The 57,489-nt window shown below is 70.6% G+C and carries 47 protein-coding genes and 1 pseudogene (1 of these 48 only partly in view); 19 read left to right on the forward strand and 29 right to left on the reverse strand.

Annotated elements, in window-relative coordinates; genetic code table 11:
• Positions 1 to 338: 338 nt before the first annotated feature.
• Positions 339 to 989 carry a DNA-3-methyladenine glycosylase gene (locus LE548_RS33195; protein ID WP_225100722.1) on the reverse strand — a complete coding sequence of 217 codons (651 nt, stop codon included), beginning with the start codon at positions 987 to 989 and terminating at the stop codon, positions 339 to 341.
• A 100-nt stretch (positions 990 to 1,089) separates the two neighbouring features.
• On the opposite strand from LE548_RS33195, the gene LE548_RS33200 reads away from it, so the two are divergent.
• The 3 genes from LE548_RS33200 (at position 1,090) to LE548_RS33210 (ending at position 3,132) form a co-directional block, all read left to right on the forward strand.
• A complete protein-coding gene (locus tag LE548_RS33200; protein ID WP_225100723.1) occupies positions 1,090 to 1,872 on the forward strand; it encodes a sporulation protein in 783 nt (260 codons plus the stop codon).
• A gap of 45 nt (positions 1,873 to 1,917) precedes the next feature.
• Positions 1,918 to 2,457, forward strand: coding sequence for a YbhB/YbcL family Raf kinase inhibitor-like protein (locus LE548_RS33205; RefSeq protein WP_225100724.1), 540 nt, complete (start codon positions 1,918 to 1,920; stop codon positions 2,455 to 2,457).
• Between the two features lie 168 nt (positions 2,458 to 2,625).
• Entirely contained in the window at positions 2,626 to 3,132 is a 507-nt protein-coding gene (locus tag LE548_RS33210) for an HNH endonuclease (RefSeq protein ID WP_225100725.1), read from the forward strand.
• 44 nt (positions 3,133 to 3,176) lie between these two features.
• Here the strand turns inward: LE548_RS33210 and LE548_RS33215 are convergent, their stop codons facing one another.
• The 3 genes from LE548_RS33215 to LE548_RS33225 all read right to left on the reverse strand — a co-directional run bounded on the left by LE548_RS33215 (position 3,177) and on the right by LE548_RS33225 (position 5,531).
• Positions 3,177 to 4,136, reverse strand: a complete 960-nt coding sequence (locus tag LE548_RS33215) for an SPFH domain-containing protein (RefSeq protein WP_225100726.1) — start codon at positions 4,134 to 4,136, stop codon at positions 3,177 to 3,179.
• Positions 4,137 to 4,246: 110 nt separating this feature from the next.
• The gene (locus tag LE548_RS33220) at positions 4,247 to 4,678 is read right to left on the reverse strand and encodes an NfeD family protein (RefSeq protein ID WP_225100727.1); all 432 of its coding nucleotides are present in this window, start codon (positions 4,676 to 4,678) and stop codon (positions 4,247 to 4,249) included.
• A 61-nt stretch (positions 4,679 to 4,739) separates the two neighbouring features.
• Positions 4,740 to 5,531 carry an ABC transporter ATP-binding protein gene (locus LE548_RS33225; protein ID WP_225100728.1) on the reverse strand — a complete coding sequence of 264 codons (792 nt, stop codon included), beginning with the start codon at positions 5,529 to 5,531 and terminating at the stop codon, positions 4,740 to 4,742.
• A gap of 150 nt (positions 5,532 to 5,681) precedes the next feature.
• Here LE548_RS33225 and LE548_RS33230 point away from each other — a divergent pair, with 150 nt between their 5' ends.
• A complete protein-coding gene (locus LE548_RS33230) occupies positions 5,682 to 6,470 on the forward strand; it encodes a hypothetical protein (protein WP_225100729.1) in 789 nt (262 codons plus the stop codon).
• Between the two features lie 159 nt (positions 6,471 to 6,629).
• Here LE548_RS33230 and LE548_RS33235 read toward each other — a convergent pair whose 3' ends face one another.
• The 3 genes from LE548_RS33235 to LE548_RS33245 form a co-directional block, all read right to left on the reverse strand.
• Positions 6,630 to 6,875, reverse strand: a complete 246-nt coding sequence (locus tag LE548_RS33235) for a chaplin (protein ID WP_225100730.1) — start codon at positions 6,873 to 6,875, stop codon at positions 6,630 to 6,632.
• Between the two features lie 184 nt (positions 6,876 to 7,059).
• Positions 7,060 to 7,701, reverse strand: coding sequence for a response regulator transcription factor (locus LE548_RS33240; RefSeq protein WP_225100731.1), 642 nt, complete (start codon positions 7,699 to 7,701; stop codon positions 7,060 to 7,062).
• The gene (locus tag LE548_RS33245) at positions 7,694 to 8,872 is read right to left on the reverse strand and encodes a GAF domain-containing sensor histidine kinase (protein ID WP_225100732.1); all 1,179 of its coding nucleotides are present in this window, start codon (positions 8,870 to 8,872) and stop codon (positions 7,694 to 7,696) included. Before LE548_RS33245 ends, LE548_RS33240 begins: the two co-directional genes overlap by 8 nt.
• A 455-nt stretch (positions 8,873 to 9,327) precedes the next feature.
• On the opposite strand from LE548_RS33245, the pseudogene LE548_RS33250 reads away from it, so the two are divergent.
• A pseudogene (locus tag LE548_RS33250) lies at positions 9,328 to 9,981 on the forward strand (S-adenosylmethionine:tRNA ribosyltransferase-isomerase).
• Positions 9,982 to 10,279: 298 nt separating this feature from the next.
• Positions 10,280 to 11,032, forward strand: coding sequence for a transglycosylase SLT domain-containing protein (locus LE548_RS33255; RefSeq protein ID WP_225100733.1), 753 nt, complete (start codon positions 10,280 to 10,282; stop codon positions 11,030 to 11,032).
• A 104-nt stretch (positions 11,033 to 11,136) separates the two neighbouring features.
• Here the strand turns inward: LE548_RS33255 and LE548_RS33260 are convergent, their stop codons facing one another.
• Positions 11,137 to 13,725, reverse strand: coding sequence for an FHA domain-containing protein (locus LE548_RS33260; RefSeq protein WP_225100734.1), 2,589 nt, complete (start codon positions 13,723 to 13,725; stop codon positions 11,137 to 11,139).
• A gap of 286 nt (positions 13,726 to 14,011) precedes the next feature.
• On the opposite strand from LE548_RS33260, the gene LE548_RS33265 reads away from it, so the two are divergent.
• The gene (locus LE548_RS33265; protein WP_225100735.1) at positions 14,012 to 16,210 is read left to right on the forward strand and encodes a streptophobe family protein; all 2,199 of its coding nucleotides are present in this window, start codon (positions 14,012 to 14,014) and stop codon (positions 16,208 to 16,210) included.
• Between the two features lie 253 nt (positions 16,211 to 16,463).
• Positions 16,464 to 17,687, forward strand: a complete 1,224-nt coding sequence (gene serB, locus LE548_RS33270) for a phosphoserine phosphatase SerB (RefSeq protein WP_225100736.1) — start codon at positions 16,464 to 16,466, stop codon at positions 17,685 to 17,687.
• Positions 17,688 to 17,759: 72 nt separating this feature from the next.
• Here serB and LE548_RS33275 read toward each other — a convergent pair whose 3' ends face one another.
• The 4 genes from LE548_RS33275 to LE548_RS33285 form a co-directional block, all read right to left on the reverse strand.
• Complete coding sequence (locus LE548_RS33275) at positions 17,760 to 18,278, reverse strand: histidine phosphatase family protein (RefSeq protein WP_225100737.1); 519 nt, start codon at positions 18,276 to 18,278, stop codon at positions 17,760 to 17,762.
• 78 nt (positions 18,279 to 18,356) lie between these two features.
• Entirely contained in the window at positions 18,357 to 18,563 is a 207-nt protein-coding gene (locus LE548_RS33280) for a hypothetical protein (RefSeq protein ID WP_225100738.1), read from the reverse strand.
• A 236-nt stretch (positions 18,564 to 18,799) separates the two neighbouring features.
• A complete protein-coding gene (locus tag LE548_RS45635) occupies positions 18,800 to 18,919 on the reverse strand; it encodes an SGM_5486 family transporter-associated protein (RefSeq protein WP_263636869.1) in 120 nt (39 codons plus the stop codon).
• A gap of 72 nt (positions 18,920 to 18,991) precedes the next feature.
• Positions 18,992 to 20,404 (reverse strand): CynX/NimT family MFS transporter, encoded by a 1,413-nt coding sequence (locus LE548_RS33285; RefSeq protein WP_225100739.1) that lies wholly within the window; start codon positions 20,402 to 20,404, stop codon positions 18,992 to 18,994.
• A gap of 70 nt (positions 20,405 to 20,474) precedes the next feature.
• Here LE548_RS33285 and LE548_RS33290 point away from each other — a divergent pair, with 70 nt between their 5' ends.
• On the forward strand, positions 20,475 to 21,167 hold the full coding sequence (locus LE548_RS33290) for a FadR/GntR family transcriptional regulator (RefSeq protein WP_225100740.1): 693 nt from the start codon (positions 20,475 to 20,477) through the stop codon (positions 21,165 to 21,167).
• Here the strand turns inward: LE548_RS33290 and LE548_RS33295 are convergent.
• The 10 genes from LE548_RS33295 to LE548_RS33340 form a co-directional block, all read right to left on the reverse strand.
• Positions 21,145 to 21,495 (reverse strand): hypothetical protein, encoded by a 351-nt coding sequence (locus tag LE548_RS33295; protein WP_225100741.1) that lies wholly within the window; start codon positions 21,493 to 21,495, stop codon positions 21,145 to 21,147. The two genes, LE548_RS33290 and LE548_RS33295, sit on opposite strands and share 23 nt — an antisense overlap.
• A gap of 208 nt (positions 21,496 to 21,703) precedes the next feature.
• Positions 21,704 to 22,471 (reverse strand): enoyl-ACP reductase FabI, encoded by a 768-nt coding sequence (fabI, locus tag LE548_RS33300; protein ID WP_225100742.1) that lies wholly within the window; start codon positions 22,469 to 22,471, stop codon positions 21,704 to 21,706.
• A 5-nt stretch (positions 22,472 to 22,476) separates the two neighbouring features.
• The gene (gene fabG, locus LE548_RS33305) at positions 22,477 to 23,196 is read right to left on the reverse strand and encodes a 3-oxoacyl-[acyl-carrier-protein] reductase (RefSeq protein ID WP_225100743.1); all 720 of its coding nucleotides are present in this window, start codon (positions 23,194 to 23,196) and stop codon (positions 22,477 to 22,479) included.
• Between the two features lie 167 nt (positions 23,197 to 23,363).
• Positions 23,364 to 23,750, reverse strand: coding sequence for a PIN domain-containing protein (locus LE548_RS33310; protein ID WP_225100851.1), 387 nt, complete (start codon positions 23,748 to 23,750; stop codon positions 23,364 to 23,366).
• 5 nt (positions 23,751 to 23,755) lie between these two features.
• Complete coding sequence (locus LE548_RS33315) at positions 23,756 to 24,040, reverse strand: type II toxin-antitoxin system Phd/YefM family antitoxin (RefSeq protein ID WP_225100744.1); 285 nt, start codon at positions 24,038 to 24,040, stop codon at positions 23,756 to 23,758.
• Between the two features lie 83 nt (positions 24,041 to 24,123).
• Entirely contained in the window at positions 24,124 to 25,266 is a 1,143-nt protein-coding gene (locus LE548_RS33320) for an SEC-C domain-containing protein (protein ID WP_225100745.1), read from the reverse strand.
• A gap of 117 nt (positions 25,267 to 25,383) precedes the next feature.
• On the reverse strand, positions 25,384 to 26,646 hold the full coding sequence (locus LE548_RS33325) for an McrC family protein (RefSeq protein ID WP_225100746.1): 1,263 nt from the start codon (positions 26,644 to 26,646) through the stop codon (positions 25,384 to 25,386).
• Complete coding sequence (locus LE548_RS46175; RefSeq protein ID WP_225100747.1) at positions 26,643 to 28,856, reverse strand: AAA family ATPase; 2,214 nt, start codon at positions 28,854 to 28,856, stop codon at positions 26,643 to 26,645. The genes LE548_RS33325 and LE548_RS46175 overlap by 4 nt, the downstream gene beginning before the upstream one ends.
• A gap of 80 nt (positions 28,857 to 28,936) precedes the next feature.
• Complete coding sequence (locus LE548_RS33335) at positions 28,937 to 29,851, reverse strand: AlpA family transcriptional regulator (protein ID WP_225100748.1); 915 nt, start codon at positions 29,849 to 29,851, stop codon at positions 28,937 to 28,939.
• 525 nt (positions 29,852 to 30,376) lie between these two features.
• A complete protein-coding gene (locus LE548_RS33340; RefSeq protein WP_225100852.1) occupies positions 30,377 to 30,823 on the reverse strand; it encodes an ATP-binding protein in 447 nt (148 codons plus the stop codon).
• Positions 30,824 to 31,030: 207 nt separating this feature from the next.
• Here LE548_RS33340 and LE548_RS33345 point away from each other — a divergent pair, with 207 nt between their 5' ends.
• Complete coding sequence (locus tag LE548_RS33345; protein WP_225100749.1) at positions 31,031 to 31,882, forward strand: helix-turn-helix transcriptional regulator; 852 nt, start codon at positions 31,031 to 31,033, stop codon at positions 31,880 to 31,882.
• A complete protein-coding gene (locus LE548_RS33350; RefSeq protein WP_225100750.1) occupies positions 31,879 to 32,079 on the forward strand; it encodes a DUF397 domain-containing protein in 201 nt (66 codons plus the stop codon). The genes LE548_RS33345 and LE548_RS33350 overlap by 4 nt, the downstream gene beginning before the upstream one ends.
• 78 nt (positions 32,080 to 32,157) lie before the next feature.
• Here LE548_RS33350 and LE548_RS33355 read toward each other — a convergent pair whose 3' ends face one another.
• The 3 genes from LE548_RS33355 to LE548_RS33365 are packed head-to-tail and all read right to left on the reverse strand — an operon-like array spanning position 32,158 to position 44,827.
• Positions 32,158 to 36,579, reverse strand: coding sequence for an Eco57I restriction-modification methylase domain-containing protein (locus LE548_RS33355; RefSeq protein ID WP_225100857.1), 4,422 nt, complete (start codon positions 36,577 to 36,579; stop codon positions 32,158 to 32,160).
• Complete coding sequence (locus tag LE548_RS45645; RefSeq protein WP_263636871.1) at positions 36,576 to 39,590, reverse strand: DEAD/DEAH box helicase; 3,015 nt, start codon at positions 39,588 to 39,590, stop codon at positions 36,576 to 36,578. The genes LE548_RS33355 and LE548_RS45645 overlap by 4 nt, the downstream gene beginning before the upstream one ends.
• The gene (locus LE548_RS33365; RefSeq protein WP_225100751.1) at positions 39,587 to 44,827 is read right to left on the reverse strand and encodes a DEAD/DEAH box helicase; all 5,241 of its coding nucleotides are present in this window, start codon (positions 44,825 to 44,827) and stop codon (positions 39,587 to 39,589) included. The genes LE548_RS45645 and LE548_RS33365 overlap by 4 nt, the downstream gene beginning before the upstream one ends.
• Positions 44,828 to 45,095: 268 nt before the next feature.
• On the opposite strand from LE548_RS33365, the gene LE548_RS33370 reads away from it, so the two are divergent.
• Genes LE548_RS33370 through tyrS form a run of 3 tightly spaced genes read left to right on the forward strand, consistent with a single transcriptional unit; the run spans position 45,096 to position 49,335 of the window.
• Positions 45,096 to 46,619: a TldD/PmbA family protein gene (locus LE548_RS33370; RefSeq protein ID WP_225100752.1), complete on the forward strand. Its 1,524-nt coding sequence runs from the start codon at positions 45,096 to 45,098 to the stop codon at positions 46,617 to 46,619.
• A complete protein-coding gene (locus LE548_RS33375) occupies positions 46,616 to 48,010 on the forward strand; it encodes a TldD/PmbA family protein (protein ID WP_225100753.1) in 1,395 nt (464 codons plus the stop codon). The genes LE548_RS33370 and LE548_RS33375 overlap by 4 nt, the downstream gene beginning before the upstream one ends.
• A gap of 56 nt (positions 48,011 to 48,066) precedes the next feature.
• A complete protein-coding gene (gene tyrS, locus LE548_RS33380; protein WP_225100754.1) occupies positions 48,067 to 49,335 on the forward strand; it encodes a tyrosine--tRNA ligase in 1,269 nt (422 codons plus the stop codon).
• Between the two features lie 66 nt (positions 49,336 to 49,401).
• Here tyrS and LE548_RS33385 read toward each other — a convergent pair whose 3' ends face one another.
• The gene (locus LE548_RS33385) at positions 49,402 to 49,689 is read right to left on the reverse strand and encodes a GlsB/YeaQ/YmgE family stress response membrane protein (protein ID WP_225100755.1); all 288 of its coding nucleotides are present in this window, start codon (positions 49,687 to 49,689) and stop codon (positions 49,402 to 49,404) included.
• A gap of 246 nt (positions 49,690 to 49,935) precedes the next feature.
• Here LE548_RS33385 and LE548_RS33390 point away from each other — a divergent pair, with 246 nt between their 5' ends.
• Positions 49,936 to 50,313, forward strand: coding sequence for a DUF3099 domain-containing protein (locus LE548_RS33390; RefSeq protein ID WP_225100756.1), 378 nt, complete (start codon positions 49,936 to 49,938; stop codon positions 50,311 to 50,313).
• A 175-nt stretch (positions 50,314 to 50,488) separates the two neighbouring features.
• Positions 50,489 to 50,707: a hypothetical protein gene (locus LE548_RS33395; RefSeq protein ID WP_225100757.1), complete on the forward strand. Its 219-nt coding sequence runs from the start codon at positions 50,489 to 50,491 to the stop codon at positions 50,705 to 50,707.
• 127 nt (positions 50,708 to 50,834) lie between these two features.
• Here the strand turns inward: LE548_RS33395 and moaA are convergent, their stop codons facing one another.
• The 3 genes from moaA to LE548_RS33410 all read right to left on the reverse strand — a co-directional run bounded on the left by moaA (position 50,835) and on the right by LE548_RS33410 (position 53,988).
• Entirely contained in the window at positions 50,835 to 51,824 is a 990-nt protein-coding gene (gene moaA / locus LE548_RS33400; RefSeq protein ID WP_225100758.1) for a GTP 3',8-cyclase MoaA, read from the reverse strand.
• Positions 51,825 to 52,015: 191 nt separating this feature from the next.
• Complete coding sequence (locus LE548_RS33405) at positions 52,016 to 53,635, reverse strand: cation acetate symporter (RefSeq protein WP_225100759.1); 1,620 nt, start codon at positions 53,633 to 53,635, stop codon at positions 52,016 to 52,018.
• Positions 53,632 to 53,988: a DUF485 domain-containing protein gene (locus tag LE548_RS33410; protein ID WP_225100760.1), complete on the reverse strand. Its 357-nt coding sequence runs from the start codon at positions 53,986 to 53,988 to the stop codon at positions 53,632 to 53,634. Before LE548_RS33410 ends, LE548_RS33405 begins: the two co-directional genes overlap by 4 nt.
• 265 nt (positions 53,989 to 54,253) lie before the next feature.
• Here LE548_RS33410 and LE548_RS33415 point away from each other — a divergent pair, with 265 nt between their 5' ends.
• The 3 genes from LE548_RS33415 to LE548_RS33425 all read left to right on the forward strand — a co-directional run.
• Positions 54,254 to 55,786, forward strand: a complete 1,533-nt coding sequence (locus LE548_RS33415) for a S8 family serine peptidase (RefSeq protein ID WP_225100761.1) — start codon at positions 54,254 to 54,256, stop codon at positions 55,784 to 55,786.
• A 65-nt stretch (positions 55,787 to 55,851) separates the two neighbouring features.
• The gene (locus tag LE548_RS33420) at positions 55,852 to 56,370 is read left to right on the forward strand and encodes a hypothetical protein (RefSeq protein ID WP_225100762.1); all 519 of its coding nucleotides are present in this window, start codon (positions 55,852 to 55,854) and stop codon (positions 56,368 to 56,370) included.
• Between the two features lie 40 nt (positions 56,371 to 56,410).
• Positions 56,411 to 57,489, forward strand: partial view of a CoA transferase gene (locus LE548_RS33425; protein ID WP_225100763.1) — the 5' portion only. Its footprint extends 316 nt past the window's final position; the window shows 1,079 of its 1,395 coding nt (coding positions 1-1,079); it begins with the start codon at positions 56,411 to 56,413; the stop codon falls past the right edge of the window.

Below are 57,489 nucleotides of genomic sequence, written 5' to 3' on the forward strand. Positions count from 1 at the left end.
GTCGCTTCCTTTGTACTCACCCTCTCGGGCTTTCCTCCGGGCTTCCCTTCGGTGTTTCCGACTCTATCAGATCCTTTCGGCGTCTGATTCCCGGTCGGCGGGTTGTCTTCGAGCTTTTGGGCTTTCGCCTGTCGGCCTTTCGACATTCACTACGTTAGCTCATTTCCTCGGCGACTCATAATCGAGTCTCGCGGGGGGGGTTTCGGGCACGCGGGCGCGCCGAAATCGACCCCGGCGAAGGGGTTGTAGCTAGGTAGTGGGGTGGCCGCTCCGGCTGCTGGCGATTGCCGTACCCGGTTCAGCGGCTTGGGATACGTTACGCACCTTCCAGGCACGCGTCAACTTCGGCGCCGCCTCGGTACATGGGCCCGATACGGGCTCACCGTCGGATCGTCGGCAACCCAGTAACGCCACGGATGGACATCGCCGTTGCCGCCTTCGCCGGCGACTCCGGTGCGGGCACCGCTCCGGACCTGGTGAGCGGGGATCTTCGTGCCTGTCAGCATCCGCAACGGTGTCTCGCCGGAGGCGCAGGCGTCCGTGCCGTTCAGGGCACGGTCGACCTCCAGGGCGGTGGCCAGGCGAGCCGGTCCTTTGGCGAGTTCCTTGTCGTTGCGGGCCGAAAGTCGACGTTTACGGGCCAGGTCCGCGCCCTCGACCACCTCGCCGGCGCGGAGCAGGACGGCACTCGCGCGGCCTTCGGGACCGCAGACGAGGTTCATGCAGTGCCACATGCCGTAGGTGAAGTAGACGTACACGTACCCGGGCGGCCCGAACATCACCTCGTTGCGGGCGGTGCGGCCGCGGTAGGCGTGGGAGCCGGGGTCGTTCGGGCCGTCGTACGCCTCGACCTCCGTGAGGCGGACGGCGATGGGGCCCTCGGGGGTCGTACGGACCAGGATGCGGCCGAGGAGGTCGGGGGCCACTTCGAGGACCGGGCGGTCGAAGAACTCTCTGGGCAGAGGCGTACGGTCCGGGGGCGCGATCATGCCGTCCGAGGGTAATGGAGAGCGGGCATGGCGCCGGCGGAACCGGTCGGGGGGCGGATGCGTTTGTAGGGGTCGAGGTTCCTTCGTAAAGGGAGAGTCAATGGGGTTCAAGAAGCTGCTCGCGAGCCTGGGGGCCGGCGGGGCCTCGGTCGAGACCGTGCTGACCGAGGTGAACGTGGTGCCGGGTGGCGTCGTCCAGGGTGAGGTGCGGATCCAGGGCGGGTCCGTGAACCAGGACATCGAGGGGCTGTCGGTCGGGCTCCAGGCCAAGGTCGAGGTGGAGAGCGGCGACCAGGAGTACAAGCAGGACATCGAGTTCACGAAGGTGCGGCTCGGTGGTGCCTTCGAGCTGCAGGCCGGCGCGGTGCACGCGGTGCCGTTCGGGCTGGAGATTCCCTGGGAGACGCCGGTCACGATGATCGACGGGCAGGCGCTGCGCGGGATGCACATCGGGGTGACGACCGAGCTGGCCATCGCGCGGGCTGTGGACTCCTCCGATCTCGACCCCGTCAATGTGCATCCGCTGCCGGCGCAGAAGGCGATCCTGGACGCCTTCATCCAGCTGGGCTTCCGTTTCAAGAACGCGGACATGGAGCGCGGTCACATCCGGGGGACACGGCAGTCGCTGCCCTTCTACCAGGAGATCGAGTTCCACCCGCCGTCGCAGTACCGGGGGCTGAACCAGGTCGAGCTGAGCTTCGTTGCCGACGCGTACGCGATGGACGTCGTCCTGGAAATGGACAAGAAGCCGGGCCTGTTCAGCGAGGGTTCGGACACCTACCGGTCCTTCCAAGTCGGGCTGAACGACTGGCAGGGGACCGACTGGGCGGCTTATCTGAACCAGTGGCTGTCCGAGGTCGGCAGCAAGCGCAACTGGTTCTAGGCTCGGGAACTGCTGATTCCAGATCATCGATCAGGAGGTACCGAGGTGACCGAGCTCAAGCGGCGGCCGCTCCCCCACGATTTCCATCCGCCCGTGCCGTCGTTCACGGTGACGAGCGCGGACATCGAGGAGGGTGCGACGCTCAAGGACGCTCAGGTCTACGCGAAGGGCAACACCTCGCCGCAGCTGCGGTGGGAGGGCTTCCCGGAGGGGACCAAGAGCTTCGCCGTGACCTGTTACGACCCGGATGCCCCGACGGGGAGCGGGTTCTGGCACTGGGTCCTGTTCGACATCCCGGCCTCGGTGACGGAGCTGCCGGCAGGTGCGGGCAGCGGCACGTTCGAGGGGCTGCCCGAGGGTGCGGTGCAGGTGCGCAACGACTACGGGTCGAAGGACTTCGGCGGTGCCGCGCCGCCGCCCGGGGACGGGCCGCACCGTTACGTCTTCACGGTGTACGCGGTGGACCAGGAGAAGCTCGGTCCGGACGCCGATGTCTCGCCGGCCGTCGTCGGTTTCAATCTGCGATTCCACGCGATCGCGCGTGCCCAGCTCATCGGCGAGTACGAGAACCCCGCGCAGGGCTGAGCGCACCATCGCGATTCAGCCAAGCGTTCATTGAACGTTTGCCCGCCTCCGGTCTTGGAAGTGATCGGAGGCGGGCATTTTTTATTGCGTTGTCCATCTCGGCGCGCCCGTCCAGAGTTGATCCAAGCCCGCCGGGGGGTGGGCAGGTGCACACGGGAGGTGGGCTGGATGCGTGACACGCTGGTTCTGAACGCGAGCTTCGAGCCGCTGTCGACGGTGACCTTGAACCGAGCCGTCGTTCTGGTGCTGCAGGACAAGGCCGTCGTCGAGCAGGCCCATCCCGAGCTGCGGATGCGCGGTGCCGATGTGGACATACCGGCGCCGCGGGTGATCAGGCTGTGCAGGTATGTACGGGTGCCGTTCCGAAGACAAGCTCCGTGGTCGAGGCGGGGGGTGCTGGTCCGGGACCGGCACCGGTGCGCGTACTGCGGGCGCAGGGCCACGACGGTGGACCATGTGCTGCCGCGGGCGCAGGGTGGGCAGGACACGTGGCTGAATACCGTTGCCGCGTGTGCGGAGGACAATCACCGGAAGGCCAACCGGACTCCGGAGGAGGCGGGGATGGCTCTGCTTCGGGAGCCGTTCGAGCCTACTCCTGCGGACGCGATGCTCTTGGCCTTGGGGCAGGAGGACTTCGCTGCGCTTCCCGAGTGGCTTGCTCGGGATGCCGCCTGATCGATACGGCCTCGCGCCCCTTACGGGGCGCGCTGCTGCCCCCCTCAGTCGATGCTGGGCTTCTCCCTGCGTTCCGTGCCGTTGTTCTGGGGCGGGATCGAGGAGCCGTTGTTGCCTGAACCTCCGCCCAGGGGGCCGAAGTTGCCCATCGCGCCGGAGAGACCCTTGAGAGCGTCGCCGATTTCGCTGGGGACGATCCAGAGCTTGTTGGCGTCGCCCTCGGCGATCTTCGGGAGCATCTGGAGGTACTGGTAGGACAGCAGCTTCTGGTCGGGGTCGCCGGCGTGGATCGCCTCGAAGACCGTGCGGACCGCCTGGGCCTCGCCTTCGGCGCGCAGGGCGGCGGCCTTGGCCTCACCTTCGGCGCGCAGGATCTGGGACTGCTTCTCGCCCTCGGCCGTGAGGATGGCGGCCTGGCGCGTACCTTCGGCGGTGAGGATCGCGGCGCGCTTGTCACGGTCGGCGCGCATCTGCTTCTCCATCGAGTCCTGGATGGAGGTGGGGGGCTCGATCGCCTTCAGTTCGACGCGGTTGACGCGGATGCCCCACTTGCCGGTCGCCTCGTCGAGGACGCCGCGCAGGGCCGCGTTGATCTCCTCACGGGAGGTGAGGGTGCGTTCGAGGTCCATGCCGCCGATGATGTTGCGGAGCGTGGTGACCGTCAGCTGCTCGATCGCCTGGATGTAGCTGGCGACTTCGTAGGTTGCGGCGCGGGCGTCCGTGACCTGGTAGTAGATCACCGTGTCGATGTTGACGACGAGGTTGTCCTGGGTGATCACCGGTTGGGGCGGGAACGGTACGACCTGTTCGCGCAGGTCGATGCGGTTGCGGATGGTGTCGATGAACGGGACCACGATGTTCAGGCCCGCGTTCAGGGTCCGTGTGTAGCGGCCGAAGCGCTCGACGATGGCGGCGCTGGCCTGTGGGATGACCTGGATGGTCTTGATCAGGGCGATGAAGACCAACACCACCAGAATGACCAGGACGATGATGACCGGTTCCATCGTGTTCCCCGTACCCCTCTCTGCCGCGCCTCTTCGGCAGATCCTATTGGTGTGGAAGATCTTGCTGGTCGAGTCTGACAGACTGCCGCCCAACTCGCCGGTCGGATGGCTCAGATGACGATCGCGGTGGCCCCCTCGATCTCCACGACGTCCACTTCCTGGCCGACTTCGTAGGCCCGGTCGGTGTCCAGGGCGCGTGCCGACCAGACTTCGCCGGCGAGTTTGATACGGCCGCCGGAGCCGTCGACCCGTTCCAGTACGACGGCCTGCTTGCCCTTCAACGCGTCGATGCCGGTGGCGAGTTGGGGGCGTTGCCTGGTGTGCCGGGCGGCGATGGGGCGGACGACGGCGATGAGGGCGACGGAGACGACGACGAACACGAGCACCTGGATCACGCCGTTGAAACCGAGTCCGGCGGCGACGGCGGCCGCGACGGCTCCGACCGCGAGCATGCCGAACTCCGGCATCGCGGTGACGACGAGCGGAATGCCGAGCGCCGCCGCGCCGACGAGCCACCACACCCATGCGTCGATGTCGTTCACATGGTCATGGTAGGGCCGTGAGCGGGCGGCGGACAGGGCGCACGAGGGAAGCGCGGAGGGCTCAGGACAGGGGCAGGCCCTGGGCGGTCCAGCGGTCGCCGACCTGCTCGACGACGAGCGGGAGGCCGAAGCAGAGGGAGAGGTTGCGGGAGGTGAGCTCCAGCTCGATGGGTCCGGCGGCGAGGACCTTGCCCTGGCGGATCATGAGGACGTGGGTGAAGCCGGGGGCGATCTCCTCGACGTGGTGCGTGACCATGATCATCGAGGGGGCGATCGGGTCGCGGGCGAGCCGGCCGAGGCGGCGGACCAGGTCCTCGCGGCCGCCGAGGTCGAGGCCGGCGGCGGGCTCGTCGAGCAGGAGCAGCTCGGGGTCGGTCATCAGGGCGCGGGCGATGAGGGTGCGCTTGCGCTCGCCCTCGGAGAGGGTGCCGAAGCGGCGGTCCACGTAGTCGGTCATGCCGAGGCGGTCGAGGAAGGCGCGGGCGCGCTGCTCGTCGACCTCGTCGTACTCCTCCTGCCAGTGGGCCGTCATGCCGTAGGCGGCGGTCAGGACGGTCTCCAGGACGGTCTGGCGCTTGGGGAGCTTCTCGGCCATGGCGATGCCGGCCATGCCGATGCGAGGGCGCAGCTCGAAGACGTCGACCTTGCCCAGGGTGTCGCCGAGGATCGTGGCGGTGCCCTTGCTGGGGTAGAGGTAGCTGGAGGCGACGTTCAGAAGGGTGGTCTTGCCGGCGCCGTTGGGGCCGAGGATGACCCAGCGTTCGCCCTCCTTCACCGACCAGGAGACCTGGTCCAGCAGAGCCCGGCCCTCACGGATCACGGATACGTCCTGAAGCTCCAGAACCTCGCTCATGAGCGCGTTGTCTCCCCTTGCAGTGTGGCCGGTCTCGGCTGTCGCGTACGCCTGTGGCTCGGGCCGCAGTGCCGGTGGGCGCGGCCCTCATGAAATCTACGCCACGAGTGCGCCGCTCCATTCCATCGGTCCGGTCCTTAGGGTGGGGGCATGCTCTCGGAACCGCGTTCAGGACGCCTTGCCGCTTGGGGAAATGCCCTTTTGGCCGGACTTGTCTCTCCTGATGACGCCGTGCTCGCCATCGTGGGCGAGGACGCGGTGCACCGGGTGGAGGGGCTGCCCGGGGAGTCCGCGCCGGTCGGGCTCACGCTCGCGCTGGGGCGGCTGCGCACGTTGGGGGTGACCGGGCTGCGGGTGGCGCTGCCGGCGCCCGGCCATCCGCTGGGGCTGAGCGGTCCGCCGGAATTCAACGCGCGGGCGCTGGAGGCCGAGGAGGCGGTGGTCTGCTTCGGGGCCGCGTTCGGGCTGGTGCCGGAGGTGTACGAGGCCGGGCCCGCGGGTGATGTGCATGCCGAGGTGGTCTGGCATGTGCTGCCGGTGCGGGAGGCGCCGCCCGCCGATGTGCCGTCGCTGGGCGAAGCCGAGCGGGAGCTGGCGGAGGCGTTGCGCGAGGCGACCGAGGTGCTGTCGAAGCTGGACGTCACCGGGTCGGGTCCGGTGGCGGAGGCGGCGATCGACGCGTACCGGGCGCGAGCCGAGCGCGGCCGGGAGGTGTTGGCGCCGGGATATCCGCCGCGTGCGGTACGGGTGTTGGAGCTGGCGCAGCGGGTCGCGCTGCTGGTGTCGCTGGCGTACGGCAACGGGCACGGGGGTGCGGTCAGCGCCGGCGAGATGGCCGCGCGGTCGGAGGCGTTGCGACCGGTGGAGCGGACGGCTCGGCGGGCGCAGGTGGCGGCGTACAACTCCATCGTGGAGGAGCGGGAGCGGGGAACGCGGTAAGGGGTGGGCCGGGCCGGGGGCGCCGCCGCTCGGGGGTGCGGCGGGCGCGCCCGCGCCCGCGTCGACGCCAGCGACGGCCACGGCGGCCGTGCGGTCGGCTGCGAACCCGACAGGCCTCCCGGTGTGCCCGGGAGGCCTGTGGTCACTGTCGGCGGGACGTCACTGGTTGACGCCGAGGTTGCCGAAGACCGGGTTCAGCACGCCGACGACGCTCGTGCTGTTGCCGACCACGTTCACCGGGACGTGCACCGGCACCTGAGCGACATTGCCCGAGACGACACCCGGGGAGCCCTGGGCCTCGCCGGCGGCGCAGGCGCCGTCGTTGGCGGAGGCCAGGCCCGCACCGGCGGCCACGAGGCCACCGGCCAGCATCGTCACGGCCGCTGCCTTCTTCAGGTTCTTCACTTTCCAACCCCTCCTAGGCGTTCACCACGGCGGTTCGCCGTGGCACGCACTGGAGAACGGCACGGTTCACCGGAGGATGCGCCGTCCGGGTGACATTCCCACGACGGTATGAATCTCAGTCCGGAGTGTGACCCTCAGGGTTGCCGTGCGTGACGGTCGCGGGGGGGGCGGCGGGACGGGTGTTTCAGCCGGCCACGCCGTGGCGTACGGCCCACAGCGCGGCCTGGGTGCGGTCGGCGAGGTCGAGTTTCATCAGGATGTTGGAGACATGCGTCTTGACGGTCTTCTCGGACAGGACGAGGGCGCGGGCTATCTCGCGGTTGGAGCGGCCGTCGGCGATCAGGCCGAGCACCTCGTTCTCCCGCTCGGTGAGCGAACCGCCTCTGCCCTGGCCGGAGTTGCTCTCGTCCTGGGAGAGCAGGGCGCCGGCGACCTCCGGCTGGAGCAGGACGTGGCCGGCGTGCACGGAGCGGATGGCGCCGGCGAGGGCGTCGGGGTCCACGTCCTTGTAGACGTACCCGGCGGCGCCCGCGCGCAGGGCGGGGACGACCGTGCGCTGTTCGGTGAAGCTGGTGACGATCAGCACGCGCGCGGGGTTGGCGAGTTCGCGGAGCTTGCGCAGGGCGTCGATGCCGTCCATGCCGGGCATCTTGACGTCCATCAGGACGACGTCCGGGCGCAGTTCCTCGGCGCGGGCGACGCCCTCGGCGCCGTCGGCCGCCTCTCCGACGACCTCGATGTCGTCCTGCACCTCCAGGAAGGTGCGCAGGCCCCGGCGGACGACCTGGTGGTCGTCGACGAGCAGCACCTTGATCGGGTCAGCCACCGGGGACCTCCATCTCGATCGTGGTGCCCTTGCCGGGCACCGATTCCACGGTCAGCGTGCCGCCGACCCCGCTGGCCCGGTCCCGCATCGAGACCAGGCCCAGATGCCGTCCGGCGTGGCGGACGGCCCTGGGGTCGAAGCCGCTGCCGTCGTCGCTGACGCGCAGTACGGCTCCGCCGCCGCGCCGGTCGACGCTCACCGCGACATGGCCGGCGCCGGAGTGGCGCAGTGCGTTGTGCAGGGCCTCCTGGGCGACCCGGAGCAGGGCTTCCTCCTGGGCGGCGGGCAGGGCGCGGAAGCCATTGCTGGTGAAGGTCACGCGCGCGGTGTGGGCGCGGTCGAGGACCTGGATCTGGGTGCGCAGGGTGGCGACGAGGCCGTCCTCGTCGAGGGCGGCGGGGCGCAACTCCACGACGGCGGCGCGCAGTTCGTCGGCGGCCTCGGCGGCGAGCGTGGCGACCTGCTGGAGTTCGCCCTTGGCGCGGGCGGGGTCGCGGTCGACGAGGGCCCCTGCGGCCTGGGCGGTCAGGCGCAGAGAGAAGAGCTTCTGGCTGACGGCGTCGTGCAGTTCGTGGGCGAGGCGGGAGCGTTCCTCGGCGATGGTGAGCTCGCGGCTGCGTTCGTAGAGCCGGGCGTTGGTGAGGGCGATGGCGGCGTGCTGGGCGAGGATGGCGAGCAGCTCCTGGTCCTCTTCCGTGAAGCCGCACCTGCCTTCCGGTTCGGGGCGCGGGGGGTGTGCGGGGTTTCCCCCCACAGAATGCAGCTTGTTGGCGAGGAAGAGGGCGCCGATGACCTCGTCGCCGTCGCGGATGGGCAGGCCCAGGAAGTCGACCAGGTCGGGGTGGGCGGACGGCCAGCCCTCGAAGCGGGGGTCCTTGCGCACGTCGGCGAGACGCTCCGGGCGGGCCTCGTGCAGCATCGAGGCGAGGATGCCGTGCTGGCGGGGCAGCGGGCCGATGGCCTTCCACTGGGCGTCGCTGACGCCGTCGACGACGAACTGGGCGAAGCCGCCGTGGTCGTCGGGGACGCCGAGGGCGGCGTACTGCGCGTCGAGCAGCTCGCGGGCGGAGGCGACGATCGTCTTGAGGACGTCGCGCACCTCCAGATGCCTGCTCATGGCCAGCAACGCGGAGCTCACCGCGGCGAGGCCGGACCGGGGGCCTTGGCTCATGTCCTCACGGTACCGGCGGGGTGTGACAGCGCGGATCGGACCGCCGGGGGCCGGGACCGGTCCGCTGGGCGTAGGGCGAGCGGCGTAGGTCGCCGACCCCGGGCTCGGCGGCGGGGCCCCTCGGCCGGGGTTCGGCAGCGTGGTGGGTCGCTCCGCCGGGGTTCGGCAGTGTCGTGGGTCGCTCCGCCGGGCTCGGCGGTGTGGACCGCTCGGCCGGGGGCGCGAGGTAGGCATCGGGCTCCAGGGCGCGTGGCACAGGTCCCCCGGCCAAGGGCGTGCGGCCGTAGACCACCGGCCAAGGGCGTGCGGCGAAGGCACCCTGGCTCCGGCGCACCACGTGGGCCGGGGCAGGGGCCTAGGTCGTGCGGCCGGGGGCGGGTGGGACACGTCGAAGGGACCCCCTCGGTTGCGGCTGCTCTGGACCAGGTCGCGGCGGTGCCGGCCGTGGAGGGGCGCTGAGGACACGCGTGCGCGTGCCGGAGGGGCCGGCCGCGCGGGTGGCGGCCGAGCAGCGGGGGCCGGGCCGGGGCTGGACCGGGACGCCGTACGGCTGCTGGTGTCGCGGGGTGCCGAGGTGACGCATCACGCGTTCCGGGAGCTGCCGGAGCTGCTGCGGGCCGGTGATCTGCTGGTGGGGAACACCTCGCCCGCGCGGGCGGCCGCGGTGAGCGGGCGGATCGGGTACGCGCGTGTGGTGGTGCATTTCTCCGCGCGCAGGGACGACGGCCGGTGGCGGTCGAGCTGCGGGAACCGGACGACGGGCGCAGCACGCGCGCGCGTACGGGCACGTACGCGGGGACCAGGGTGTCGTCGCCGGGCGGGGCGCGGCCGGGGCGGAGGGAGTGGTCGGGCGGCCGAGGGGTGGACGGACCTGGTGGTCACGCCGGAGCGCGGGGTGCGGGTGGTGGACGAGCTGCTGACCGGGCTGCACGAGCCGGAGGCCTCGCACCTTCTGATGCTGGAGGCGGTCGGGGGGCGGGCCGCGATCGACCGCGCCTCCGACGAGGCGCCGGCGCGGGCTCTGCCTGTGGCATGAGTCCGGCGACATCCACCTCGTCCTCCCGGAGGAGAGTCCTCACACAGAGCATTGCGATGGCAACTCCTGGTGAAACCGTTACGTCTCCGGTGTGAGCCCGCGCATAGGGTCCACATCACGTACTAACGGACATAGGAGAAAAAGCTTCCCGGAGCGAACGGGGCAGACGGGCAAGTCTGTCCCGTTTTGCCCTTCCCCGGTCCACTACCCGGGATCGTATGTCACAACTTTGCCTGGGCATTTTGCGCCAGCTAAGAATTGCTCCGTCGCTCAGCGCCGTGGGTCACCGGCCCGCGGCGTTCGTGCGGGAGGAGCCGATTCCCCCGGCGGACGCAGGAGCGACCTCCGCGCTTACGAGAGGTCCATCAGCCATGCCCAAGAACGTTCTCACCCGAGCTCATAGTCGCGCCCTGTCCAAGCAGGGCAAGGCCGTCATCGCCGGTGTCGCCGCCCTCGGCGCCGCCGCCCTGGCCATCTCGGCGGCCCCCGGCCACGCCGAGACCGTCACCACCGGTGCCCCGGCCGCCGCCGCGCAGGTCGCGAGCAGCACGGCGCTGAAGAACGTCCAGGGCACGGTCACCGACCAGCTCGCCACGGACACGGTCAAGCTCGACGGCTTCGCCGCGCAGAAGAAGGCCGCCGACGCCGCCGTGGCCAAGAAGGCCGCCGACGAGGCCGCCGCCAAGAAGGCCGCCGCCGACGCCGCCGCGCAGAAGGCCGCCCAGGACCGCGCCGCCGCCGACGCCGCGAGCCGTTCCGCGCAGCGCCCGCAGATGGAGATGGTCGCCGCCAAGAGGACGTACGCCAACAACCTCGACGGCTGGATCCGCGAGGCCCTGGACATCATGAAGGCCAAGGGCATCCCGGGCTCCTACAGCGGTCTGCACCGCAACATCATGCGGGAGTCCTCGGGCAACCCGATGGCCATCAACAACTGGGACGTCAACGCCGCCAACGGCATCCCGTCCAAGGGCCTGCTCCAGGTGATCCAGCCCACCTTCAACGCGTACCACGTGTCGGGCACGTCCTGGAACATCTACGACCCGGTCGCCAACATCACCGCCGCCGCCAACTACGCGGCGCACCGCTACGGCTCGATGGACAACGTCAACAGCGCGTACTGAGGCCTGGCGCGGACCTCTGCGACGTAACGGACGTAACGCACGTAACGCCGAAGGGCGGCACCCTGGAAACCGGGGTGCCGCCCTTCGGCGTCGTACGGGCGCGGTTACTTGCGCATGACCTCCGGCTCGTGGCGGCGCAGGAAGCGGGCCACGAAGAAGCCGCAGATCACACCGAGCGCGATCAGCGCGACCATGTCCAGGGTCCAGGCCCCGCCCGTGTGGTTCCACAGCGGGTCGGTGCTGCTCGGGTTGTCGGTGTTCGGCGCGATGTTGTTGAAGTCCAGCGTGGCACCGGCCGCGGCCACCGCCCAGCGCGACGGCATCAGGTACGAGAACTCGTTGACGCCGAGCGTGCCGTGCAGAGTGAACAGACATCCGGTGAAGACGACCTGGATGATCGCGAACATCACCAGCAGCGGCATGGTCTTCTCGGCGGTCTTCACCAGCGAGGAGATCACCAGGCCGACCATCATCGACGTGAAGCCGAGCGCCATGATCGGCACGCACAGCTCGAACAGCGTCGAGCCGCCGAGTACGACGCCCTGGTCCGGGATCTCGCGGCTGGAGAAGCCGATCACGCCGACCAGCAGGCCCTGCAGCACGGTGACGGCGCCGAGCACGACCACCTTGGACATCAAGTACGCCGACCGGGACAGACCGGTCGCGCGCTCCCGCTCGTAGATGACCCGTTCCTTGATCAGCTCACGGACCGAGTTCGCGGCGCCCGCGAAGCACGCGCCGACGGCGAGGATGAGCAGCACCGTGGTGGCCGTGCCGTTCGGGATGTGCGCACCGGTGCGCGGGTTGACCGCCGCGTTGACCAGCAGGCCCCGCTTGTGGTCGATCAGAAGGCTGACCGAGCCGAGCACCGCCGGCAGGATCACCGTCAGCGCCAGGAAGCCCTTGTCGGAGACGATCACCGACACATAGCGCCGGATCAGGGTCATCAGCTGCGAGCCCCACGCCTGCGGCTTGGGCGGCTTGATGGCCTGCGGCGGCGGCATGTGTGCGGATACGGACTGCGGGGCGGCCGCGTCGATGTCCGCCGCGTACATCTGGTAGTGCTGCGAGCCCTTCCAGCGGCCCGACCAGTCGTAGTCACGGTAGTTCTCGAAGGCGGAGAAGACATCGGCCCAGCTGTCGTAGCCGAAGAAGTTCAGCGCTTCCTCCGGCGGGCCGAAGTACGCCACCGCGCCGCCCGGCGCCATCACCAGCAGCTTGTCGCACAGCGCCAGCTCGGCCACCGAGTGGGTGACGACGAGGACCGTACGGCCGTCGTCGGCGAGGCCGCGCAGCAACTGCATGACATCGCGGTCCATGCCCGGGTCGAGACCGGAGGTCGGCTCGTCCAGGAAGATCAGCGACGGCTTGGTGAGCAGCTCCAGGGCGACCGAGACGCGCTTGCGCTGACCGCCGGACAGGGACGTGACCTTCTTGTCCTTGTGGACGTCCAGCTTCAGCTCGCGCAGCACCTCGTCGATGCGGGCGTCGCGCTCGGCCGCGGTGGTGTCGGCCGGGAAGCGCAGTTTGGCCGCGTACTTCAGGGCCTTCTTGACGGTCAGCTCCTTGTGCAGGATGTCGTCCTGCGGGACCAGACCGATGCGCTGGCGCAGCTCGGCGAACTGCTTGTACAGGTTCCGGTTGTCGTACAGCACCTCGCCCTGGTTGGCGGGCCGGTAGCCGGTGAGCGCCTTGAGCAGGGTCGACTTGCCGGAGCCGGACGGGCCGATGACCGCGATCAGCGACTTCTCCGGGACGCCGAAGGAGACGTCCTTCAGAATCTGCTTGCCGCCGTCGACGGTGACGGTCAGATGGCGCGCGGAGAAGGAGACCTCACCGGTGTCGACGAACTCCTCCAGCCGGTCGCCGACGATCCGGAAGGTGGAGTGGCCGACGCCGACGATGTCGTTCGGGCCGAGCTGGACCGAGCCGCCCTTGGGCACCGGGTGGCCGTTGACGTACGTGCCGTTGTGCGAGCCCAGGTCGCGGATCTCGAAGCGGCCGTCGGGCGTCGAGTGGAACTCGGCGTGGTGCCGGGAGACCTGGAGGTCCGAGACGACCAGCTCGTTCTCCAGGGCACGGCCGATGCGCATCACGCGGCCGATGGAGAACTGGTGGAACGTGGTCGGGCTCCGGTCGCCGTAGACCGCCGGTGCCCCCGCGCCGCCACCGGGCGTCTTCTGCGCGTACTGATCGGCGGGTGCCGCCTGCTGCTGCGGGAACGCCGCGGCCTGCGGCTGCTGCCAGCCGGGCTGCTGCGGCGCCGCCTGCTGGGCCGGTGCCTGCTGCGGTACGGCGGCCTGCTGGGCCGGCGGGGCCTGCTGGGCCCAGCACGGAGCACCGGCTGCCTGCGCGCCGGCGCCCTGCGCGGCGTACGGCGCCTGCTGCTGTTGGCCGGCCACGGCACCGGACAGATTCAGCCGCGGCCCGTCGGTCGCGTTGCCGAGGTGCAGCGCCGAGCCCGGGCCGATCTCCATGTGCTGGATCCGCTGACCCTGCACGAACGTGCCGTTGGTGCTGCCGTGGTCCTCGACGACCCAACTGCGGCCGTTGAAGCTGACCGTGGCGTGTCGCCAGGACACCCTGGCGTCGTCGAAGACGATGTCACCCTGCGGATCGCGGCCGAGGGTGTACGGCCGGGACGGATCCAGCGTCCAGGTCCGTCCGTTTGATTCCAGAACGAGTTCAGGCACTCCATGCCCCACTGAGTTGTCCCCCGAATTACCCCCATCGCAGGGAGTCTAGGGATGTCGAACATCGGGGGGAACTATTTCAGGCTCCGCCCTCTGACCGAAACCCGGGCCTTGTCACGGATGCACCCGTGCGCTCCAACTCGCGCCGTTGACGGGGTTGAAATCCATCCGGAGAGTGGTAATCCCGGCGAGGGGGACAAGCACGGCCGTGCCGCCGCGCGGCGGTTCGACGGCCACAGCGCCGCGGTTCGGCGGGATCTGCCACGAGGGGATCGGGGGATCTGCCATGAGTTCAGCCACGCGTACCGGGGCCGCGCGGCGCGCCGGAAAGGTGCCCTGGACGGATGCCCTGTTGTCCGCGATCGCCGCGGTGAGCTGGGCGTTGATCGGGATGGCGGGCACGGCCGCGCTCGGACTGCATCTGCTCCAGGCGGACACGGCGGGCTCACTGGGCCCCATGACGGCCGCTGTTGTGGCGCTCGGGGCGGGTGGTTCGGTCACGCCGTCGGGCGATGTGTCCGCTTTCGGACTGAAAGGCGCCGAGGCGCACACCGCCATCGAGATCACGCCACTCGGGGTGAGTCTGGTCGGTGCCCTGCTGTTGTCGTGGTTCTTCCTGCGGTCCTTGCGCACGGCCGGAGTTGTCATCGCGCCCGCCGAACTCCTCGCGCGCGCGGGCACGATGACGGCGCTCTTCGTGGCAATGCTGGGCGGTCTCGCCTGGGCCGGGCACGACGTCATCACCATCGACGGCGGCTCGCTCGGCGCCGGTGCGCTGCCGGGCGCGGGCGGGAAAGGGGGCGGCGGACTCAGCCTGCCCGGCCTCGGGGACGTGAGCGGGCTGCTGCCGGACCGGATCGGCGGCCTGATCCACGCCAAGGCCGGCGTCGGCTTCACCGTGGACACCCCGGCCACGCTCCTGGGCGGGCTCGGCTGGTGCGCCGGGGTTCTGCTGATCGCGCTGCTGGCCGGCCGCCGCGCTCCCCTGCCGCCGGGCTGGTCCGCGGTGCACCGGGTGGTATGGCCGGCGGTCTCGGCGCTCGTCACCGTCCTGCTGCTGGCCGTCGCGGCCGGGCTCGCCGCTGCGGCGTACGCGGCGATCGGCGACGACCACCCGCGGCGGATCGCCGGCGCGGCCCTGCTCGGCACCCCCGACGGCGTCTGGCTCGGCCTGCCCCTCGGCCTGTTCGTCCCCTGGGACGGCCACGCCACGGGACTGCTCCGCACGGTCCTCCCCCATCCCCTGGACCAGCTCATCGGCACGAGCTCCGACCGCCCGCTGACCGTGAGCCGACTGGCCGACCTGGACAACCGGGTGTGGCTGCTGACGGTGGCGGCCGCGCTGGCAATGCTGCTGACCGGCGTATGGACAGCGGCGCGTACGGCGGTGGTACGGGGGTCCTCTCGCAGCGCCGTGGGGCGGGGCGCCGTGGAACGGGGAGCAGGGGGGCCTCACGGCGCCGTGAGGCGGGGAATGCGGGGGCCTCACGGCGCCGCGGGGCGGCGGGGGCGGCGGCTGGGCAGCGCCCTGAGCCGTAGGGTGCGGCTGGGGGACACCGCCCGCGGTGATGAGGTACGGCCGCCAGACGGTACCCGCGGTGATGAGGTACGGCCGCAGGGCAACCGCCCCGGCCGCGGAGTACGGCCACCCGACACCGCGCTCGGCCGCGAGGTACGGCCGCCCGACACCGCGCTCGGTCTGGCCGTCCGCTGCGCTGTGCGCCTCGGCATCGTCACCGCCCTCGCCCTCCCTCTGCTCGTCCGGCTGGCGGACGTCTCCGTGACCGCGTCGCTGTCCGTCCTCGGCTTCGACGCCTTCGGCGCGGGTGTCGTCCTGCACGGCCACTTCGGGGCCGCGCTGTTGCTGGGGGCGGTGTGGGGTGCCGGCGCGGGGGCGGTGGGGGCGCTGCTGGCCTGGGCCACGGGGGCGGCGGGGTCCAGTGCGGTGTGGGCGGCTCGGGGAGCACCGGCCGGGGTGGCGGTCGACCGGGCCGGGGATGAGGAGGAGGGCGCCGGAGCGCTGTACGGCCCCGGGCGCGGGAGTGCGGCCGAGACTCACGGGAGTGCAGCCGGGGCTTCGGGGTACGGCGGTGGGACGGGGTACGGCGGTGGGGCGGGGCCTGCGCCGTACGGTGGCCCCGGTGCCGGCGGCTCCGGGCGCCCCGGAGCCGGCGACGGTGCCGGGCCGTACGCCCCAGGTGCGCCGTACCGGCCGCCGAACCCGGACACGAACCCCTACCTGAAGGTGCCAGAAGAGCCCCGCGGGGAGCCCGAGGACGCGCGACCGCCGGGGTCCCGCGACGATGTGTACGGCGCCCCGACCGTCGCCGGACCCCTCGACGGCGCTCCCCCGCCACCCCGGCGCCGTCCCCCGGCACGGCCAGGGGACCGCTCACGGCGGCCGGACGGTCCCGAGTGGCCACCGCCGCCCCCGCCCCCACCACCGCCCGCGGCACCGCCGGGGAAGCCGAAGCGGCGCGGCTGACTGCGCCGGGTCCCCGCCCGGCACCCGGCCGACACCGCTCCCCCTGTGCCGCCTCCCGTTTCCCCCGTGCTGCCCTGCCCGCCCGGGGTGACTCGTGGCACAGTCGAGGTGGAGCCAGGGGATGCCGTACGGGGGCGCCGCGGTTTCTCCTGGTGGCAAGATCCCCGACACCGATCGGACATCCATTGTTCCGTGTCCGTCAGGCGGACCTCGGCGGCGCGGGGCACTGGGTGCCGGATACGGTGGTGACACCATGAGCGCTTCGCAGATCCCTGCTTCGCAGACCCCCGAGGTCCCCACTCTCCTCGTCAAGATCTTCGGCAAGGACAGGCCGGGCATCACGGCGGGCCTGTTCGACACCCTGGCCGCCTACCTCGTCGACGTGGTCGACATCGAGCAGGTCGTCACCCGGGGCCGCCTGGTGCTGTGCGCGCTGGTGACCAAGCCGCCGGCCGGCCTGGAGGGCGACCTGCGGGCCACGGTGCACAGCTGGGCCGAGTCGATGAAGATGCAGGCGGAGATCATCTCGGGGCTCGGCGACAACCAGCCGCGCGGTCTCGGGCGCTCCCTGGTGACCGTTCTCGGCCATCCGCTCACCGCCGAGTCGACGGCCGCCGTGGCCGCCCGGATCGCCAAGGCCGGCGGCAACATCGACCGCATCTTCCGGCTCGCCAAGTACCCGGTGACCGCGGTGGAGTTCGCCATCTCCGGTGTGGAGACCGAGCCGCTGCGCACGGCCCTGGCCTCCGACGCGGCGGCACTGGGTGTCGACATCGCGGTCGTCTCAGCGGGGCTGCACCGGCGCGCTCAGCGGCTGGTGGTCATGGACGTGGACTCCACCCTGATCCAGGACGAGGTCATCGAGCTGTTCGCCGCGCACGCCGGCTGTGAGGACCAGGTCGCCGAGGTGACGGCGGCGGCGATGCGCGGGGAGCTGGACTTCGAGCAGTCCCTGCACGCGCGCGTGGCGCTGCTGAAGGGGCTGGACGCCTCCGTGGTGGAGAAGGTCCGCAACGAGGTCCGGCTGACGCCGGGCGCGCGCACCTTGATCCGTACGCTGAAACGACTCGGCTACCAGGTCGGGGTCGTCTCCGGTGGCTTCACCCAGGTCACGGACGATCTGAAGGAACGGTTGGGCCTGGACTTCGCGCAGGCCAACACGCTGGAGATCGTCGACGGCAAGCTCACCGGCCGGGTCACGGGCGAGATCGTGGACCGGGCGGGCAAGGCGCGGCTGCTGCGCCGGTTCGCCGCGGAGGCCGGGGTGCCGCTGTCGCAGACGGTGGCGATCGGCGACGGCGCCAACGACCTGGACATGCTGAACGCGGCCGGTCTGGGGGTCGCCTTCAACGCCAAGCCGGTGGTGCGCGAGGCGGCGCACACGGCGGTGAACTTCCCCTTCCTCGACACCGTGCTGTATCTGCTGGGCGTCAGCCGCGAAGAGGTCGAGGCGGCGGACACGCACGACGAGGGCTGAGCCGCTCCGGCCGCACGGACGGGGAAGGGCCCGGCACCGCGCGGTGCCGGGCCCTTCCGTGTGCCGGTGAGGTCAGTCGGCGGGGGCCCAGTAGTCCGTGAGCGTGGCCACGCCCGGCTCCAGGCTCTTCCAAGGACCGTCGAAGGTCAGCAGGGCGAATGCGGCGGGCGGGAGGCCGCGGCGCTCCATCCGGTCGCGGGCGTCGCCCTCGACGGCTCCGGAGAGGATGCCGGCCAGGCCGTGCGCACCGGGGTTGTGGCCGATCAGGATCACGTTGCGCACGTCGTCCGGGGTCTCGTTGAGCACGGCGATCAGCTCGCCGGGGGAAGCCTCGTAGATCCGCTCCTCGTAGACGGTCCTCGGGCGCTCCGCCAGTTCGTGGACGGCCAGCTTCCAGGTCTCGCGGGTCCGGACCGCGGTGGAGCACAGGGCCAGGTCGAAGGCGATACCGGTGTCGGCCAGCTTGCGTCCGGCGACGGCGGCGTCCATGCGTCCGCGCTCGGCGAGGGGACGCTCGTGGTCGGACACCTGGGGCCAGTCGGCTTTCGCATGCCGGAAGAGGACGATCCTGTGAGGTTCTGCGGCGCTCATACGCCCCAGCTTCGCATGAAACAGGCCATGTGGTGCAGGGAGTTGATGTGCGGATTCACCGCGCGTGGGGGCTCCGGGTCAGCGCGCGAGGAGATGCTGGGCGCGCTCGAAGAGCTGCGTGATCGCGGGGTCGCCGCCGGCCGCGTGCGCGTCCGACGGGTTCAGTATCAGCAACAGCAGCGCGATGAACGCGAGCGCAGGCAGGGCGAGGGCCCACCAGGGCAGCCGGATGTCCACACCGCCCGTGGTCGCCGGGTGGGGCCGGGAGTGGGTGCGGGCCGACATGATCGCCTCCGTGGGTCTTCGAGCGGGTCCGTGACCGCCATGTGCGGTCACATCTCGAAGCTACGGAATCCGGGGCCGCCAACCCATCCGGACTTCCACCCAGTTGACCCTGACCCTTTCCCCCTAAGGGATGGTGGAGCCAGCCCCACCATCCACCGGGCGGAACGGCCGGCACCGGGCCCGGAGGTGGCCGGAAGGCGCCCCTCAGGGCAGGGCGACCCCAGGGGAAGGCGACCTCAGGGGGAGGCGATGATCGCGATGACGGCGATGACGGCGAAGATGGCGAAGAACGAGCCGAAGACGAGCAGCATCTTCTTCTGGCCGTTCTGCGGGTTCGGGTCGAGCACAGGCTGCATGCGGTCAGTGTCGCACCCGTCCCGCGCGCGCGTGCCGCCGGGGCCCGCTCCGCGCGTGCCGCCGGGGCCCCCTCAGTGCGCCGTCGCCTCGTCCTCCACGGTGCGGTTGCGGCCCGCCAGGAAGCCGACCAGGATCTGCGGCACCATCAGGCCCGCCATGAGGGCGATCGGCAGTCCCCAGCCGCCGCTCTGCTGGTAGAGCACACCGACCAGCAGCGGGCCGGGGATGGAGATGAGGTAGCCGGTGCTCTGCGCGAACGCGGACAGCTGGGCGACGCCCGCACCGCTGCGCGCACGCATGCCGACCATGGTCAGGGCCAGCGGGAAGGCGCAGTTGGAGACGCCGAGCAGCACCGCCCAGGCCCAGGCGCCGGCGGCCGGCGCGACGTAGAGACCGGCGTAACCGGCGAGCCCGCACACGCCGAGGACCAGCACGATCGGCCCCTGCTGGGGCAGCCGGGTGGCGACGCGCGGAATGACGAAGGCCAGCGGCACGCCCATCACCATGGTGACGGCGAGCAGCACGCCCGCGGTGCCGGCCGGGACACCGGCGTCCCGGAAGATCTGCGCCATCCAGCCCATGGTGACGTAGGCGGCGGTGGCCTGAAGTCCGAAGAAGACGGCGAGCGCCCAGGCGGTGCGGCTGCGGGTGATGCGCAGGGGCGCGGACCGGTCCCCGGCCGCCTCGGCCGCCTCCGCCGCACGCCCCGGCTGGGGCCGGGGCTGGATGTGCGTGGGGGCGGTGCCACGGTCGCGGACGAGCGGCAGCCAGGACAGGACGGCGGCAGCCGCGAGGGCGGCCCACACGGCGAGGCCGGGCCGCCAGCCGCCGCCCAGGGCGTCGGTCAGCGGCACGGTGACCGCGGCGGCCAGGGAGGTACCCATGGCGAGGGCCATCGAGTACAGGCCGGTCATGGAGCCGACACGGTCGGGGAACCAGCGCTTCACGATGACCGGCATGAGCACGTTGCTGACCGCGATGCCCATGAGGGCGAGTGCGCTGGCGGCCAGGAAGCCGGCCGTACTCCCGGCGTACGGCCGTATCAGCAGGCCCGCGGTGATGGCGGCCATGCCGGCGCACACCACGGCGGCCGGGCCGAAGCGGCGGGCCAGGCGGGGGGCGGTGACGCCGAAGACGGCGAAGCAGAGCGGGGGCACGGAGGTGAGCAGACCGGCCACGCTGCCGCTCATGCCGAGCCCCTCGCGGACCTCCTCCAGGAGGGCGCCGAGGCTGGTGATGGCCGGGCGGAGGTTCAGTGCGGACAGCACGATGCCGACGACGACCAGGCGGGTCGCCCACGCGCGCGTGCGGTCTGCGCCGGGTATCGCATCGGAGGTCGCACCAGGGGTCGTCTCGGCGGTGCTCGCCGCGGCGGCGTCCCGGCGTCCGGGATCCCGGTGTCCCAGATCCCGGTGTCCGGGGGATGACATCGCCGTACGGGTGTCCGTGGTCCGGGTTTCCTCACTAGCCATGAAACACATCATAGAATCATGGGATGATTGGTTGTCCATCCCCGGGACATGCCGACCCGGGCCTGTCGTGCGAAGGTGTGCCATGCCCCTGAGCCACCCGCGTCGTTCGGCGCTGTCCGAGCAGGTCATCGCCGAACTGCGCAACCAGATCACCTCCGGCGAGTGGCCGGTCGGCTCGCGCATCCCGACGGAGCCGGAGCTGGTCGAGCAGCTCGGCGTCGCCCGCAACACGGTCCGCGAGGCCGTCCGCGCGCTCGCGCACAACGGTCTGCTGGACATCCGGCAGGGCTCCGGCACGTATGTGGTGGCGACGAGCGAGCTGGCCGGCGTGATGCACCGCCGGTTCGCCGGCGCCGACCCGCGGCACATCGCCGAGCTGCGCGCCGCGCTGGAGTCGGCCGCGGCGAAGCTGGCCGCCGAGCGGCGCACCGAGAAGGACCTCAAGCAGCTGGACGCGCTCCTGGAGCGGCGTGAGGAGGCCTGGGAGACGGGCGACGCGGAGGCGTTCGTGGCGGCGGACGCCACCTTCCACCTGGCCGTCGTGGCCGCCTCTCACAACGACGTCATGACGGCGATGTACGCCGACCTGGGCGAGGTGCTGCGGGACTGGCTGCGCGCGGACGTCGGGGCGGAGCTGACCCCGGAGACACACATGGATCACACCCGGCTGCTGGACGCGATCCGCACCGGGGACGCGAAGGCGGCGGCGGCCGAGGCGGCGAGCTATCCCTTCCTGTGCCGTCCGGGCCGGTTCAGCGCACCTTCTGGTGGCTGATCCAGGCCGAGTGGACCTCCTTCCAGCACCGGCCCGTGAGCCGTACGGTCAGGGCGGGCGCGGCGTCCACCGGCGCGCTGTCGGTGTCGATGTCCCACCAGTGGGCGCACTTGATGTGCAGACGTACGCGGTCGGTGTCGACATAGGGGTTGTGGCAGTAGGCCACCACATGGGAGCCGTGCACCGCCGTCCGGCAGGCGGCGCCGAAGGGGCTGGGCGCGGGCGGCTTTCCGTCGTCCACGCGCGCGCGGGCCGGCGCGGCGTACGGAGCGGAGAGCAGGAGGGCCACGGCCACGGTCACCGGGGCCAGGCTTCTGGACAGGCGCACAAGGGGACCTCCTCGGCCGGGCTGGGGAGGATCACGTGAGGTGAACGCGTAATCAAGAGTGCGCCGTTGAGCCGGGTGCCCGCCCGGCGGGTGGGCCGAACGGGTGACGTCGCCGATACGGCCCCCGATACGGCCCCCGATACGGCCGAGGCCCGCAGCCCCTGAAGGGGTGCGGGCCTCGGCCGGCGATCGTGCCTCGGCGGCAGCGTCACGCGCCGATCGCGTGCAGGCCGCCGTCGACGTGAATGATCTCGCCGGTGGTCTTCGGGAACCAGTCGCTCAGCAGGGCGACGATGCCGCGGCCGGCCGGCTCCGGGTCCTTCAGGTCCCACTCCAGCGGGGAGCGGGTGTCCCAGACGGCGGCCAGCTCCGTGAAGCCCGGGATGGACTTGGCGGCCATGGAGCCGATCGGGCCCGCGGAGATGAGGTTGCAGCGGATGTTCTGCTTACCCAGGTCACGGGCGATGTAGCGGCTGGTGGCCTCCAGCGCGGCCTTGGCCGGGCCCATCCAGTCGTACTGCGGCCACGCGTACTGCGCGTCGAAGGTGAGTCCGACGACCGAGCCGCCGTTCTGCATCAGCGGCAGGCAGGCCATGGTCAGCGACTTCAGGGAGTACGCCGAGACGTGCATGGCGGTGGCGACGGACTCGAACGGGGTGTTGAGGAAGTTGCCGCCGAGCGCGTCCTGCGGCGCGAAGCCGATGGAGTGCACGACGCCGTCCAGGCCGCCCAGCTCCTCGCCGACGATGTCGGCCAGCCGGCCGAGGTGCTCGTCGTTGGTGACGTCCAGCTCGATGACCTTGGTGGGCTTCGGCAGCTTCTTGGCGATGCGCTCGGTCAGCGTGGGCCGCGGGAACGCCGTCAGGATGATCTCCGCGCCCTGCTCCTGGGCCAGCTTGGCAGCGTGGAAGGCGATGGAGGACTCCATCAGCACACCGGTGATCAGGATGCGCTTGCCCTCAAGGATTCCGCTCATGGTGATCAGTGACCCATTCCCAGTCCGCCGTCAACGGGGATGACGGCTCCAGTGATGTACGAGGCGTCGTCCGAGGCGAGGAACCGCACCGTCGCGGCAATCTCGTCGGGCTGCGCGTAACGGCCGAGCGGCACCTGAGACACGATGTTCTTGCGCTGCTCGTCGCTGAGCACCTTGGTCATGTCGGTGTCGACGAAGCCGGGCGCGACGACGTTGAAGGTGATGTTGCGCGAGCCCAGCTCACGGGCGAGGGAGCGCGCGAAGCCGACCAGGGCGGCCTTGGAGGCGGCGTAGTTCGCCTGCCCCGCCGAGCCCAACAGACCGACCACGGACGAGATCAGGACGACGCGGCCCTTCTTGGCGCGCAGCATGCCACGGTTGGCGCGCTTGACGACCCGGAAGGTGCCGGTGAGGTTGGTGTCGATGACCGAGGTGAAGTCCTCCTCGGACATGCGCATCAGAAGCTGGTCCTTGGTCACGCCGGCGTTGGCGACGAGGACCTCGACCGGACCGTGCTGGTCCTCGATCTCCTTGTAGGCCTGCTCCACCTGCTCCGGGTCGGTGATGTCGCACCTCACGGCCAGGCAGCCCAATTCCGTCAGGGCGGCCGGCGGCTCACCCGAGCGGTACGTGATCGCGACCTTGTCACCGGCATCGGCGAACGCGCGGGCGATGGCGAGGCCGATGCCCCGGTTTCCTCCGGTGACGAGAACCGAGCGGCTCAACGGATCACCCTTTCGATAGCGGTCTGAAGCGTCGTGCTACCCGCCCGAACACGTCGACGGCAGGCGGCTTCATCGGAAACCTATCGGTAGCGCCGCGTGCCCGGGCAATCGGGCACCGACAGTGGCTGAGGTGCGGCACTGTCGGGTTTCTACAGTCGGCCGTCCCGTCAGTCCCCCGCACCCGGCGCATGAGCAGTCAGGCCGACCTCGCGTGCCGCATCGAGCATCCGCTTGTCGTAGGTGACCAGACAGTCGAGGGCGTCGCCGATGGCCAGCGCGCTCGCCACGTGGATGGCATCGAGCGATCGGAGGGCCGACGGCACTCTGGTCGCCAGATCCCGGACCTCCTCGGTGAGAAGAATTTCGGTGACCATACGGTCCAGGTCGGCCAAGGCGTGGGGAAAGGAGCCAACCTTGTCGAGCTGCCGCACCGTCTCCACCAAGCCGACTGTGCTGGTAGCCATGGGCAGACCGGGCTTCTCGGCAAGGAAGAGCCGAAGCCCGGTGGCGCCCGCTCGCCCCGTCAGCAACGTCAGCAGGGCGGAGGAGTCCATGTAGATCAACGCTCGTCCTCCCGCTCGGCCAGGAGGAGCTCGACCGGGTCGGGGGCGCCCTCAGGAAGTTCGTACCTCGGCAGGCCGTCGAGATCGGAGGTGGTGGCCGCCTTGAGGCGGATCTTGCCCTGGGCGACCAGGTCGGAGTAGCGGGCGACCGGCCCTGAACCCGGTAGCAGTATCGCGATGACCTTGCCGTGGCGCGTGACCTGAACCGCCTCGCCCTTTTCGACGCGGGCGAAGACGGCGCTGGGGTTGTACGAGAACTCGCGGACGGAGATGGCGCTCATTGCGGGCTCCCTCACTGCCACCGGCATTGTGCCTACAACTCCTGAAGTGTACCTACGTCGCCGTGAGTGCAGCGCCTCGGCGTTCACTGGTACGCAGGGTTTCCGCAGCACTTCTTGTACTTGCGCTCCGAACCGCACCAGCAGGGTCCGTTGCGGGGAGGAGGCCAGTCTGCCGCCTCGCCCCTGCGGGCGAGCTCGGCAGCGTAGGACGAGCGGGTGTCCGAACCGTCGGGGGATCCTCCGCCGTCCTCCACGTGGGCCTCCAGCCCGCTGAGCGTGGCGCGGGCGACCGCGAGGTGCACAGCGCCCTGCTCCGACAGCTCCCGCAGGGTGCGTTCGACCTGCCGCAGGTGGCCGGCATGGTCGTCGCCGTACCCGTCCATGGCCCTCGGCCAGCGCTGGATGAGCTTTGCGAACTCCTCCGGCGGCCAGAACAGGACGCAGGTCTTCAGGGTTCCGGTGCGCGCGGCCCGGTCCTCTTCCAGCGCGGCGGCGAGTTCCTCGATCTCGGCTTCCAGGGGGCTGGGGCCATGTTCCCGTATCCGCTTGAGGCGGATCGGGTCGTGTGCCTCGTCCAGTGGGCGAGGATCGTCGACCAGGCCCGACTGGCGTCGCATGTGGAGCTCGTCGGCAGCGTCGTCCCAGTCGTCGTGCGGGGCCCCGAGCAGGCGCCGTGCCCGGTGGCGGGCGATGACGAGCATCTCCAGGTCGAAGCGGTCCGGGGAGGCCTCGACCGCCTCCGTCATGACCTGGATTCCGGCACCCAGGACGTGCGTGACACCGGCCGTGTACCACTCGGCCGCCGCCGCGTTGTCGTCGTGCTCCTCGAACGCCTCGCCGACGAAATTCCACGCGCCCGCGTGCCGGGGATGCCGCCTGCGGAAGGCGGCGGCCGCCTCGCGGGCCTGCTCCTCGCGTCCGGCGTCCCACAGTGCGTTGATCCGGAAGGCGTCCACCAAGTCCGGTTCTTCGCAGCCTCCGTCCTCAGGGCGGAGCAGCCGGTCGTACAGGGCCAGCGCCCTGTCGTACTCACCGGCGGCGCGCCAGGCGTCGGCAGCCTCCAGAAGCAGTTCCTCACGGTCCTCCGGGTAGCGCGTCACCAGGCGTTCGTACTCCTCGGCCTGCTGAGCGGGAGTGGGATCGGGGTCCGCCTCGCGGGGGGCGGGGATCCGCCCGGCCTTGCGTGTCTTCTTGTTCCTGCCGGTCGTATGGCTCTTGCGGGACATGGAACTCACCGTAGTGCGGCCGCTATTGAAGCCGAAGGGAAACCACCCGCGATCATCAACATGGGTGGTCCCACGGACCGTTCCGGTCAGGACACCGCTACCCTGCACGCTCCCTCATCACACTGTCCGTGCGGAACGTGCGTCGTCGATGGTCTCCGCGAGTGACTCGATGTCCGCCGCCAGAGCCCGCCAGGGGCGCGCGAGGTCGATGACGTGCCGCCAGATCGTCAGCAGGCTGCCACCGATCGGCACCTGTACCGTTCCAGGCTTGCCCGACGCGTACACGAGATGCCCCTCGGCCAGTCCGAGGCGGACGCAGTACGCCGTCATCTGGTACAGGTCGTCGCGCTCGGGGCCAGTCTTGAACTTGGCGTCGAGGACGACGGCCTGGCGCAGCACCCGGTCGTGGGGTGACGGCAGGTAGTGCACGAGATCCGGCTTGAGTACGTGCCTGCCCGCGGTGTCGAGATGGAAGGTGCGGTCCTGGGGTTCCGGCCGGCCGCCGATGCGGTGGCGCAGGGCTTCGCCGACGGCACGGGCGAGGTAGGCCTCGAACAGCCGCCACATCACGACCAGCATGCCGTCCACCGCGATGTCGCGTTCGCCGTCGAGTTCGTACGAGCCTCCGCGCAGGACGAGTTCGGCGAGGACGAGCGCATGCGCGTAGCGGGTGTTGCGCCGGTTGGGTGTCCAGCGGGGCACCGGCGCGCCGACCGGCAGGGGATGTACGCCCTCCAAGCGGGCGGTGAGCCGTTGCAGCCCGGCGCGTGCTCCGGGGTCGAGGCCCGGGACGCGCAGGAGGCGGCGTGCGGCGGCAAGGAGGATGCGGTTCTCGGGTATGTCGGGGGTGTGGTCGTCGTAGACGACTTCGAGGGGCACGGGGACGCCGGGTCTGCGCCGGAGCTGGTCGGCGTGGCGGATGCGGCCGCGGACGAAGGGCAGGGTGTCGTACGTCTCCTGGTAGTCGTGGAGCACGCCGTGCAGCAGGGCGCGTTCGGTGGCGGAGACGTAGGCGTGGGCGAGGGCGGGGAGGAGATCGGGGCGCGCCTCGGCCGTGACGGGGCGGGGGTCGAAGTGGACGCGGTCCGGCGCGTACGCGACGAGATGGAGGAGGCGGTCGACGGGGACCTTCGGGGTGATGGTCAGCTGCACGGTTCCGTCGCCTGAGCCGAGCCGTACCGCACCGACCCGGTCTCTGGCCTTCAGCCGCCAGCGGGTGGCCGTCACGGGGTGCATCCGGACGAGGCGCTCGTGGGCCGCGAGGGTGTCGACCTGGGCCGGAGTGAGATCCCAGGTGGTCCAGCCGTCGCCTTCCTTCAGCGGAATGGCGAGGGCGGTGTCCCGGCACTGGGCGGACTGCTGGAGGAGACGCGCGTTCACGAGGCAGCGGAACCGGTGCCGTCGCCCGAGGGCGGCTGGATGCCGAGCCGGTCGCGCAGGACGCCGAGTCCGTAGACCGCCTCCACGTCTATGGTGTCGCCCCAGTGGTGCTCGGTGAGGAGCGGGATGATCTGGGTCCGCCACAGGCGGTCCAGGGCGCCGTCGCCGGCGTGAGCGAGGTCCTGCATGAAGTAGGAGGGGCCGACGCGGAAGGAGTGATCGCCGGGGCTGGTCTCGGCGAGCAGGCGGTTGACCTCCCTGAACAGGCGGACGTAAGAGTCGTCGTACGCGGCCGGGTCCTCGCCCCGCTCCTCCGCCCGCCCGCGCAGCCAGGTGTCCAGGACGCCGTCCACCGGGGGCACATCGGGGTGCAGTTCGACGAAGGAGAAGCGGCGGCGCATGGCCGCGTCCATGTACGCCACCGAGCGGTCGACAGTGTTCATGGTGCCGAGGATGTACAGGTTGGGCGGGAGACGGAAGCCGCGGCCGTCGTCAGAGCCGTAGAGGAGGTGGACGCGCTCGGTGCGGTACTCCAGGAGGAAGTACAGCTCGCCGAAGATCTTGGCGAGATGGCCGCGGTTGATCTCATCGACGACCAGGACGAAGACCTCGGCGGGGCGCCTTTCCGCCTCGTCGGCGAGCTTGCGCAGCGGTCCCTTGACGAGGTCGTAGCCGAGCCCGCCGCCCTCGTCGCCGTCCTGCTTGCCCGCCAGGCGGGGGCGGATGCCCTCGAAGAAGTCCTCGTAGGCGTAGGCGGGGTGGAACTGGACCAGGCGAACGTTGGTCGCGCTGGAGGCGCCGGCCAGATGCCTGGCGAGGGCGAGTGCGATGTACGTCTTACCGGTGCCGGGCGGCCCGTGGAAGATCAGCTGCGGGGTGGCGCGGAGGAGTTCGACGCAGTCCTGGAGCCAGGTCGCGTCGGGCATGTGCAGTGCCTCGGCCAGCTCGGCGGTGGCGTCGGGCAGCACGGCCGGGCCCGTCGGGAGGGAGGCCGTGCGCGGCATGTCACCGATCAGAGCGAGGACGGTCTCGGCGTACTCGGTGGCCTCCAGGACCTGGGAGTCCGCGTCCTGGACCACCCCGGAGAGTCCGGAGGGCAGGTCCTTGAAGAAGTCCAGGGGCTTGTTCAGGTTGCGCCAGTCGACGGGGCGCTCCAGCCGCTCCGCGCCGTGGGTGGCCGGGCCGCCCACGACTCCGACGTACGTGTCGAAGCCGTCGGTGGACAGCACAATGTCGCCCTTGCGCATGCGGTTGAGGAAAGCGTCCAGTTCGCGGGCGACGGCCTCCCTGCGGGACGGTGCAGTCGCGGGAAGCGCCGCCTCGACCACCCGGCGGACGCTCTCCAGGTCGCGGGCGGCCAGGGTCGGGGGCTGGAAGCCCGTGTCGAGGGTGACAACCGAGTCGTCGCGCCACGGTCCCCGAATGAGGGGAACGCCGGTGGTCGCGTCCACCCCCCGGATGATCCAGAGCTGGCGGGGCAGCTCCTCGTCATCCGTCTCCGCTTCCCCGGGCGGCTGCGTGGCCGCCGCCAGCGCCTCCCACACCGGCATCCGCTGGTCGGGCAGGGCTCGGACAGTGTCCACGCTGCTCCGGCCCTCGTCGAGCAGGCCTTCTTCGGCGAGCAGCGAGCGCCACTGATCGCGTTCGAAGGGCCACATGGGCAGGCCCGCCCCTGCCTGCCCGTCCTCCCCGAGCGCCAGATACCAGCCCGGCGGGCGTGTGCCGCGCAGTACCGGACCGAGGACACCGGGGTCGACGTCGAACGCGGAGGCCAACTCCTTCAGAGCGACCCAGTGTCCCTCGTCAGGGAGCTTCTCCAGCGCGGTGACCGCGACGGTGACGAGGTGCTGCTGCCGTTCCCACCGCCGATAGCGCCGACCCGCCTCCGCATAGAAGTCGACGGGGTCCGGCCAGCCGTCGAGGGCGTCGGCGCCGAGACCGGTCAGCTGCCAGCGGCGGTTGCCCCGGTAGAGCCATCCGGCCCTGACGAAGTTGATCGCGGACCGGTTCACATAGTCCTTGAAGGGCGTCTTGTTCTCCTGCGGGGACTCGTCGACCGCGCTCGCCCAGTCCGCCTCCAGTCGCGGGTTCCTCGCGAGAACCCTCTCCCACAGTTCCCTGAAGACCAAGCCGTCCTGGGGCGCTTCCTCTCGCAGGACGGTGGCGGCGGTGTGCAGGGCTTGGGCCACGACGGTGGTGATGCTGGGCACGACGTCCCTTCTTCGCAGGGTACGAGGGTGGAGACCGCAGTCCCGGACGAAGCGCGGCTGCGGGGTACGCAAGCCCGGGCTCAGTCCAGCCCAACGGGGGTCATCGGCGTGACCGGGGTGTCGTCAGGACCGTTCGTCTGCACGAGGAGGAGGTCACCGACGGTGGCGTCGCGACCGAGGCCGAGGCTGGAGACCGGCACAGCGCCGGGCGCCTTCGCCGTACCGACGGGCTGAAGATGTAGCTCACCTGCCGCGCCCTGATAGGCGAGGACCGCCCACACCTCGTCGTGGCCGATGCGCGACACGACGCTGCTCAGCTTGTCGGGGAGAACCGCGCACACGACCGTGAGCCGTTGCTGCTCCGTCCTCGGGACGGGGAGCGCCGCGATCCGGTCCAGGACGCCGGGCAGGGCCAGAGTGCCCTCCAGCAGCCGTTGGACGGTCTCGCGCTCCTCGTCCCGGCCGTCCCCGGTCTCGGCGGCGGCGAAGTGCACCAGAGGAAGGCCGTCATCCAGGGTGCGCTGCCACTTGGGTAGCAGGAAATCGATGGTCAGGGCCTCTTCACGGGTGGGCGGGTGCACGTCGTCGCCCTCGCCGAACTGCGCGAGCCAAGCGTTGACGTCTCCCCAGCGCCATACCGGGGAGCGTCCGGCGATCCCTTCGGGGTCCGGGAAGGGGAGCTTGTCCTGCCGCCGCTCACCGTTCACCCACTGCTGGACGTTCTGCCGGGTGCGGTCGACACGCTCGGCGATGTCGGAGATGCCGACGAGGTCGGGGTCGGTCCGCAGCAACCGCAGGTCGGGCAGGAACGTGCGCAGACGTACGACGATGCGGTGGGCGGCGTCGATGGCGCTGCCCCCGCTCTCGGAGACGTCCAGGAAGTGCCGGCCCCGGTGGCGGGTCAGCACGCCGTCGAAGGTGTCGTGGACGATCTTGACGGTCTCGTCATCCTCCACGCCGATCCCGTCCACCACGAAGTGGAATTCGTACTCCATGACGCCCCAGCCCCCCATGCGTGTGCCTGTTCGCTCTTCCTGGCTGTTGTATGCCTGCGCCTTTCGATCCAGGGAACGCCCCCCTTGTTGCCAGCTTCGCCGAGTCCGTGAATGTTGTCAATTGACAACGCCACCACGGGGGGCTGCGCGAGGGTCACCCGGAGGCAGCGGACACCACTTCGCCTTGCGGCTGATACGGCGGGCCTCCTGGCCGGGGTTCTTCGGCGTGCCACCCACACGGATCACCGTGCAGTGGTCCCCACACGGGCAGTAGAGCGTGCCCCAGTGGGCCTCCGACCGGAGCACCCACCCCTCGTCGACGAGCCGCTTGAGGACCGCCCTGACCTCCTTGCTCGAATGGTCCGCCGCAGCGATCTCGCGTCCGACCACGCACGCCTCCACAAGCCGTCACCCGTCGATGAGCTGACCGTCAACTCCGGCAGGCCGATAAGCCTACCCGGCACCACTGACAATGACCGAAACTGCAATTCGGCGCTCACAACGGGGCGTTGCGGAAGATGATCGTCAACTAGCCTGAACAGGGCATGACTTGTGTGACGGGTGGGGCGTCGGCACCGCGCACTCCGCCCACACGGTCTTCCCCGGTCCCGGCCGGGCGCCGACACCCCAGCGCGTGGCGACGGCCTCGACGAGGAGCAGTCCCCTGCCGCCGTCGGCGTCCGCGGGAGTCTCGGACGCCGGTCCGGGGGGCTCGGGGCGACGCGGGTGCGTGTCGGACACCTCCACGCGTACGACGCTTGCAGCGCGGTCGTAGCGCAGGCGCAGCTCGAAGTCGCGGCCGGGGACGCGGCCGTGGAGCACTGCGTTGGCGGCGAGTTCGGCGACTACGAGAGCGACGGTGTCAGAGGCGGGGCTGCCGTACGGCGCGCCCCAGAGGTCGAGCCGGTGTACGGCGAGTCTGCGGGCAAGGCGGGCGCCTCGGCGTGTGGCGGAGAGACGTTGGGCGAACACACTCACGGTTACGGCCTCTTGGGCCGGTGACGCTGGCATGAACGTCAGCGTTCCGTTCCTGCTGGTCCCGCCAACAGGTACGACGCCCATACAGACGCGCTTGTATCAGTGCACACTCTGGACTGGGTGGGTAACTCCACGTGACCATGGGTGGGTTGGGCGGGGTTTTGTAAGACGCGGAAACGTGAGCACGGGAGGCGCTCGGCGATGACGGCGGACCATGGCGGAGGCGGTACGAACAACACTGAAGCGGAACTCTCCGACAGTCTCAAGACCTTCGGCGTCGTCCTGAAGGCGCTACGGGAGGAAGCGGGCCTGACACAGGAGGAGTTCGCGCTGCGGGTGCGGTATTCGGCCGCGTACGTCGCCAAGATCGAGCAGGGGAAGCGGTTCCCGCCGGCGGATCTGCCCCCGCGGGCGAGGGAGGTGCTGGGGCCGGTCGCGTTCAAGGTCCTCACGGCGGCGGCGAAGAGCCTGACGAGGAGGGCGGGGCTGGCGTCGTGGTTCCGGCAGTGGGCGGGGATCGAGGAGGAGGCCATCTCCTTGTATGCGTATGAGTGCCGGGCGGTTCCGGGGTTGTTGCAGCCGGAGGGGTATGCGAGGGCAGTGTTCGAGCGCAATCTGCCGCCGCTTTCGGACGAGCAGATCGAGCGCCAGGTATGCGCGCGTCTGGAGCGGCAGGAGTTACTGGCATCGCGGCCGAACACCGCCTTCAGCTTCGTCATCGAGCAGAGCATCCTGGAGAGGTGCATTGGAGGATCCACCGTCGCCAAAGAAGTCATCGATCACCTCCTCCAGGTGGGGCAACAGCACAACATCGAGATCCAAGTCATGCCGCTTCGGCAGGAAGACCACTGCGGCGTCGAGGGGCAGATGTACCTCGCCGAGACACCAACCCACCAGTGGATCGGCTACACAGAGGGGCAACGATCGAGCAACCTGATCACAGCTCCGAACGACTTGAGTGTCCTCCTTCAGCGCTATGGCAAACTGCGTTCCCAGGCCCTGGACTGCCGGGCTACCGTGAGCCTGCTGAAACAGATGCGAGGAGCACTATGAGCACCACTGATCAGCTGCACTGGTTCAAGAGCAGCTACAGCGGGGGTGAGGGCGACAACTGCGTCGAGGTCGCCATGCGCCCCGAGGCGGTCCACGTCCGGGACTCCAAGGACAAGGGCATCCGTCCCCTCGTCGTCGCGCCGACCGCCTGGGCTGCGTTCACCGCGCTCGCGGCGGGCTCGTCGCTGGACGGCTGAGTTCGCTTCGTACGTGATGTTCGCGGGCGGGCACGGGAGTTGGTTCCGTGCCCGCCCGCTGGTCTGCGCCCTTGTGCCCTACTTCTCTTCGTCCTCGCCGATCAGGTTGAGGATGTCCAGCTGTATGTCGCCACCCTCGATCTCGTCTAGACCGAACAGGCCTCCACTCAGCTGGTTTGTGGCGGACTTGCCCCGCCGCTTCTTCTTGGTTGCTGGTGTCGCCGGTCGCTGCGGCGGACCTCCGGCCGGGGTGACGCGGGTCAGCGGGCTCGTGCCCGGCGGGTGGCGCGGGCCCTCGGCGGGGGGCGGGGTGAGGGAGGGGTGCGTGAAGGGGCGGCCGTCCGCCATGGCCTCGTAGACCCTGACGATTTCCTTCTTCGTCTCCTCGAACAGTTCCGGCTGCTTGTTCTTGAACGCCCGGAAGCTGTCCAGCACGAGGTCCACGTCCGCGCGCTCGATCCCGTACAGGTGGAAGTACGCGGCATCCAGCTCGGCACGCATCAGGAAGCGGCGCTCCTCGTCCCAGACGAAGGGTGGGCCGTCGTCGCCGAGGTACTTCGCCCAGGGGGCCATCTCATAGGAGGTGTAGGTGAGTTCGAGGACTCGGGGGCGAATCCAGTCGGCGAGGGGGGTGTCCTGAGTCCAGGGGGCCGAGAGCTTGTATGTGGCGAGGGGGAGGACGGGGAGCTGTTCCATTACGAAGTAGGTGAGATTGGCTCCGGGCATCTTTTGGCGGGCCGCAAAGTCCAGGACAAAGGCCGAAAGGTTTGCCAATAGGCCATGCACCGGAGCCATCGAGTCGAACGATACGAACAATGGGATAGCGTGACCTACCGCCACCCTGGGGAGCACAGAGGGAATGACGGTTCTGGCATCCGAGCCACGACAAACGTTCCGCCATCCCATAAGCCATCCATACGTCCAGGCCGGACGCAGTCTGGATCGGTCCTCGGCAAGCCTTTCCTCGACCTCGCTCTCAGCGACCCAGTGGCGTGGCAGCGGCACCGCAGAGGGGTCCCTGTGCTGTTGCACATCCAGTCTAGGCAGTGTGTTCATACGGAGTTGCGCTTCTGTGGCGCCTTCGAACGTGCTGAACCGAGCGTCGAAGTGGTGAATGAACTTGCCTTCGTACAGCGGTAGACACCGATCTGACTGCTTGGCGAAAACAGTCCCCCGGCGCTCCCATCCCGCTTCTTCCAGGGCTTCGCCCACCTTGAACAACCCTGAGTCGCCGGACATGTGGAACATGGTCATAAACGGCGCCGGACCCAACCACTCGCCCGTAGCGCCGCCGTGCGTACGTCGCAGCACCGGCACTCGCTGCTGCATTTCTTGCAGTACCCGCAGATGCTCTGGACTTTCACATACAGGTGCCGTTAGCGTATTCGGATTGATACGCGCAAAACCCTGGGCGTCCAGCACAAACGTGCGTCCGTCGAGCTGATCCGGACGACGGGCACGGAAGGCGAGATCCACCTCCCCATTCTCACTGGCAAGGGATGGCCCGGTGATCGTGAACAAGCAGAAACGATACGAATGATGAACCGCCGGAAATAGCTTCTCCTCATTCTCCAGATCCAGCACGGCCACCATCTGCCGCTTCTCCACCAGATCCGAGAAGAACCCCGCCGTCGTCTTGTCCGTGGCGATCCCCGTCGGCAGAACCAGCCCCGCCATCCCCTCCGGCCCGATCAACTGCCGCGCCTTCTCCGCGAAGACCGCGTACGTGTTCACGTCACCGAAGCCGGTCTTCGGGAACAGGCCCGACTTCCGGTACATGGTGACCCGGCCCTTGGACTCCCGCTGGTCGAACTGGTACTCCGCGTACAGTCGGCGGTCACCCTCGTTCGGCCGGCCCTCTTCGTCCACGCTGGTCGCGAGCGCCTCGATCATTCGGTCGCGGATGCTGGCCGTGTCCGCCGCGGCGATCTTCTCGTCCCGCGCGGCGAACCATTCCTTCTTCTGGATCTTGACCCGCTCCCACGGCGGATTGCCCAGGACAGCGTCGAAGCCGCCCTGCCAGCCGGTCTCCGGGTTGACGTCCTCCCCATGGGCGTCCTCGACCCGGAAGACGCGCGGGAACTCCAGGTGCCAGTGGAAGAACTGGTTGCGGCGGACGATGTCCCGCAGCATCAGCTCGGCCGCCTCTTCCTGCAGCGGCCGGTCCTCCTTGTCCTTCTCCACGGCCCGCAGCACGTTGGTCGTGATCGCCGTGGGCGCGCCCTTCTGCTTCGGCCAGAGGAATGACGCGCACCAGACGTCAGCGACGCGCTTCATGTGCCGCAGCTCGGGCTGCTTCTCGAACTGCCGGTGGGCGCGGGCGTGCTGGCGTACCTCGGCCAGGCTGTGGTCGCCGATCTTGGCGACCTTCTCCGCCTCCACGCGCACGGTCGCCGTACTCGTGTGCACCACCGGTTCGGTGAACGGCAGCTGCGACTCGCCGCGCTGTTCCTTCTCGTTCTGCTGGCGCAGCTTGGTGACGACCGGCTGATCGTCTCCCTCCAGCTTCTCGAAGGCACCGTCCGGGATGCCCCGTTCCAGAACGGCCGGGGTGGCCCCCAGCAGGGCGTTCCCCGTCTTGATCCGGTCGTCGAGGTACGCGAGCGGCTCGCCGGGTGTCAGGGACTCCAGCCACAGGGACACCTTGGCCAGCTCGGCGGCGAGCGGGTTGATGTCGACGCCGTGGACACAGTGCCGTACGACCTTGGCCATCGCCTCGCGGACCAGCTCCGGGGCCGGCTGGGTCTCGCCATGGACCATCTGCGCGTAGCGCAGTGCGATCCGTCGCGCCCCGGCGACCAGGAAGTGGCCCGAACCACAGGACGGGTCCACGAAGTTGATCCGCAGGAGGTGGTCCGGGATACCTGAGGCGGCGTGCCGCTCTATGACCGGGTCCAGGGCGTTGTCGAGCAGCTTCTCGATGAGAGAGGACGGGGTGTAGTAGGAGCCCGTCAGCTTGCGCTTGTTGCCCGCGACGAGGTCCTTGAGCTCGAACAGCTCGTTCTCCGGCTCCCGGGCAGGGACGAGCTCCAGCAGGGACTCGTAGACGCTGCCCAGTTCCTCGGCGCCCAGGTGGCGGTAGTCGACCCGAGTCGTCCGGCCCTTGTCCTTGATGCGGGAGAGCAGGCGTACGGCTTCCAGCAGGCGCTCGTTGGGGAGCTTTGCGGCCCTCAGGGGCTCGGGGCCGCCCGGCAGGAGGGTGGGCTGGGCCTCCTGGTCGATCTCGTCGGGCTCGGGGAGGTAGTAGAGGCCGCCGAGTTCGGGGAGCGCCAGCGCCGGTTCGCCGCCGATGGTGCCCAGGGCGTTGAGGACGCGGACGAGGCCCTGCCACAGGTCGGTGTGGTGGTCGCCCTTGCGGCGGGAGGCGATGCGGCGCAGACGGGCGGTGGAGAAGTACAGCTGGTAGCGCTCGCGGGCCGCCTGGTTCGCCTTCACCTCGGCCTTGGTTGCCTTGCGGTCGGGGTGTACGAGCAGCGCGTCGCGGTCCTCGGCGACGAAGAGGAAGATCAGCTGGTAGGCGAGGCGCAGCAGTTCGTGGTGGAAGTCGTCGAGGGCGCGGCGGCCTCCGGCCGTGATCGCCTCGGACAGGGCCGGGTTGTTCTGGAGGAAGCCCGTACCGAGGATGTTCAGCGCCTTGGCGACCTGGTCGCGCAGGAGGTTGCGGGAGCGGATGCCCGTCTCGACGGCGAAGTCGCGCCACCACTCCAGGCGGCAGTCCGCGGGAGTGAGCTTGATCTCCTCAAGGGCCGCGGACTCCTCGCCCTCCTCGTCCTCGGTCTCCTCCTCTTCCTCCTCCGCAACAACCGCGCCCCTGCGCTTCTTCTCCGGCTTGGGCACCAGCTCCAGGCGGGAGGCGTGCAGCAGCGCGTACATCAGCAGGAAGTCGGAGAAGTCGCCGCCGCCGAAGATCGCTTCGAGGTCGAACTCGACGTAGGCGGAGCCGACGAGGGCAGTGGAGTCGCGCAGCAGGCGCAGGACGCGGCCGTTGGAGAGGATGCCCCACAGGTGGTCCGGGGAGGCGTTGAGCAGCTCCTGCATCATCGACTGGGGAACCCGGGAGCTGCCCGCCGACCAGCGGTCGAGGGGCGTGGTCCAGCCGAGGAGGTGGACGGGGAGGTGGTCCTGCCACTGGTGGCTGACCTGGTAGGGGTCGCGGCCGGGGAGGCGGATGCCGCCGCGGCGGGCGGGGAGGCGGCCGTAGCCCAGTTCCTCCAGGAGGGTCAGCAGCCAGACGCGGGTCGCCTTCGTCGGGTCGGCCTTGCCGTCGAGCTCCTTCAGCTCCTCCTGGAGGGAGGTGTACGCGGCGCGCAGGGCGTTCCACTTGCGGCTGGCCGCGTCCTCGATGCGCACGCCCCGCCCGAGGCCGTACTCGGCGGGCGCGCTGCCGGGCAGTTCGGGGTCACCGGCGCGGATCTTGCCGAGGAGGTCGGCGGAGAGCAGGCCGCCTTCGACGCGTACGGCGGCGGAGGCGGGGAGGCGGTCGGGGGCGAGGGCGGTCACCGGTCTCCTCCGGAGGCGGGCTGCTGGGCGGCCGGGGCGCTGAGGTACACGTACACGCCGAGCAGGTCGGGGTCGCCGGACGGCTGGACGTCGATGCGGCGTACGGCGGCGGCGCCACGCTCGCGGCCGCGCTGGCCGGCGGCCTCGCGGACCCGCTGGTGGGCGTCGCGCAGCCGGTCCGCGAGGAGGCGTCCACGGGCCTTCAGGTGGCTGTCGACCTCGTCGTCGTCGAGTTCGGCGGCGGCGCGGGCGGCCTGCTGGTCGCGCAGGGCGGGCAGGGTGTTGAGGTCGGGTGTCGCGGTGAGCAGGGCGGCGGTCTCCTCGTCGGACAGCCAGGCACGGCGGCCGTCGTCGCCGGTGCGCCAGGCGAGGACCTGGGCGTCGTCGGCGACCAGGACGCGCGGGTCGTCACTCGCCGTGCGGCCGGGCAGGGTCAGGCGGAAGCGGTAGCGGGCCAGCAGCAGGACCGTGCGGCGTTCCACGACCGCGGTGCGGATCACGCCGAGGCGCCGGGCCGGGCGCTCCTCGGGGGGCAGGCCGGTGTCGACGGCCGCGTCGAGGAGGTAGCGGGCGAGGGCGCGTACGGCGGGGTCGGTGCGGGACAGGGCGTGTTCGCCCCGGGCGACGGGGAGGTCATCCCGGAAGACGAGGTCGCGGGCGGCGGTCTTGGCGCGTCCCTTGGCCTTCGCCCTGGGTGCGCCGCCCGGTGCCGCGGTCTGGTCGCCGTCCTCGTAGTAACCGAGGCCGTGCTTGAGGCCGGTGGGCAGTGGGTCGACGGGGACCTTGAAGCCTCCGTCCCGGGCGTCGCCGATCGGCTGGGCGCCCAGCTGGGCCAGGGCCTCGCGCGTGAAGGTCGCGATGTCGCCGGGGTCGCCCAACGCCTGCCGCAGGGCGGCCAGTTCCGCCTCCACCTCCTCGGGGCGCAGGCCGGAGTGGGCGAACTTGGTGAGGACCTTCGACTCGCGTTCGGCGGCCGACTCCCACTCCTTGTGCAGGGCCTCGCGAGCCTGTCCGAAGTCGGGGTCGTCCTCGAAGTCGAGGGTGAGCTGGCCCTCGGGCTGCTTGCCGCGCAGCAGCAGCGCGCTGGCGAGGGCTTCCAGGACGCCCCGGCCCTGGTCGGGGACGAGGACGGCGACGCCGGTCTGGTCGGCGATGTCCTTGTGCTTCTGGATGAGGACCTTCAGGACGAGGCCGTCGATGCCGGTGTCCGTGTCGTAGACGGTGATCTCCCGGACGCGGCGGCGCGGCTGGCCGAACCGGTCGACGCGGCCCGCGCGCTGGAGGTGGCGGGTCGGGTTCCAGGACAGGTCGTAGTGGATGACGGCGCCGAAGTGCTCCTGGAGGTTGACGCCCTCGGAGAGGCAGTCGGTGGCGACCAGGACGTGCCGGCCCCGACGGGCGGTCAGCTCGTCGACGCGGGCCTGCCGGGCGTCGGGGTGCAGGGTTCCGGTGACCGCCTCCACGCTGGCGCTGCGGCCCAGCTCCTCCTTGAGGTGCTGGGCGACGTACTCGGCGGTCGGGATGTAGTGGCAGAAGACGATCGGGTCGTAGCCGTCGACGAGCTGCCGCTTGACCCGGTCGACGAGGATGCGCAGCTTGGCGTCCGTCCCGGGGCCGGCCAGGGCGTCCGCCCAGTCGGCGAAGTCGGCCAGGGCCTTGGCCTCGCTCGTGCGTCGCGCGGAGGGCTTCTCGGGGGCGGTGGCGTCCTCGCCGGGAAGTGAGCCGGGCACCACGTCGATGCCCTCGGCGGTCTCATCGTCGGTGAGTTCGAAGGCGGCGGCCCGGCCCAGTTTGTCCGCCTCGGCCGGGGTGCGAGTGGCGGCGATCAGGGAGCGGGTGCGCAGGGTCGCGGCGGCCGCGGCGGGCGAGGACAGCACGCAGCGCAGCAAGGTGAGCGCCGTCCACCAGGACATGCGCTGGTGGTGGTCGCCGCCGGGGCCGCGTACCTGCTGGCGGGTGTAGGCGAGCATGTCGGCGACGAAGCGCGCGTAGTCCGGGTCGAGGCGGTAGAGGGCGTCCTGGGTGTCCCGGTCCTCGGGGAAGGGCGTCTCCTGGCCGACGTACCGCTTGATGTCGTGGCGGCGGCGCTGCACGAAGTGGCGGGCCAGCTTGTCGCGGTCGGCGGACCGGGTGGTGTCCAGGGTGCGCAGGGAGGGGTCGAGCAGGCCGGTCAGCTTGGAGAAGGCCTGGGGGTCGCCGCTGTGCGGGGTGGCGGTGACGAGGATGAGGTGGCGGTCGCGCTCGGTGCGGTCGGCGAGCGCCGACAGCAGCTCGTACCGCTTCTGCTGCTCGTTGCCGCCGGTTCCGACGCAGGTGTGCGCCTCGTCGACGATGAGGATGTCGGGGCAGTGGCGGCGGAAGGCGTCGCGGCGCTCGTCCTGCTTGATGAAGTCGGTCGAGACGACGGTGACCGGGTAGTGGTCGAAGATCGACCGGTCGGGGTCGTCGATCGCCTTCTGCAGCCGCGCGGCCGTGGACGGCAGGACCAGCTCGGGCTCCATGCCGAACTTGTCGCGCAGCTCGCGCTGCCACTGCTCGGCGAGCGAGGGCGAGCAGAGCACGGTCATGTTGCGGGCCGAGCCCTGCTCCATGAGCTCCTTCGCGATCAGCGCGGACTCGACGGTCTTGCCGATGCCGACGTCGTCGCCGATGAGGAGGCGCACGGGGTCCATGCGCAGTGCCATCATCAGCGGCACCAGCTGGTACTGGCGGGGCTCGACGGCGACCGCGTTCAGTGAGCGGAAGGGACCGGCGCCCGCGGTGGAGGCGATGCGCAGAGCGGTGCGCAGCAGGGAGGCCGAGGCGAAGTCGCCGGCCTCGCCCGGCACGGCCCGGGGGCGGCCGAAGCCCGGCTCGCGGACCTCCTCCGGGAAGAGGGCGGCGACGAACTCGCGGTCCCCGTCCAGGGGTTGGGCGAGCACCAGGTCCTCGGTGGTGCCCGGCAGGACGACCCAGTCGCGGTCCCGGGCGCGCACGAGGGTGCCAGGCGCGTGGCCGGTCGGGCTGCTCATCGGTCGCCTCCCCTGTGGTCGCGGCCGATACCGAAGACGTCCGGGTATGCGCGCACGGTGTCCTTCCAGTCGGGTTCGGCTCCGGCCCTGATCACCAGCCAGCCGTCGTCCATCATGCGGTATTCGTCCTGCTCGCTGAGGCGCCGGGCGCCGTCGTACTCCAGGAACACGGCGACCTCCGCGCCGGGGAGGTGGTAGACCGCGTCGGCCGCGTCGGTGGCCGTCTCGTCGGGAGGCCGGTGGCCACCGTCCGCGAGGAGCCGTACGAACGCCTCGACGGGAGTGTCCGATGCCGGTTCCCGACGCGGAGCGGGTGCCATCGAGGATTCCGGGCGGGACTCGTCCTTCGTGCTGGACCGGGCCAGCGCCACCAGCCACGGCGCCGCGCGGTGCCGGTCGATACGCCGGTGGAAGCCCTGGTTGGAGTAGGACAACAGGCAGTCGTAGCAGCCCAGTTCGCAGCGCTCGGGAGCGCCCTCCGCCCGGTCGAGGTCCTTGCCGTGCTCGTCGTAGTGGATGATCCGCAGGGCCTCCTGCGCCACCAGCTTGAGGGCGTTCTCGTCGTCGTACAAGCGGCGCAGTACGCCCGCGCCGCCCTCGGCGCTCTCGACGAACAGGGTCCGGCCGCGCCGCTCGGCGTCCGGCAGGTCCTCGCTCTCCAGCTCGGAGTCCTCCAGCTGGAAGTGCGCCTCGATGCCGCGCTCCAGCGCGTAACGCAGGGAGACCGCAGTGATGTCGTCGACCGGCTCCGCCAGGCGCAGGACGGCGATGTTCTTGGTGTCCTGGGCGTACGGGATGACCTGCAGGGTGCGCTGCGCCCGGTCGAAGGACGCCAGGGACTCCTCCTCCGCGGACTCCTCCTGGGCCATGCGGGCGGCCTTGCCCTCCGAAAGCCATCTGCCGCTGACCGGGTCCAGCCAGAAGCCCTGGCCCGAGCGGTCCTTGGCGTCCCGTTTGCGGTAGCCGAGGTTGAGGACACGGACGTTCGCCGAGTCCCCGTAGGCGACCTCCGCGAGGAGCGCTCCGTCCGCGCCGCGTACCTGGGCCTCGTACACGCCGCCCGGGGCGTACCGGTAGACGGTCCGCAGGTGGAAGCCCCGCTTGAGGCGTTCCTCCTCGTCGGAGGAGATGCGTCGGCGCGGCTCCGCGTGCACCTGCGTGAGCTGCATCAGCTTCGGCAGGGTGCGGTGGAGGGGGACGTCGCAGTTCTCGCAGCGGTCGGCGCCCTCGACCCGGTCGTGCCAGTAGCCGCAGGCCTCGCAGAGCCTGATGTCGCTGGTGGCCACCTGCCCGGGGCGGTCGCCCATCGGGACCGTCACGCGGTCGATGGTGTAGCGGTTGCCCTCGTGGTAGATCAGCGCACCGGGCCCGAACTCGCCGATCGCGATGAAGCGGGGGCGCTGGATGTAGGCACCGTTGCGCTGCCCGTACATGCCGGCCGCGCGCTCTCCCGGCACGTAGGCCGCCAGCGGCAGGCGGGGGAAGGAGTAGCCGGGCAGGAATCCCTCGGAGGCGAAGTAGCGGTAGGTGTAGAAGTCGCTGTACGACTCGGTGTCGGCCTCGTTGCGCAGCAGCTTCAGCTGGTTCTCGGCCTCGGCGCGCCGGCCGGCGGCGATGTCGCGGTCCCTGCGGCTGAGGGAGAGGTCGTTGGCCCGGCGGTGCTGCTGTTCGACCTCGGTGCGGGCGGTGCGGTAGAGGCGGCGCCAGCGCTCGCACGCGGCGTCGAGACTGCCCAGAGCCTGGCGGACGGTGCGCTCGACCCAACCCTCGTACCACCACGACGAACCCGAGAGTTCGTCGTGAAGGGGCGCGAGGACCTCGGTGGCCCGGCTGATGGCGCGCATCCGGGCCGTCTCGCTGTCCAGGTCGTCCTGCACTCGTGGCAGGAGGTTCAGCGGCCACCGCCCGTCCGGGTCCGCGGTCTCGGCGTCGAGCACGTCGGTGAGCCGACTGCCGAGGTGGACGCCCGTCTCGGCCAGCCAGACCGAGTGGACGTGGGAACGGATCAGCTCCTCGTTGGCGAGATCGAGGCGGGGCGGGGTGACGCTGCCGGACACCATGAGGCCGGGGCGGCGGAAGTAGTACTGGTCGTGCGGGGACCCGGTCGAGCAGTAGGTGGTGACGAGCGCGGGCTTGCCCCCGCGCCCCGCTCGCCCGGAACGCTGTGCGTAGTTGGCCGGGGTCGGCGGGACGTTGCGCATGCCGACCGCGTTCAGCTCGTCGATGTCGACGCCCAGCTCCATCGTGGGGGAGCAGTAGAGGATCTCCAGGTCGCCGTCCCGGAACGCGTCCTCACGCAGGCGGCGGACTGTGGAATCCACCTGCGCGGTGTGCTCGTGCGCCCTGATGCCGGTGAGCCCGGCGGACCCGGCACGGTACAGGTCGCGGAAGTACGGGTTGACGCGGACGTCGGCCTCGGCGTCGGTCACCTTGCGCACGGGATCGGGCTCGGGCTTCGTCCCGTCCCCCGGGAGCCAGCGCAGGGCGGAGGCGCGTAGCTGGTGACCGTAGGTGCCGTCGCGGTCCTCCTGCACGACAGCGAGCAGCCCGCACTCGCGCAGCACGCGCATCAGGTCCCTGATGACGGCGTCGGCATCGGCGACGGAGATGCGCTTTCCGGCCTGGCCCGGCAGGTCGGAGAACTGGCCGATGCGCCGGAGGTAGCGGCCGTACGCGCCGAGGCCGCTGAGGTGCACCGCGTCGGCCGCGGTGCCGGTCCGGCCGGGGCCCGCGTAGGCGAGCCGCTCGCGGACCCGGGGCTCGCGCGCGGTGATGGCCCAGGGTGCGACGAGATGGGTCTCGCTGATCCTGCCGAGCCGGTCGAAGCCCTCCTGGGTGAGGCAGCCCACTTCCACCGCGAGGGAGCGCCGCAGTTCGTCGAGGAGGTCGCGGCACAGTTGTTGACGGTGAGCGGCTGTGTCGCCGGTGAGCAGGGGGTGGCAGCCCTCCCAGGACGCGGTGTCGGCAGCGATCTCGACAAGGGACGTGTAGTCGAAGCGCAGCAGGCCGGTCTGCGAGAGGTTGGGCATGGTGACGCGCCAGCCGCGTTCCAGGTCGGCGTAGACGCGGTAGGCGAGCACGTCGCGCAGTGCCGAGTGGGCGAGATCGCGCTGGTGGAACCGGGCGGTCGGCACCCTGGCGTAGGTGTCCAGCGGGAGATCGAGGGCGTCGAACACGGCCTGGGGCAGCCGGTCGTAGGTCAGGCCCTGCTCCCCCGCCGCCGCCAGCGCCCGGTACAGGGCGCCGCGCACCTGGCTGACCAGGGCAAAGTCGTTGAAGTGACCGGCCTGGAGGCTGGCGTCCTGCCGGTTGTCGACGAAGGTGAGGAGCTTGCGGGCTTTCTTCTTCAGCTCGGGCTGCTCACGCAGGGAGCGTACGACGCGGGAGCTGATGAGCGAGACGGCGGAGCTGCGGCCCTCCGCGGAGAAGGTGCCCAGCTTGGCGAGATCCTTGAGCCGCAGCTGCTCGTACGACGTGCGGCAGTGCAGGCAGAAGCGGAACGGGGCGGCGATCCACCAGGCGCGCAGCCCCGTGCCGGGTTCGGCGGCATGGCCGTCGGGGCCGATCCACACCTCCTGCGGGAGGTCTCCGGATCGCGCCTTGAGGACGGTGGACCGGCCGTCGTCGTCCGTCTCGACCCAGCTGGCCGGGAGGCGCCGGAACACGGCCTCCTGGTCGTCCGCATCCGGCCAGGGGCGGTCTTCGCTGACGTAGAGGAAGCCGTCGCCGTCGGCGGCCGGAGCGTCCGGGTCCTCCCGTGCCTCGAATACCGTGCCCTCGTGCTCGGCGGGGCGGGTGACCACCAGGTACTCCTTGCCGCAGTCACGGCAGAAGTGCAGGGGGACGAGCGGCTTGTCACGGTGGTCGGGGACGCGGATCTGGTACTGGCTGGTGAGGTGGCGGCGGCCGGGAGGTTCGAAGCTGGTGTAGACGGTGTCGCCCTTGGACAGGAACTGGTGGAGCCGAAAGGCGAACAGGGGCTTGTCCAGCTCCCGGTGCCTGACCTTGGCGCCGACGTGCAGCACGGTCTCGATGGCCCGGTGGCAGACCTCGGCGGGCGCCCCGCTGGCGTCGGCGAGCAGGGCGGCGGCCTGCGGGATGGTGAGTGGCGGACGGCGGACGAGCCGACCGCTGGGCTCCTCGACGGCCAGCCCCACGGTGTCCTCCACCCAGACGGCGAGGGCGTCACGGCTCAGGTCGTCGTACTCGGCCGGGAGCTCGTGAGGCGTGGCGGCAGCGCGCCGCACCGCATCGGCGAGCGGTTCACGGGGATGGACTCCAGGCACGGCGTCGGCACCGGGGTCGGTCGAGCGCTCCAGGGTTTCGCCGATGACACGGTCCGGACGGATCTCCGTACCGAACAGGCGTGAGGCCACGCCGGCGATCTCCTTCCGGGCCTCGGCGAACGTGACGCCTGTGGCCATCGTGGCCGAGGTGCCGACGCACTGAAGACCGGGTGCTTCGCAGGCGTCCCGCAGCCGTCGGACGAGGAGGGCTACGTCGGCACCCTGACGTCCTCGGTACGTGTGCAGCTCGTCGAGGGTGAGGAAGCGCAGGCCGCGGGCGGCGCCGATCAGTTCCCGCCGCTCGTCGGGGCGGGTGAGGAGATACTCCAGCATCACGTAGTTGGTGAGCAGGATGTCCGGCTTCTTCCGCAGCACCTGGAGTTTCTGCTCGGAGTCCTCCTGGCCCGTGTACCGGGCGAAGGTCACCTTGTTGCGGCGGTCCTCCGGGATGCCCCAGGTGAGGTACTTCTCCAGCTCGTGGAGCTGGCTGTTGGCCAGTGCGTTCATGGGGTAGACGACGATCGCCGAGATGCCGTCGGGATTCGGGTGCCGCAGCACCCGGTCGACGATCGGCACGATGTAGGTCAGGCTCTTGCCAGAGCCGGTGCCCGTGGTGAGCACGTACGAGTCCCCGCGGTCGGCGGCGACGATGGCCTCACGCTGATGCTCGTGCAGGGAGAGGGTGCGGCTGCCCGGGTCGTCCGGATGCTTCTTGTGCCGGAAGTACTCCCGGCACATCGGATGCAGCAGACCGTCGTCGCACATCGCAGCCACGGTCCCGCCACTGCGGAAGGTGGGGTTCAGGGCCAGCTTGGGGTCGGGCCAGCGAGTCTTGCGCTCGCGCTCGTCGGCAAGATGACGTTCGATGTCCGGATCTCGCACGGCGACGAGGGAGCTGGTGAACGCCTCGTATTCGGCGATGAGGTCATGATGGACACCGAAGACGTCCATGGGTCGGCCGTGCCCCCTTGAGTTCTGTACCAACGCTTGTCCGTGTGCCGCGTCCCCAAGATCGGCCGACGGCCGGACGACGACCACGCAACTGAGCCACCCTACTGCCCGGCCGGACCGCACTTACCGCGGCTTTCGCATTCCTGGCTGCAGAGCCCTCCCGCTCCGGCCGCAGACCCTCGCGCTTTTTCGGGAGAGCCCTGGGAGTGAGACATGATTCACTGCCTGCGACGGTCATCACAGGCGAGCACCGAAGGGATTCCCACCCGTGCCCCATGACATCGATCAGTCGTTCCTGGCACTGCCGCTCAGGGCCCTCGCCGACGCCGCGCTCGCACGCGCGCGTGCGCTGGGGGCCGAGCACGCGGACTTCCGGTTCGAGCGGGTGCGCAGCGCCTCCTGGCGGCTGCGGGACGCCAAGCCCGCCGGTTCGTCGGACACCACCGACCTCGGGTACGCGGTCCGGGTCGTGCACGGCGGTACGTGGGGCTTCGCCTCCGGGGTGGACCTGACCCTGGACGCGGCGGCCAAGGTCGCCTCGCAGGCGGTGGCGATGGCCAAGCTGTCCGCGCAGGTGATCAGGGCCGCAGGGTCCGATGAGCGGGTGGAGCTGGCCGACGAAGCCGTGCACGCCGACAAGACGTGGATCTCGTCGTACGAGATCGATCCGTTCTCGGTGCCCGACGAGGAGAAGGCCGCACTGCTGGCCGACTGGAGCACGCGGCTGCTGGCCGCGCGGGGTGTCGACCATGTGGACGCCTCGCTGCTCACCGTGCACGAGAACAAGTTCTACGCCGACACCGCAGGGACCGTGACGACGCAGCAGCGGGTACGGCTGCACCCCCAGCTCACCGCCGTGTCGGTGGACGAGTCGAGCGGCGAGTTCGACTCGATGCGGACCATCGCGCCGCCGGTCGGGCGCGGCTGGGAGTACCTCACCGGCACGGGCTGGGACTGGGACGGCGAACTGGAGCGGATCCCGGAGCTGCTCGCCGAGAAGATGCGGGCGCCGAGCGTGGAGCCGGGCCTGTACGACCTGGTGGTCGATCCCTCCAACCTGTGGCTGACGATCCATGAGTCCATCGGGCATGCGACGGAGCTGGACCGGGCGCTCGGCTACGAGGCCGCCTACGCCGGCACCTCCTTCGCCACCTTCGACCAGCTGGGCAAGCTGCGGTACGGCTCCGAGCTGATGAACGTCACCGGCGACCGCACCGCCGAGCACGGCCTCGCGACCATCGGATACGACGACGAGGGCGTCGAGGCGCAGTCCTGGGACCTGGTGAAGGGCGGCACGCTGGTCGGCTACCAGCTGGACCGCAGGATTGCGAAGCTGACCGGGTTCGACCGCTCCAACGGCTGCGCCTTCGCCGACTCCCCCGGGCATGTGCCCGTGCAGCGCATGGCCAATGTGTCCCTGAAGCCGGATCCCGCCGGGCTGTCCACCGAGGATCTGATCGGGGGCGTCGACCGGGGCATCTACGTCGTCGGCGACCGGTCCTGGTCGATCGACATGCAGCGGTACAACTTCCAGTTCACCGGGCAGCGCTTCTTCAGGATCGAGAACGGGCGGATCACCGGGCAGCTGAAGGACGTGGCCTACCAGGCCACGACCACGGACTTCTGGGGCTCGATGGCGGCGGTCGGGGGCCCCCAGACGTACGTCCTCGGCGGCGCCTTCAACTGCGGCAAGGCCCAGCCGGGCCAGGTGGCGTCCGTGTCGCACGGGTGCCCGTCGGCCCTGTTCAAGGGCGTCAACATCCTCAACACCACGCAGGAGGCCGGTCGATGAGCGCCCGTAGCAACAAGCCGCACGAGGTCGTCGAGCAGGCGCTCGCGCTGTCCCGGGCCGACGGCTGTGTCGTCATCGCCGACGAGCACTCGACCGCCAACCTGCGCTGGGCGGGCAACGCGCTCACCACCAACGGTGTCACGCGCGGCCGTACGCTCACCGTGATCGCGACCGTGGACGGCAAGGAGGGCACGGCCTCGGGGGTCGTGTCCCGGTCGGCCGTCACGGCGGACGAGCTGGAGCCGCTGGTGCGGGCCGCCGAGGCCGCCGCGCGCGGTGCCGGGCCCGCCGAGGACGCCCAGCCCCTGGTCACCGGGGTGCCGGAGTCCCCCGACTTCGCGGATGCGCCCGCCGAGACCTCCTCCGCGGTGTTCGCCGACTTCGCCCCGGCGCTCGGCGAGGCGTTCGCACGCGCGCGTGCGGGCGGCCGTGAGCTTTATGGCTTCGCCAACCACGAGCTGGTGTCCACGTATGTGGGTACGTCCACGGGCCTGCGCCTGCGCCACGACCAGCCCACCGGCACGCTGGAGCTGAACGCCAAGTCGCCCGACCGGCTGCGCTCGGCGTGGGCCGGCCGCTCCACGCGGGACTTCAAGGACGTCGACCCGGGCGCCCTGGACGCCGAGCTGGCCGTACGGCTCGGCTGGGCGGAGCGGCGGGTGGAGCTGCCCGCGGGCCGGTACGAGACGCTGCTGCCGCCGACCGCGGTCGCGGACCTGCTGATCTACCAGCTGTGGTCGGCGTCGGGCCGGGACGCGGCCGAGGGCCGGACGGTGTTCTCCAAGCCGGGCGGCGGCACGCGCGTGGGCGACCGGCTGAGCGACCTGCCGCTGACGCTGCGCAGCGACCCGAACGAGCCCGGCCTGGAGTGCGCGCCCTTCGTCGTCGCCCACTCCTCCGGCGGCGACCAGTCGGTGTTCGACAACGGGCTGCCGGCACACACCACGCGGTGGATCGACGACGGCGTGCTCAAGAACCTCACCACCACCCGGCACAGCGCCGCGCTGACCGGGCTGCCGGTCGCCCCGGCGCTCGGGAACCTGATCCTGGACGGCGGGGACGACCGCTCGCTTCAGGAGATGGTCGCGGGGACCGAGCGCGGGCTGCTGCTGACCTGCCTGTGGTACATCCGCGAGGTCGACCCGGCGACGCTGCTGCTCACCGGTCTGACCCGGGACGGCGTCTACCTCGTGGAGAACGGCGAGGTGACCGGGCAGGTGAACAACTTCCGGTTCAACGAGTCGCCGGTGGACCTCCTGGGGCGGGCCACCGAGGCCGGGCGCACCGAGAAGACGTTGCCGCGCGAGTGGAGCGACTGGTTCACCCGGGCCGCGATGCCCGCGCTGCGGATCCCTGATTTCAATATGAGCTCTGTCAGTCAGGGCGTATAACCTCGTAGGCGGTAGTCGCTCGACTGCCCGAAGATCATCAAGGAGATACGAGAACCGTGACGGACATCGTCGACGAGCTGAAGTGGCGTGGGCTCATCGCCCTCTCCACGGACGAGGACGCATTGCGCAAGGCGTTCGCGGACGGTCCCGTCACGTTCTATTGCGGCTTCGACCCGACCGCGCCCAGTCTGCACCTCGGCAACCTGGTGCAGATCCTCACGATGCGCCGCATCCAGCAGGCGGGCAACCGTCCGCTGGGCCTGGTCGGGGGTGCCACCGGTCTGATCGGTGACCCGAAGCCCACCGCGGAGCGCACGCTCAACGCGCCCGAGATCGTCGCCCAGTGGGTGGAGCGGCTGCGCGCGCAGATCGAGCCGCTGCTGGACTTCGAGGGCCCGCACGCCGCGGTGATGGTCAACAACCTGGACTGGACCCAGGGCCTGTCGGCCATCGAGTTCCTGCGGGACATCGGCAAGCACTTCCGGGTCAACAAGATGATCGCGAAGGAGGCCGTCTCCCGGCGGCTGAACTCCGACGCGGGCATCAGCTACACCGAGTTCAGCTACCAGATCCTGCAGGGCATGGACTTCCTTGAGCTGTACCGGCGGTACGGCTGCACCCTGCAGACCGGTGGCAGCGACCAGTGGGGCAACCTCACGTCGGGCACCGACCTGATCCACCGGGTCGAGCCGCACGCCGTGGTTCACGCGCTCGGCACCCCGCTGATCACCAAGGCGGACGGCACCAAGTTCGGCAAGACCGAGTCCGGCACGGTCTGGCTCGACCCCGAGATGACGACGCCGTACGCGTTCTACCAGTTCTGGCTGAACGCGGACGACCGGGACGTCTCCAAGTTCCTGCGTATCTTCAGCTTCAAGTCCCGCGAGGAGATCGAGGAGCTGGAGCAGCAGACGCAGGACCGTCCGCAGGCGCGGGCGGCGCAGCGGGCGCTCGCCGAGGAGCTGACGACGCTGGTGCACGGCGCCGACCAGACGGCCGCGGTGATCGCCGCGAGCCGCGCCCTCTTCGGGCAGGGCGAGCTGGCGGACCTGGACGGGGCGACGCTGGCGGCGGCGCTCTCCGAGGTGCCGCACATTCAGGTCACCGAGCTGGCTCCGGTGGTCGACCTGTTCGCGGAGGTCGGTCTCGTCGCCAGCAAGTCCGCCGCGCGGCGGACGGTGAAGGAGGGCGGGGCCTACGTGAACAACGTGAAGGTCGCCTCCGAGGATGCCGTCCCGGCGAAGGAGGAGCTGCTGGACGGGCGGTGGCTCGTGCTGCGGCGGGGAAAGAAGAACCTGGCCGCGGTGGAGGTTGTTTCGGCTTAGCGCCATCGGGGCGTGGGGTTCGCACATCGATGCGGCCCCGCGCCCCTTTGCACCTTCAGGACGTTTTCAGGCCGACGTCCGTTGTGCCTTCTTCTTCCCCAGCGTCGCCATGTACAAGGCGTCCACGGCCCCCACGATGATGATGGCCGCCACGAGCTGGAAGATGTGCCGGGTCCAGTCGATGCCCCGGGTCGCGGCGACGCCTGCGGCGCGGGCAACGGCATTGCCCACGATGGCGCCGAGCATGCCGCAGATGGTGGTCAGCCACAGGGGGCTGTGCTGCCTTCCCGGGATGACGGCCTTGGCGATGATGCCGAGCACGAATCCCACGATGATCGCCCACAACCAGCCCATGGCTGCCTCCTCGTACGGCTCTACGTGAGCATTACGGCCAGTGTGGTGGGGTGGTCCGTACGGCGCATGTCGGGTTGGCCCGTGCGGGGCGGTTCCGGGGGCGTTGTCGCAGGCAGTGGGTGCCCCGGTCTCGTCGGTGGCAGGGCCGCGGCGTAACGTGGGACGTGTCCCTGCCCGGTTCCCGGCCGGGCGTGGACGACGGTGCGGGCCGGGGGAGAGTCCGATGCGGGCGGATGGTGGACTGTGATGCGGAAACAGCACGGCGGAGTCCAGGTGTTCCGGATCACCGGAGCCCGGACGGGTCTCGCCGAGGACGTGCGGGGCCGGCAGCGGCGGTACGTCATCTCGATGACGATCCGCACGGTGTCGGTGATCCTCGCGGTCGCCCTGTGGAACGTCGAGCGGTACGTCGCCGTCGTGGCGCTGGTGTTCGGTGCGCTGCTCCCCTATGTCGCCGTGGTGATCGCGAACGCGGGCCGTGAGCGGCCGCCGTCCCTGCCGTCGACGTTCGTCAGCATGCCGACGCCGCCGATGATCACGCCGCCGCGGGCCGAGGACGCGGGGGCGCAGTCCGTGCCGGGGGACGCCGGGGCTGAGCAGAAGCGGAATGCGCGCCACCCATGAAGCTCAAGAAAAGCTCAGATCAATCGTGCAGTTACGGTGCCGGTCGACGGGGTTGCCGTGACATACTGCGTACGCGCTCCGCATCCCCCGTCGGAGCGACGGACCGACGCCGGGCAGCTCCCCCCGTGGCTGCTCGGCGTCGCCTTGTTCGGGCCCTTTTCTGCGAGACGAACCTGTGACTGACGAGACCCCTGTCTGCTCCGCCAAGGGCTGCCGTACCGCCGCCGTGTGGGTGCTGGCCTGGAACAACCCGAAGATCCACACGCCGGAGCGGCGCAAGACGTGGCTCGCGTGCGAGGAGCATCGCGAGCATCTCTCGCAGTTTCTCGGGGTGCGGGGGTTTCTGAAGGACGTGGTGAAGTTCGAGGACTGGGAAGCGCCCGAAGGGGCCTGAGCGCTCCGCTCGAAGTGCCGCGATGTGCAGTCGGTCGTCTGCGGCACCGTCGTGGCTGGTCGCGCCCGCGCCAGTAGCCGCATATCGGGTACAGCCCCGCGCCCCTTTGGGGCTCGACCGAACCGAGCTAGCCGCCGATCGCGGACATCGGCCGGTCCGGCTGCACGAACGACGGGTCGTCCAGGCCCGCCCCCGCCTTCTTCCCCCACATGGCCAGCCGCCAGATGCGGGCGATCTCCTCGTCCGGGGCGCCGGAGCGCAGGGCCGCGCGCAGGTCGGTCTCCTCGGTGGCGAACAGGCAGGTGCGTATCTGGCCGTCGGCCGTGAGGCGGGTGCGGTCGCAGGCCGCGCAGAAGGGGCGGGTCACCGAGGCGATGACGCCGACCCGGTCCGGGCCGCCGTCGACCAGCCAGCGCTCCGCGGGGGCCGAGCCGCGCTCGTCCTGGCCCTCGGGGGTGAGGTCGAAGCGGGTGCGCAGGGAGGTGAGGATGTCCCCGGCGGTGACCATGCCCTCGCGCTTCCAGCCGTGCTGGGCGTCGAGCGGCATCTGCTCGATGAAGCGCTGTTCGTAGCCGTGCTCGATCGCCCAGGCCAGCAGGTCGGGGGCCTCGTCGTCGTTCAGACCCGGCATCAGCACCGAGTTGATCTTGACGGGGGTGAGGCCCGCCTCGTGGGCGGCTTCCAGGCCCTCGATGACGTCCTTGTGCCGGTCGCGGCGGGTGAGGGTCTTGAAGACGTCCGGGCGCAGGGTGTCCAGGGAGACGTTGACCCGGTCCAGGCCTGCCGCCTTCAGGGCCGCCGCGGTGCGCTTGAGGCCGATGCCGTTGGTCGTCAACGAGGTCTGGGGGCGGGGGGTGAGGGCCGCGACGCGCTCGACGATGCCGACCAGACCCGGGCGCAGCAGGGGCTCGCCGCCGGTGAAGCGGACCTCCTCGATGCCGAGCATGCGCACCGCGATGTCGATGAGGCGGACGATCTCGTCGTCCGTGAGCAGGTCGGGCTTGGCCAGCCACTGCAGGCCCTCCTCGGGCATGCAGTAGGTGCAGCGCAGATTGCACCGGTCGGTCAGCGAGACCCTCAGGTCGGTGGCCACTCGGCCGTAGGTGTCGATGAGCACGTGGGCCCCCTCCCTCGTCCCGGAGTATTCGGGTTGCGTTACCTGCGAGCCTACGTGACGCCGCTGACAACGACAGCGACCCGATCCGACGAGGTACGACGCGGCCGCGTCGTAGGACCGTACAGTCCTGGCCGACGCGGCCGTCGTACGAAGGTGTCCGTGCTGGTGTCAGGCTGGTGCCGGCGCTGGTGTCAGTGCGCTCCGGTGCCGGTCAGGGACCGCACCTCCAGTTCGGCGTACTTGCCGGCGTCCGGGACCTCCTTCGACAGCAGGGTGCCCACAGCGCCGAGCAGGAAGCCGACGGGGATGGAGATGATGCCGGGGTTCTCCAGCGGGAACCAGTGGAAGTCGACGCCGGGGAACATCGAGGCCGGGCTGCCGGAGACCACCGGTGAGAACAGCACCAGGCCGACCGCGGTGACCAGGCCGCCGTAGATCGACCACAGGGCGCCGGAGGTGGTGAACCGCTTCCAGAACAGGCTGTAGAGGATGGTGGGCAGGTTCGCGGAGGCGGCGACCGCGAAGGCGAGGGCGACCAGGCCGGCCACGTTCAGGTCGCGGGCGAGGGCGCCGAGGACGATGGAGACGGCGCCGATGCCGACGGTCGCCCAGCGGGCCGCGCCGATCTCCTGCTTCTCGGTGGCCTGCCCCTTCCTGATGACGTTGGCGTAGATGTCGTGCGCGAAGGACGACGAGGAGGCCAGGGTCAGGCCCGCGACGACCGCGAGGATCGTGGCGAAGGCGACCGCGGAGATCGTGGCGAGCAGGACGGCGCCCCAGTTGGAGTCGACGCCGCCCAGGTGCAGCGCCAGCAGGGGGGCCGCGGTGTTGCCGGCCTTGTTGGAGGCGATGATCTCGGCCGGCTTGATCAGCGCGGCGGCGCCGAAGCCGAGGGCGAGGGTCATCAGGTAGAAGGCGCCGATCAGACCGATCGCCCAGATCACCGATTTCCGGGCGGCCTTCGCCGTCGGCACGGTGTAGAAGCGGATCAGGATGTGCGGCAGGCCCGCGGTGCCGAGGACCAGGGCGAGGCCGAGCGAGAGGAAGTCCAGCTTGGTGGTGCCGGTGGCGCCGTACTTCAGGCCGGGCTCCAGGAAGGCGGAACCCTTCCCGCTGTTGTCGGCGGCCCTGCCGAGCAGATCGGAGACGTTGAAGTGGAACTTCAGCAGGACCAGGAACGTCAGCAGCAGGGCACCCAGGATGAGCAGGACGGCCTTGACCATCTGGACCCAGGTCGTGCCCTTCATGCCGCCGATGGTGACGTAGACGATCATCAGGACGCCGACCAGGGCGACGATGCCGATCTTGCCGCCGTCGCTGGTGATGCCCAGGAGGAGGGAGACCAGGACGCCCGCGCCCGCCATCTGGGCCAGCAGGTAGAAGATCGAGACGACGATGGTGGAGACGCCGGCCGCCGTGCGGACCGGGCGCTGGCGCATGCGGTAGGCCAGCACGTCGCCCATGGTGTAGCGGCCGGAGTTGCGCAGCGGCTCGGCGACCAGGAGCAGGGCGACGAGCCAGGCGACCAGGAAGCCGATGGAGTACAGGAAGCCGTCGTAGCCGAAGAGGGCGATGGCGCCGGCGATGCCGAGGAAGGACGCGGCGGACATGTAGTCGCCGGAGACGGCGAGACCGTTCTGGAAGCCGGTGAACTGGCGTCCGCCGGCGTAGAAGTCGGCCGCGTCCTTCGTCTGGCGGCCGGCCCAGACGGTGATGACGAGGGTCGCGGCGACGAACACCGCGAACAGGGTGATGATCAGCGGCCGGTGCTGGCTCGCCTCGCCGGCGGCCACCGTGATCGCGGGGCTCATGCGCCGCCCTCCATCCGGGACTTGATGGCTTCCGCCTTGGGGTCGAGCTCGGCGGCGGCGTGCCGCGCGTACCACCAGGCGATGAGGAACGTGGTGAGGAACTGGGCGAGGCCCAGGACGAGGGCGACGTTGACGTTCCCGGCGATCCTGGTGCCCATGAAGCCGTCCGCGTAGTTGGAGAGCAGGACGTAGAGCAGGTACCAGGCGGTGAAGGCGATGGTGAGCGGGAAGGCGAACGAGCGGTGGGCGCGGCGCAGTTCGCCGAACTCCGCGCTCTGCTGCACCTCTGCGAACTCCTCGGTGGAGGGAAGGTTGGTCCCCGACCGTGCGGGGGGCGGTGTCTCGGTGGCCACGGAGGTCTCCTCGCGTTCGCGGATGCCATGGACGACGGGAGGCTCGATCGTGCTCGTGCTCCCTGCCCAAGGTCCACGGCGCCACGCGAGGACCGGTTCAAGTCCTATGAGTTGATCCGCAAGCGGTCTTGTCGAGTCATTGCCAAGTCATTGATGATCGGTAAGCCGGCGAGATAGCTTCACCCCGCACCACTCGTCATGTACCTGCCCGAGCCGCACCACCCGTGTCTCGGGCGGTTCCGTATCCGGATGAAGTGGAGATCCCATGGCTCATCTGCGTTCCAGACGCCGGCTCGCGCTCGCCGTGCCCGTCGTGCTGTCCCTGACCGCCTCGCTCGGCTTCCTGCCGGCGGCGGCCTCGGCGGCACCGGCCACGGCACCGGCGGCGCGGGCGGCGGAGACCGGCCCGAACCTCTCGTACGTGGTCAACACCCGGACCGACCACCGCACGATCGAGTCGGTCGAGCGGGAGATCACGCGCAACGGCGGTTCCGTCGTGGCCGGTTACGACCGGATCGGGGTGATCGTCGTCGACTCCGCCGACCCGGACTTCGCCAAGGAGATCCGCGCGGTGCCCGGGGTGGACTCGGCCGGTGCCACCCGTACCGCGCCGCTGCCCGCCCAGTCCACCACCGACGAGGGCGCCCCGAAGACGCTGAGCGCCGAGGAGATCGCCGCGGCCGAGGCGAAGGCGACGGCGGGGCAGGACCCGCTGGAGCCGCTGCAGTGGGACCTGCCGGCCATCAAGGCGGACAAGGCGCACGAGAAGACGCTGGGCAGCCCGGACGTCACGGTCGGGGTCATCGACACCGGTGTGGACGACACCCACCCGGACATCGCGCCCAACTTCAACCGCGCGGACTCCGTCAACTGCGTGTCCGGCAAGCCCGACACGACGGACGGCGCCTGGCGGCCGAGCGCGCAGGAAAGCCCGCACGGCACGCATGTGGCCGGTGAGATCGCGGCGGCGAAGAACGGTATCGGCATCACCGGCGTGGCACCGGGCGTCAAGGTGGCCGGTATCAAGGCCGCCGCCGGCTCGCAGGGGTTCTTCTACACGGAGGCCGTGGTCTGCAGCTTCGTGTGGGCGGCGGAGCATCACATCGACGTGACCAACAACAGCTATTACACCGACCCGTGGTACTTCAACTGCACCGACGACCCGGACCAGAAGGCGCTGGTGGACGCCATCACGCGGGCCTCGCGGTATGCGGAGAAGAAGGGCACGGTCAACGTCGCGGCGGCGGGCAACGAGAACTACGACCTCGCGTCCGACGCGATCACCGACCCGTCCTCCCCGGACGACGGCACCCCGTCGGACCGCGTGATCGACCCGCACACGTGCTACGACATTCCGACCCAGCTGCCGGGTGTCGTCACCGTCGCGGCGACCGGCGCGAAGGGCCTGAAGTCGTCGTTCTCGAACTACGGCCTCGGTGTGATCGACATCGCGGCGCCGGGCGGCGACTCGACCGCCTACCAGAAGCCGGAGCCCCCGGCGACGAGCGGTCTCATCCTGGGTCCGCTGCCGGGCGGCAAGTGGGGCTATATGGCCGGTACGTCGATGGCGACCCCGCATGTCGCGGGTGTTGCCGCATTGATCAAGTCAACCCATCCGCATGCTCCGGCGAGCCTGGTGAAGGCGCTGCTGTACGCGGAGGCCGACGCCACGCCGTGCACGGACCCGTACGACATCAACGGTGACGGCAAGGCCGACGCGGTGTGCGAGGGGGCGAAGAACTACAACGGCTTCTACGGCTTCGGCACGGCGGACGCGCTGGCCGCGGTGACCAAGTAGGGCCCGGCCGCGGGTGGCTGGCGGAGGCGCGTAACGGCCACCCGCCCGTACGGCATGATCCGGCCATGAACTCATTTCAGGATCCGGCGGCCTGGGAGCCCGCGCCGGTGCGGCCCCGCGCCTGGCTGATACGGCGCTTCGTGCTGAGTGCCGCCTACCGGCCGGTGCACTGGCTGTGGGTGTTGCTCGTCTGGGGCTTCGTGCTGGGCTTCGCCGCGCTGGCGGAGATCGTCACGACGTTCAGCGACCGGGCCGAGAACGCCGCCGGCCGGTTCCTCGACCGGCTGACGGCCCGGACGGCGCTCCCCCGCTGGTGCGTCGGCCGGCGGGAGATGCGGCACGAAGGGGACGGCGCCTACTACCGGGCGCTGGTCGACGAGGCCGTCACCCGCCGGACCGAGCAGGTCGCGCAGCCGAAGCCGGCGGTACCGCGCGAGTGGACGGTGCCCGTGCGCGACTACCGGGGCGCGGGGGCCCGGTACGTCGCCGAGCGGGCGCAGGCGCAAGGCTGGCAGCTGCGGCCGTCCGACGTCCGCAAGGAGGTGAGCCTGTACTGGCCTCACCCTGCCTCCCCCACGGGTTGATTCAATCAATATTGATCGATCAATAATGCATAGTGTAGTCATGACTGCTGATATCGAGGTGGCATGGTCTGCACTGGGCGGCGATCCCGCCCTCCTCTCCCGGGTGACGGCGGTCCAGCGGCCGGGCGCCCTTCCGGCGCGGCTTCCCGTACGGCAGCTGGCACGCGCGTGTGTCGGCGCCTGCGCGCTGGCCGCCGCGGAGCTGGCGGCCCGCCGGGCCGGGCTCGCCGAGGTGCCCGCCGTCCGGGTCGACGACGGCGCCGTCGCGACCGCCTTCCACAGCGAGCGGCAGCTGCTGGTCGACGGGCGGGCGCCGGTCGCCTTCGCGCCGCTGTCGCGGTTCTGGCGGACGGCCGACGGCTGGGTGCGCACCCACGCCAACTACCCGCACCACCGGGCCCGGTTGCTCGGCGCACTGGGCCTGCCGGCGGACGCCTCGGCGCAGGACACGGCCGCGCGGCTCGCCGAACGGCCCGCCCTGGAGGTCGAGGAGGCGGTCTACGGCGCCGGCGGCCTCGCCGTGGCCCTGCGCGGCCCGAAGGAGTGGGCGGCCACCGGGCAGGCCGCCGAGGTGGCCGCGCGCCCGCTGGTCGAGCGCGAGCGCCCGGACGCGGCCCACGCGCGCGTGCTTCCCCCGCTCGACCCCGGCGCCACCCCCCTGCTGCCCGCCGCCGGACTGCGCGTCCTCGACCTGACCCGGGTCCTCGCCGGTCCCGTCGCCACCCGCACCCTCGCCCTGCTGGGCGCGGACGTACTGCGCCTGGACGCCCCCTGGCTGCCCGAACTCCCCGACCAGCACGCCGACACGGGCTTCGGCAAGCGGTCGGCCACGCTCGACCTCGGCACCGACCGCGCCGCCTTCGAGGAGCTGCTGGCATCGGCGGACGTCGTCGTCACCGGCTACCGGCCGGGCGCCCTCGACCGGTTCGGGCTCTCTCCGCAGGCGCTGATCGAGCGCCGGCCCGGGCTGGTCGTGGCGCAGGTCTCGGCGTGGGGCGCGTACGGCCCCTGGGGCGCGCGGCGTGGCTTCGACAGCCTGGTGCAGGTCGCCACCGGCATCGCGGTGACCGAGGGCTCGGCGGACGCGCCGGGTGTGCTCCCCGCGCAGGCGCTCGACCA

This window comes from Streptomyces sp. CoH27 (assembly GCF_020181035.1).
GTDB classification, from domain to species: Bacteria; Actinomycetota; Actinomycetes; order Streptomycetales; family Streptomycetaceae; genus Streptomyces; species Streptomyces camelliae.

Bases quoted from the DNA above. Each gene is read 5' to 3' on its own strand.
- LE548_RS33195 (WP_225100722.1), bottom strand. From the start codon at position 989: ATGATCGCGCCCCCGGACCGTACGCCTCTGCCCAGAGAGTTCTTCGAC.
- LE548_RS33200 (WP_225100723.1), top strand. From the start codon at position 1,090: ATGGGGTTCAAGAAGCTGCTCGCGAGCCTGGGGGCCGGCGGGGCCTCG.
- LE548_RS33210 (WP_225100725.1), top strand. From the start codon at position 2,626: ATGCGTGACACGCTGGTTCTGAACGCGAGCTTCGAGCCGCTGTCGACG.
- LE548_RS33215 (WP_225100726.1), bottom strand. From the start codon at position 4,136: ATGGAACCGGTCATCATCGTCCTGGTCATTCTGGTGGTGTTGGTCTTC.
- LE548_RS33225 (WP_225100728.1), bottom strand. From the start codon at position 5,531: ATGAGCGAGGTTCTGGAGCTTCAGGACGTATCCGTGATCCGTGAGGGC.
- LE548_RS33230 (WP_225100729.1), top strand. From the start codon at position 5,682: ATGCTCTCGGAACCGCGTTCAGGACGCCTTGCCGCTTGGGGAAATGCC.
- LE548_RS33245 (WP_225100732.1), bottom strand. From the start codon at position 8,872: ATGAGCCAAGGCCCCCGGTCCGGCCTCGCCGCGGTGAGCTCCGCGTTG.
- LE548_RS33255 (WP_225100733.1), top strand. From the start codon at position 10,280: ATGCCCAAGAACGTTCTCACCCGAGCTCATAGTCGCGCCCTGTCCAAG.
- LE548_RS33265 (WP_225100735.1), top strand. From the start codon at position 14,012: ATGAGTTCAGCCACGCGTACCGGGGCCGCGCGGCGCGCCGGAAAGGTG.
- serB (WP_225100736.1), top strand. From the start codon at position 16,464: ATGAGCGCTTCGCAGATCCCTGCTTCGCAGACCCCCGAGGTCCCCACT.
- LE548_RS33275 (WP_225100737.1), bottom strand. From the start codon at position 18,278: ATGAGCGCCGCAGAACCTCACAGGATCGTCCTCTTCCGGCATGCGAAA.
- LE548_RS33280 (WP_225100738.1), bottom strand. From the start codon at position 18,563: ATGTCGGCCCGCACCCACTCCCGGCCCCACCCGGCGACCACGGGCGGT.
- LE548_RS45635 (WP_263636869.1), bottom strand. From the start codon at position 18,919: ATGCAGCCTGTGCTCGACCCGAACCCGCAGAACGGCCAGAAGAAGATG.
- LE548_RS33285 (WP_225100739.1), bottom strand. From the start codon at position 20,404: ATGATGTGTTTCATGGCTAGTGAGGAAACCCGGACCACGGACACCCGT.
- LE548_RS33290 (WP_225100740.1), top strand. From the start codon at position 20,475: ATGCCCCTGAGCCACCCGCGTCGTTCGGCGCTGTCCGAGCAGGTCATC.
- fabI (WP_225100742.1), bottom strand. From the start codon at position 22,471: ATGAGCGGAATCCTTGAGGGCAAGCGCATCCTGATCACCGGTGTGCTG.
- LE548_RS33310 (WP_225100851.1), bottom strand. From the start codon at position 23,750: ATGGACTCCTCCGCCCTGCTGACGTTGCTGACGGGGCGAGCGGGCGCC.
- LE548_RS33315 (WP_225100744.1), bottom strand. From the start codon at position 24,040: ATGAGCGCCATCTCCGTCCGCGAGTTCTCGTACAACCCCAGCGCCGTC.
- LE548_RS33320 (WP_225100745.1), bottom strand. From the start codon at position 25,266: ATGTCCCGCAAGAGCCATACGACCGGCAGGAACAAGAAGACACGCAAG.
- LE548_RS33335 (WP_225100748.1), bottom strand. From the start codon at position 29,851: ATGGAGTACGAATTCCACTTCGTGGTGGACGGGATCGGCGTGGAGGAT.
- LE548_RS33345 (WP_225100749.1), top strand. From the start codon at position 31,031: ATGACGGCGGACCATGGCGGAGGCGGTACGAACAACACTGAAGCGGAA.
- LE548_RS33350 (WP_225100750.1), top strand. From the start codon at position 31,879: ATGAGCACCACTGATCAGCTGCACTGGTTCAAGAGCAGCTACAGCGGG.
- LE548_RS45645 (WP_263636871.1), bottom strand. From the start codon at position 39,590: ATGAGCAGCCCGACCGGCCACGCGCCTGGCACCCTCGTGCGCGCCCGG.
- LE548_RS33365 (WP_225100751.1), bottom strand. From the start codon at position 44,827: ATGGACGTCTTCGGTGTCCATCATGACCTCATCGCCGAATACGAGGCG.
- LE548_RS33375 (WP_225100753.1), top strand. From the start codon at position 46,616: ATGAGCGCCCGTAGCAACAAGCCGCACGAGGTCGTCGAGCAGGCGCTC.
- LE548_RS33385 (WP_225100755.1), bottom strand. From the start codon at position 49,689: ATGGGCTGGTTGTGGGCGATCATCGTGGGATTCGTGCTCGGCATCATC.
- LE548_RS33390 (WP_225100756.1), top strand. From the start codon at position 49,936: ATGCGGAAACAGCACGGCGGAGTCCAGGTGTTCCGGATCACCGGAGCC.
- LE548_RS33405 (WP_225100759.1), bottom strand. From the start codon at position 53,635: ATGAGCCCCGCGATCACGGTGGCCGCCGGCGAGGCGAGCCAGCACCGG.
- LE548_RS33415 (WP_225100761.1), top strand. From the start codon at position 54,254: ATGGCTCATCTGCGTTCCAGACGCCGGCTCGCGCTCGCCGTGCCCGTC.
- LE548_RS33420 (WP_225100762.1), top strand. From the start codon at position 55,852: ATGAACTCATTTCAGGATCCGGCGGCCTGGGAGCCCGCGCCGGTGCGG.